At 30.7% G+C, this 57671-nt stretch carries 55 protein-coding genes (2 of these 55 only partly in view); all 55 read left to right on the top strand.

Annotated features, from left to right (window positions below):
• Nucleotides 1–1004, top strand: partial view of a nucleotide sugar dehydrogenase gene (locus GQ47_RS15930; RefSeq protein WP_035650414.1) — the 3' portion only. The gene continues 280 nt to the left of window position 1, outside the view; only the last 1004 of its 1284 coding nucleotides appear in the window; its start codon lies off the left edge, out of view; its stop codon occupies nucleotides 1002–1004.
• Between the two features lie 30 nt (nucleotides 1005–1034).
• Entirely contained in the window at nucleotides 1035–2042 is a 1008-nt protein-coding gene (locus GQ47_RS15925) for a mannose-1-phosphate guanylyltransferase (protein ID WP_035650412.1), read from the top strand.
• Between the two features lie 12 nt (nucleotides 2043–2054).
• Nucleotides 2055–3101, top strand: a complete 1047-nt coding sequence (gene rfbB, locus GQ47_RS15920) for a dTDP-glucose 4,6-dehydratase (RefSeq protein ID WP_035650409.1) — start codon at nucleotides 2055–2057, stop codon at nucleotides 3099–3101.
• 48 nt (nucleotides 3102–3149) lie between these two features.
• Nucleotides 3150–5600, top strand: coding sequence for an SLBB domain-containing protein (locus GQ47_RS15915; RefSeq protein ID WP_035650407.1), 2451 nt, complete (start codon nucleotides 3150–3152; stop codon nucleotides 5598–5600).
• Nucleotides 5601–5609: 9 nt separating this feature from the next.
• Nucleotides 5610–6677 carry a Wzz/FepE/Etk N-terminal domain-containing protein gene (locus GQ47_RS15910; protein WP_035650406.1) on the top strand — a complete coding sequence of 356 codons (1068 nt, stop codon included), beginning with the start codon at nucleotides 5610–5612 and terminating at the stop codon, nucleotides 6675–6677.
• Between the two features lie 22 nt (nucleotides 6678–6699).
• Nucleotides 6700–7782 (top strand): DegT/DnrJ/EryC1/StrS family aminotransferase, encoded by a 1083-nt coding sequence (locus GQ47_RS15905; protein ID WP_035650403.1) that lies wholly within the window; start codon nucleotides 6700–6702, stop codon nucleotides 7780–7782.
• A 29-nt stretch (nucleotides 7783–7811) separates the two neighbouring features.
• Nucleotides 7812–8042: a phosphopantetheine-binding protein gene (locus GQ47_RS15900; RefSeq protein WP_035650400.1), complete on the top strand. Its 231-nt coding sequence runs from the start codon at nucleotides 7812–7814 to the stop codon at nucleotides 8040–8042.
• Nucleotides 8043–8047: 5 nt separating this feature from the next.
• Nucleotides 8048–9103: a 3-oxoacyl-ACP synthase III family protein gene (locus GQ47_RS15895; protein ID WP_035650399.1), complete on the top strand. Its 1056-nt coding sequence runs from the start codon at nucleotides 8048–8050 to the stop codon at nucleotides 9101–9103.
• A gap of 1 nt (nucleotide 9104) precedes the next feature.
• The gene (locus tag GQ47_RS15890; RefSeq protein WP_035650397.1) at nucleotides 9105–9842 is read left to right on the top strand and encodes an SDR family NAD(P)-dependent oxidoreductase; all 738 of its coding nucleotides are present in this window, start codon (nucleotides 9105–9107) and stop codon (nucleotides 9840–9842) included.
• A gap of 5 nt (nucleotides 9843–9847) precedes the next feature.
• Nucleotides 9848–10933, top strand: a complete 1086-nt coding sequence (locus tag GQ47_RS22925) for an aromatic ring-hydroxylating oxygenase subunit alpha (protein ID WP_051951588.1) — start codon at nucleotides 9848–9850, stop codon at nucleotides 10931–10933.
• Complete coding sequence (locus GQ47_RS15880; protein ID WP_035650395.1) at nucleotides 10923–11936, top strand: ketoacyl-ACP synthase III; 1014 nt, start codon at nucleotides 10923–10925, stop codon at nucleotides 11934–11936. Before GQ47_RS22925 ends, GQ47_RS15880 begins: the two co-directional genes overlap by 11 nt.
• On the top strand, nucleotides 11933–12568 hold the full coding sequence (locus tag GQ47_RS15875; RefSeq protein ID WP_035650394.1) for an acetyltransferase: 636 nt from the start codon (nucleotides 11933–11935) through the stop codon (nucleotides 12566–12568). Before GQ47_RS15880 ends, GQ47_RS15875 begins: the two co-directional genes overlap by 4 nt.
• A gap of 18 nt (nucleotides 12569–12586) precedes the next feature.
• On the top strand, nucleotides 12587–13537 hold the full coding sequence (locus tag GQ47_RS15870; protein WP_035650393.1) for a hypothetical protein: 951 nt from the start codon (nucleotides 12587–12589) through the stop codon (nucleotides 13535–13537).
• A 15-nt stretch (nucleotides 13538–13552) separates the two neighbouring features.
• Nucleotides 13553–15082, top strand: coding sequence for an MATE family efflux transporter (locus tag GQ47_RS15865; protein WP_035650392.1), 1530 nt, complete (start codon nucleotides 13553–13555; stop codon nucleotides 15080–15082).
• 10 nt (nucleotides 15083–15092) lie between these two features.
• Nucleotides 15093–16352 (top strand): glycosyltransferase family 4 protein, encoded by a 1260-nt coding sequence (locus GQ47_RS15860; RefSeq protein ID WP_035650390.1) that lies wholly within the window; start codon nucleotides 15093–15095, stop codon nucleotides 16350–16352.
• Nucleotides 16353–16794: 442 nt separating this feature from the next.
• Complete coding sequence (locus GQ47_RS15855) at nucleotides 16795–17742, top strand: hypothetical protein (protein ID WP_152561042.1); 948 nt, start codon at nucleotides 16795–16797, stop codon at nucleotides 17740–17742.
• A 32-nt stretch (nucleotides 17743–17774) separates the two neighbouring features.
• Nucleotides 17775–18995: a glycosyltransferase family 4 protein gene (locus tag GQ47_RS15850; protein WP_035650384.1), complete on the top strand. Its 1221-nt coding sequence runs from the start codon at nucleotides 17775–17777 to the stop codon at nucleotides 18993–18995.
• Nucleotides 18979–20013 (top strand): polysaccharide biosynthesis protein, encoded by a 1035-nt coding sequence (locus tag GQ47_RS15845; protein WP_035650381.1) that lies wholly within the window; start codon nucleotides 18979–18981, stop codon nucleotides 20011–20013. Before GQ47_RS15850 ends, GQ47_RS15845 begins: the two co-directional genes overlap by 17 nt.
• Nucleotides 20013–20435, top strand: a complete 423-nt coding sequence (locus GQ47_RS15840; RefSeq protein ID WP_035650379.1) for a WxcM-like domain-containing protein — start codon at nucleotides 20013–20015, stop codon at nucleotides 20433–20435. The genes GQ47_RS15845 and GQ47_RS15840 overlap by 1 nt, the downstream gene beginning before the upstream one ends.
• 8 nt (nucleotides 20436–20443) lie before the next feature.
• Complete coding sequence (locus tag GQ47_RS15835) at nucleotides 20444–21562, top strand: polysaccharide biosynthesis C-terminal domain-containing protein (protein WP_035650376.1); 1119 nt, start codon at nucleotides 20444–20446, stop codon at nucleotides 21560–21562.
• Between the two features lie 21 nt (nucleotides 21563–21583).
• Nucleotides 21584–22723 carry a non-hydrolyzing UDP-N-acetylglucosamine 2-epimerase gene (gene wecB / locus GQ47_RS15830; RefSeq protein WP_035650373.1) on the top strand — a complete coding sequence of 380 codons (1140 nt, stop codon included), beginning with the start codon at nucleotides 21584–21586 and terminating at the stop codon, nucleotides 22721–22723.
• A gap of 10 nt (nucleotides 22724–22733) precedes the next feature.
• Complete coding sequence (locus tag GQ47_RS15825; protein WP_051951585.1) at nucleotides 22734–23912, top strand: glycosyltransferase family 4 protein; 1179 nt, start codon at nucleotides 22734–22736, stop codon at nucleotides 23910–23912.
• Nucleotides 23913–23917: 5 nt separating this feature from the next.
• Nucleotides 23918–24805, top strand: a complete 888-nt coding sequence (locus GQ47_RS15820) for an NAD-dependent epimerase/dehydratase family protein (protein WP_035650371.1) — start codon at nucleotides 23918–23920, stop codon at nucleotides 24803–24805.
• Nucleotides 24806–24840: 35 nt separating this feature from the next.
• Nucleotides 24841–25818, top strand: a complete 978-nt coding sequence (locus GQ47_RS15815) for an MraY family glycosyltransferase (RefSeq protein ID WP_035650368.1) — start codon at nucleotides 24841–24843, stop codon at nucleotides 25816–25818.
• 28 nt (nucleotides 25819–25846) lie between these two features.
• Nucleotides 25847–26983: a DegT/DnrJ/EryC1/StrS family aminotransferase gene (locus GQ47_RS15810; protein ID WP_035650366.1), complete on the top strand. Its 1137-nt coding sequence runs from the start codon at nucleotides 25847–25849 to the stop codon at nucleotides 26981–26983.
• 3 nt (nucleotides 26984–26986) lie between these two features.
• Nucleotides 26987–27535 carry a dTDP-4-dehydrorhamnose 3,5-epimerase gene (rfbC, locus tag GQ47_RS15805; protein ID WP_035650364.1) on the top strand — a complete coding sequence of 183 codons (549 nt, stop codon included), beginning with the start codon at nucleotides 26987–26989 and terminating at the stop codon, nucleotides 27533–27535.
• Nucleotides 27535–28380 carry a dTDP-4-dehydrorhamnose reductase gene (gene rfbD, locus GQ47_RS15800; protein ID WP_035650362.1) on the top strand — a complete coding sequence of 282 codons (846 nt, stop codon included), beginning with the start codon at nucleotides 27535–27537 and terminating at the stop codon, nucleotides 28378–28380. Before rfbC ends, rfbD begins: the two co-directional genes overlap by 1 nt.
• Nucleotides 28381–28434: 54 nt before the next feature.
• Nucleotides 28435–29319 (top strand): glucose-1-phosphate thymidylyltransferase RfbA, encoded by an 885-nt coding sequence (gene rfbA / locus GQ47_RS15795; protein WP_035650360.1) that lies wholly within the window; start codon nucleotides 28435–28437, stop codon nucleotides 29317–29319.
• An 83-nt stretch (nucleotides 29320–29402) separates the two neighbouring features.
• The gene (locus tag GQ47_RS15790) at nucleotides 29403–31370 is read left to right on the top strand and encodes a polysaccharide biosynthesis protein (protein ID WP_035650730.1); all 1968 of its coding nucleotides are present in this window, start codon (nucleotides 29403–29405) and stop codon (nucleotides 31368–31370) included.
• A gap of 227 nt (nucleotides 31371–31597) precedes the next feature.
• Nucleotides 31598–32443 carry an ABC transporter permease gene (locus GQ47_RS15785; RefSeq protein ID WP_035650357.1) on the top strand — a complete coding sequence of 282 codons (846 nt, stop codon included), beginning with the start codon at nucleotides 31598–31600 and terminating at the stop codon, nucleotides 32441–32443.
• 2 nt (nucleotides 32444–32445) lie between these two features.
• Nucleotides 32446–33666 (top strand): ABC transporter ATP-binding protein, encoded by a 1221-nt coding sequence (locus tag GQ47_RS15780; protein ID WP_035650354.1) that lies wholly within the window; start codon nucleotides 32446–32448, stop codon nucleotides 33664–33666.
• A 20-nt stretch (nucleotides 33667–33686) separates the two neighbouring features.
• A complete protein-coding gene (locus GQ47_RS15775; RefSeq protein WP_035650352.1) occupies nucleotides 33687–34376 on the top strand; it encodes a hypothetical protein in 690 nt (229 codons plus the stop codon).
• Entirely contained in the window at nucleotides 34377–35129 is a 753-nt protein-coding gene (locus GQ47_RS15770; protein WP_035650349.1) for a hypothetical protein, read from the top strand. It begins immediately after the preceding gene.
• 100 nt (nucleotides 35130–35229) lie between these two features.
• Nucleotides 35230–36117, top strand: coding sequence for a glycosyltransferase family 2 protein (locus GQ47_RS15765; RefSeq protein WP_051951583.1), 888 nt, complete (start codon nucleotides 35230–35232; stop codon nucleotides 36115–36117).
• Complete coding sequence (locus GQ47_RS15760) at nucleotides 36114–37208, top strand: glycosyltransferase WbsX family protein (protein WP_035650347.1); 1095 nt, start codon at nucleotides 36114–36116, stop codon at nucleotides 37206–37208. Before GQ47_RS15765 ends, GQ47_RS15760 begins: the two co-directional genes overlap by 4 nt.
• Nucleotides 37195–38292 (top strand): glycosyltransferase WbsX family protein, encoded by a 1098-nt coding sequence (locus tag GQ47_RS15755; protein WP_035650345.1) that lies wholly within the window; start codon nucleotides 37195–37197, stop codon nucleotides 38290–38292. Before GQ47_RS15760 ends, GQ47_RS15755 begins: the two co-directional genes overlap by 14 nt.
• Nucleotides 38289–39206: a glycosyltransferase family 2 protein gene (locus tag GQ47_RS15750; protein ID WP_035650342.1), complete on the top strand. Its 918-nt coding sequence runs from the start codon at nucleotides 38289–38291 to the stop codon at nucleotides 39204–39206. The genes GQ47_RS15755 and GQ47_RS15750 overlap by 4 nt, the downstream gene beginning before the upstream one ends.
• A gap of 94 nt (nucleotides 39207–39300) precedes the next feature.
• Nucleotides 39301–40173, top strand: a complete 873-nt coding sequence (locus tag GQ47_RS15745; RefSeq protein WP_051951581.1) for a glycosyltransferase — start codon at nucleotides 39301–39303, stop codon at nucleotides 40171–40173.
• 149 nt (nucleotides 40174–40322) lie between these two features.
• The gene (locus tag GQ47_RS15740) at nucleotides 40323–41294 is read left to right on the top strand and encodes a glycosyltransferase family 2 protein (protein WP_152561041.1); all 972 of its coding nucleotides are present in this window, start codon (nucleotides 40323–40325) and stop codon (nucleotides 41292–41294) included.
• Entirely contained in the window at nucleotides 41276–42520 is a 1245-nt protein-coding gene (locus GQ47_RS15735; RefSeq protein WP_035650339.1) for a glycosyltransferase, read from the top strand. Before GQ47_RS15740 ends, GQ47_RS15735 begins: the two co-directional genes overlap by 19 nt.
• Nucleotides 42507–43346: a glycosyltransferase family 2 protein gene (locus tag GQ47_RS15730; protein WP_035650337.1), complete on the top strand. Its 840-nt coding sequence runs from the start codon at nucleotides 42507–42509 to the stop codon at nucleotides 43344–43346. Before GQ47_RS15735 ends, GQ47_RS15730 begins: the two co-directional genes overlap by 14 nt.
• A gap of 12 nt (nucleotides 43347–43358) precedes the next feature.
• Complete coding sequence (locus tag GQ47_RS15725) at nucleotides 43359–44234, top strand: beta-1,6-N-acetylglucosaminyltransferase (RefSeq protein WP_051951580.1); 876 nt, start codon at nucleotides 43359–43361, stop codon at nucleotides 44232–44234.
• Entirely contained in the window at nucleotides 44231–45184 is a 954-nt protein-coding gene (locus tag GQ47_RS15720; protein ID WP_035650336.1) for a glycosyltransferase family 2 protein, read from the top strand. The genes GQ47_RS15725 and GQ47_RS15720 overlap by 4 nt, the downstream gene beginning before the upstream one ends.
• Before the next feature lie 143 nt (nucleotides 45185–45327).
• On the top strand, nucleotides 45328–46314 hold the full coding sequence (locus GQ47_RS15715) for a glycosyltransferase family A protein (RefSeq protein ID WP_035650334.1): 987 nt from the start codon (nucleotides 45328–45330) through the stop codon (nucleotides 46312–46314).
• Nucleotides 46315–46467: 153 nt separating this feature from the next.
• Nucleotides 46468–47559: a non-hydrolyzing UDP-N-acetylglucosamine 2-epimerase gene (gene wecB / locus GQ47_RS15710; protein WP_035650332.1), complete on the top strand. Its 1092-nt coding sequence runs from the start codon at nucleotides 46468–46470 to the stop codon at nucleotides 47557–47559.
• A 12-nt stretch (nucleotides 47560–47571) separates the two neighbouring features.
• A complete protein-coding gene (locus GQ47_RS15705; protein ID WP_035650329.1) occupies nucleotides 47572–48825 on the top strand; it encodes a glycosyltransferase family protein in 1254 nt (417 codons plus the stop codon).
• Nucleotides 48826–48828: 3 nt separating this feature from the next.
• Nucleotides 48829–49764 (top strand): glycosyltransferase family 2 protein, encoded by a 936-nt coding sequence (locus GQ47_RS15700; RefSeq protein WP_035650326.1) that lies wholly within the window; start codon nucleotides 48829–48831, stop codon nucleotides 49762–49764.
• Nucleotide 49765: 1 nt separating this feature from the next.
• The gene (locus GQ47_RS15695; RefSeq protein ID WP_035650324.1) at nucleotides 49766–50782 is read left to right on the top strand and encodes an N-acetylneuraminate synthase family protein; all 1017 of its coding nucleotides are present in this window, start codon (nucleotides 49766–49768) and stop codon (nucleotides 50780–50782) included.
• A complete protein-coding gene (neuC, locus tag GQ47_RS15690; protein ID WP_035650322.1) occupies nucleotides 50779–51939 on the top strand; it encodes a UDP-N-acetylglucosamine 2-epimerase in 1161 nt (386 codons plus the stop codon). The genes GQ47_RS15695 and neuC overlap by 4 nt, the downstream gene beginning before the upstream one ends.
• Nucleotides 51939–52637: an acylneuraminate cytidylyltransferase family protein gene (locus tag GQ47_RS15685; RefSeq protein ID WP_051951578.1), complete on the top strand. Its 699-nt coding sequence runs from the start codon at nucleotides 51939–51941 to the stop codon at nucleotides 52635–52637. The genes neuC and GQ47_RS15685 overlap by 1 nt, the downstream gene beginning before the upstream one ends.
• Complete coding sequence (locus tag GQ47_RS15680) at nucleotides 52618–53562, top strand: NAD(P)-dependent oxidoreductase (RefSeq protein WP_035650319.1); 945 nt, start codon at nucleotides 52618–52620, stop codon at nucleotides 53560–53562. The genes GQ47_RS15685 and GQ47_RS15680 overlap by 20 nt, the downstream gene beginning before the upstream one ends.
• Nucleotides 53563–53607: 45 nt before the next feature.
• Nucleotides 53608–54348 (top strand): class I SAM-dependent methyltransferase, encoded by a 741-nt coding sequence (locus GQ47_RS15675; protein WP_035650316.1) that lies wholly within the window; start codon nucleotides 53608–53610, stop codon nucleotides 54346–54348.
• A gap of 188 nt (nucleotides 54349–54536) precedes the next feature.
• On the top strand, nucleotides 54537–55934 hold the full coding sequence (locus GQ47_RS15670; protein ID WP_035650315.1) for a CDP-glycerol glycerophosphotransferase family protein: 1398 nt from the start codon (nucleotides 54537–54539) through the stop codon (nucleotides 55932–55934).
• Nucleotides 55927–57000 carry a glycosyltransferase family 4 protein gene (locus GQ47_RS15665; protein WP_035650313.1) on the top strand — a complete coding sequence of 358 codons (1074 nt, stop codon included), beginning with the start codon at nucleotides 55927–55929 and terminating at the stop codon, nucleotides 56998–57000. The genes GQ47_RS15670 and GQ47_RS15665 overlap by 8 nt, the downstream gene beginning before the upstream one ends.
• A 25-nt stretch (nucleotides 57001–57025) precedes the next feature.
• Nucleotides 57026–57671, top strand: the start of a protein-coding gene (locus GQ47_RS15660) for an MBOAT family O-acyltransferase (RefSeq protein WP_035650311.1). 788 nt of this gene lie beyond the right edge of the window; 646 of the gene's 1434 nt are visible here — the first part of the coding sequence; its start codon is at nucleotides 57026–57028; its stop codon lies beyond the right edge, outside the window.

The following is a 57671-nucleotide window of genomic DNA, read 5'->3' as shown; positions in this document are numbered from 1 at the left end:
TTGATAGAAATAATCGTCCTGATTTAACTCCCTTATACAAATCAAGTGAAACAGTTGGAAAAATATTAAAAAAAGGAGATATTGTTATTTATGAATCAACTGTTTATCCAGGTGTTACTGAAGAACAATGTGTGCCAGTTTTAGAAAACGTTTCGGGCCTGAAATTAAATATTGATTTTTATGCGGGATATTCTCCTGAAAGAATTAATCCCGGAGACAAGGAGCACACTGTCGAAAAAATTTTAAAAGTAACTTCTGGTTCAACGCCGGAAATAGGTTTAAAAGTAGATGCTCTTTATAAATCTGTAATTACTGCGGGTACGCATTTAGCTCCAACAATAAAAGTTGCCGAAGCAGCGAAAGTTATTGAAAACTCTCAAAGAGATATTAATATTGCTTTTGTAAATGAATTAGCCAAAATATTTAATTTAATGAATATTGATACTCAGGAAGTATTAGCGGCGGCAGCTACGAAATGGAATTTCTTGCCTTTTAAACCAGGCTTGGTTGGAGGACATTGTATTGGCGTAGATCCCTATTATTTAGCTCAAAGAGCACAGGAGTTTGGATATCATCCCGAAATAATTTTGGCCGGTCGACGTTTAAATGATAGCATGGGTGAATACATTGCTTCGCAAGTAGTAAAATTGATGATAAAAAAAGGTATTTCTGTCAATGGAGCTAATCTTTTAATGTTGGGTATAACGTTTAAAGAGAATTGTCCAGATGTCAGAAATACTAAAATTGTTGATGTTGTAAAATCATTGACAGAATATGGAATAGCAGTAATAATATTTGATCCATTAGCAAATATTAAGGAAGTAAAAGAAGAATATGGATTGACTACCATAAATTCAATTCCAAAAGAAAAATTTGATGCAATAGTACTTGGTGTTGCACATGCCGAGTTTTTAAAGTTAAATTTTTCAGAGTTACAGAAAGATAATAGTTTATTATACGATGTAAAAGGAGTATTAGGCACTATCGCTGATAATAGATTATAGACACTTCTTGGATTTTTTTATTTATAGATGATGAGTACAAATAAAACAATTACACATGTAATTTTAACTGGCGGAGTAGGGAGCAGATTATGGCCTCTTTCTCGTAAAAGCCAGCCAAAACAATATTTAGAGATATTTGAAGGGAAATCTTTATTTGAAATGACAGTAGATCGTAATAGTCATTTAGCAAATAAAGTTATGGTTGTCGGAAATGTTGATAATCATCATTTAAGTGGAAAAGTAATGGATAAATCTAAAACTTTATATACTAATATTGTTGAGGCAACTCCCAGAAATACTGCAGCTGCAATTGCTTTTGCTGCATTTGCGTCTGATCCGGATGACATCTTGATTGTTACACCTTCTGATCACATTATAGATTTAATGGAAAATTATAATAATGCGATAGATGAAGCTATTTTAAAAGCAAATGAAGGATTTATTGTTACTTTCGGCGTCATTCCAACTAAACCTGAAACTGGATATGGTTATATTGAATCAAAAGGAGATAAAGTAATATCATTTCGTGAAAAACCAAACGAAACTACGGCTAAAGAGTTTATAGCAAGAGGCAATTTTTTATGGAATAGTGGGATGTTTTGCTTTAAGGCTGGTGTTCTTCTAGATGAATTAAAACAATTTCAGCCTGATGTTTATGAAAAATCCAAAGAAGTTTGGGAAAAAAGTAAAGATGGGTTTTTAGATTTAAATCTATCTCTAGAGATTCCATCAATCAGTATTGATTATGCTGTAATGGAACGTAGTAAGAAAATAAAAGTAGTACCAGCATCATTCTCTTGGTCTGACTTAGGGTCTTTTGAGTCGGTTTATGATTATCTGATATCCAAAGGTCATCCAACTGATAAAAACGGAAATATGGTAATTGGATGTAATCTGCATACAACTTTTCTTGGATTAAAAAATACTATTTTCGTACATACAGATTCTGCTAATTTGATTTTGCAGAAAGAAAACTCGCAAGATGTAAAAGATATTTACAGCGAATTAGAAAAACTAAACTCTGAATTACTAAACTAAATTAAAATTAAAATGAAAAAAATTCTTATCACTGGCGGCGCTGGTTTTATTGGGTCACATGTAGTGAGACGTTTTGTGAATAAATATCCAGAATATCAAATTTTTAATTTAGATGCATTAACTTATGCTGGAAATCTAGAAAATATTAAAGACATCGAAAATCAACCTAATTACACTTTTGTAAAGGGAGATATTGTAGATGAAAATTTTATAAATGAACTTTTTTCGTCACATAATTTTGATGGAGTTTTACATTTAGCTGCAGAATCTCACGTAGACCGTTCAATTGAAGATCCATTGGCATTCGTTAAAACAAATGTTATTGGAACAATGAATTTGTTGAACGCTGCTAAAAATCAATGGAAAAATAATTTTGAAGGCAAAAGATTTTACCACATTAGTACAGATGAAGTTTATGGTTCGTTAGGGGCGGAAGGCTTGTTTACAGAAACAACACCTTATGATCCTAATTCTCCTTATTCCGCTTCAAAAGCTAGTTCTGATCATTTCGTTAGAGCTTATGGCGAAACTTATGGTTTGCCTTATGTTTTGACAAATTGTTCAAATAATTATGGATCTTATCATTTTCCTGAAAAATTAATTCCCCTATTTATAAATAACATTATAAATAATAAAGCCCTGCCGGTTTATGGAGATGGAAATTATACTCGTGATTGGCTTTTTGTTGAAGATCACGCCATTGCAATAGACCTAGTTTTCCATGAAGGTAAAAATCATGAAACATACAATATTGGAGGGTTTAATGAATGGAAAAATATTGATTTGGTTAAATTATTATGCCAAATTATGGATGGTAAACTGGAAAGAGAAGAAGGAACATCTGAAAAACTAATTACTTATGTAAAAGATAGACCTGGTCATGATTTACGTTATGCAATTGATGCGTCAAAAATCAATAAGGAATTAGGGTGGAAACCGTCTGTTACTTTTGAAGAAGGATTGGAAAAGACTATTAATTGGTATTTAAATAATGAGGAGTGGCTGAAAAATGTTACATCAGGTTCATATAAGGATTATTATAAAAAACAATATTCATAAATCTAAAAATTTATTTTAACGATATATAAAAGTTAAAACTATAGCCGAATGAAAAAGATAACTTACGTTCTTACATTATTTTTTATTTTATTAATGTCTTTCAATGGACATGCTCAGGATTTACTTAAGTCTAAGGATTTGAGTACCATAAAAGTTGATTATTTGTCAGATGATGATTTGTCAAAAATTAGCGCTCAGTTAAAAAGCAACAATGCAACACTTGATCAGGTTGAACCAATGGCTTTGTCTAAAGGTATGACTCAAACAGAGTTTAATAAATTAAGGATCAAGCTTACAGAATATGAAAAAAAGAATGCTAAAGATTCTGATAAAAATAAAAATACTGACAATGAAAATAAGTTAAAGAAAAATGATAAAGATTCAGAGTTCGGTAGAAAACAGGAAAAAATCAAAAACGATAAAGTAAAGGATTCGATAAATGCGTTAATTTTTGGTTCTGAATTATTCGATAATCCGACATTGAATTTTGAACCAGATTTAAAATTAGCAACTCCAATGAATTATGTTTTAGGGCCTGGTGACGAATTGCAGGTAAGTGTATATGGAGTTCAGGAGTATAGCGCAAGTATTCCGGTAAGTGTAGAAGGAAAAGTTACTATTGATTATGTTGGACAGATTTCTGTTTCAGGGATGTCAATTGAAGCGGCAACTCAAAAAATAAAAGCTGCAATAGCGAGAGTTTACAGTACAGTTAGATCAGGTCAGTCACAAGTTAGTATTAGTTTAAGTCAAATCCGTACTATCAAAGTAACAATCGTGGGCGGAAAACAACCTGGAAATTATTCAATATCATCATTGGCTACAGTTTATAACGCATTGCACTTAGCTGGAGGACCAGGAAAAAACGGAAGTTATAGAAATATTGAATTAATAAGAAATAACAAAGTTTATAGAAATATAGATATCTATAGATTCTTGGTAAAAGGAGATCAGTCAGATAATGTGAGTTTAAAAGACAATGACGTTATCAGAATTCCAGCTTACAGCCAAAGAGTTGTTGTAGAGGGTGAAGTAAAAAGACCAGGAATTTTCGAAATGAAAAAGGGCGAAAAATTCTCCGATTTATTAAATTTTGCATCTGGCTTTAATGAATTTGCGTACACAGCTTCTGTAAATGTTTTGCAGAAAACGGGAAAAGAGTTTAAGGTGCACGACATTAATGAAAGTGATTATAATACTTATGTACCACAATCTGGAGATGTTTTTAAAGTAACTAAAATTTTAAATCGCTTCGAAAATCGTATCAAAATTGAAGGTGCGGTATTTAGACCAGACTATTATTCATTTAATGAGGGAATGAGAATTTCTGATCTTATTACTAGAGCAGAAGGACTTAAAGAAGATGCATATTCGAAAAGAGCACGAATTATTCGTTTAAAAACTGATTTAACTACCGAAATTGTAAATGTAGATTTAGCAAGTGCATTATCAGGGGACTTAAATGCTGATATTGAACTGAAAAGAGAAGATATTGTTACAGTATATTCAATATTAGATTTTAGGGAAGAATATAAAGTAACAATTGATGGAGAAGTTAAAAACCCTGGAGAATATGAATATTTTGAAAATCTAACATTAAATGATTTAGTTGTTCAAGTTGGAGGATTAACGGGTTCTGCATCAAAACGAGTAGAAATTGCAAGAATGGTAAAGTCTGATGTAATAGACGACGCTGATCCTAAACGTGTTGAGTTAATTGAACTTGAGATTACCGCCGATAACAATGAACAGGTGAAAAATTTTATTTTAAAACCATTTGATGTTATTAATATTCGAAAAATGGCAGTTTACGAAAAACCACAGATGGTTACAGTAAGCGGTGCAGTTGGATATCCAGGAAAATATGTTTTAGCTAATAAAAAAGAAACTGTTTATAATGTTGTAATGAGAGCTGGCGGATTGACTTCGATAGCAAATTTAGATGGAATGAAAATCAAAAGACCAATCAAGCAAGAGCAAATTGAAAAGATTGAAAGTGTTGATTTGAATTTATCCAAAAATGATACTCTAAAAGAAAAACTTACCAAAAAATTAAAAGAAGATTTAAAATATGCTACTATTCCAGTTAATTGGGAGAAAATAGTAAAAGATAAAAATCACTATTCAAATGTTACATTGTTTCCAGGTGATGAAATCGAGGTTGCGGTTTATAATGAAGGAGTTAAAGTTACGGGTAATGTACTTTTAACTTCCGAAATTCCATACCGTAGCGGAAAAGGATTTAAATATTACATAAATGCTGTTGGTGGAGTTGATAATAAAGGATGGAAGAAAAAAGCATATATCATTTATCCAAATGGAAAAGCGTCAGTAACACAATCCTTCTTGTTCTTTAGATCATATCCAAAGGTTGAACCTGATTCCCAAATTGTGGTTCCGGAAAAGCCTGAAGGAAAGAAAATGAGTACAGGAGAATGGGTAAGTATTGGTAGTGTACTGACTAGTTTAGCTTTATTAATTGTCACAGCTTTTAAATAGTATTATTTAATGGAAAAAGAATTAGGGGTTAATGAGGAGATTCCATTAAAGGAGTTGATTCAAAAAATAAAAGATTGGAGTAATTATTTACTTTCTAAATGGAAGCTCATTGTTTTAGCTGGGATAATCGGTGGAGCATTGGGGATAACTTATTCTTTAATGCAAAAACCGGTTTATACTGCAACATTAACATTTGCATTAGAAGATGAAAAACAAGGTGGCGGTTTAGGTGGAGCTCTTGGATTAGCAAGTTCGCTTGGTATTGATGTTGGCGGCGGTGGAGGTAGTATGTTTTCTAGTTCTAATTTAGCGGAACTATTTAAGTCTCGAACAATGGTAGAAAAAACATTATTGACTCCAGTTACAGTCAATAATAAAAAAATATCCTTAGCAGAGATGTACATTCAAAATAAGGAATGGCGAGAAAAATGGAACGATAATCCGAAATTTAAAAACATACAATTTTTACCTGGGAGTAATCGAAATTATTTCACAAGAATACATGATAGCATTTTTGGTGTAATCTATGAGAATTTATCTATGAATTCTTTGCATGTTGCTCAAAAGGATAAAAAAATATCCATTATTACAATGGATGTGACATCAGATAATGAGTTGTTTTCTCTTTACTTCTGTGAAGCCCTTGCTAGACAAGTTGGTAAATTTTACGTGGAGACTAAGAGCAAAAAGGCACGTATGAACATGAAAATTTTAGAACGTCAGGTTGATTCTGTGCGTGCTGAATTAAATGGTGCAATTACTGGAGTAGCAGTTGCAAATGACAATACATTTAACCTGAATCCAGCTCTTAATGTTCGTAGAGCGCCTTCTGTACGAAGACAAGTAGACGTTCAGGCAAATACCGCTATTTTAACAGAGCTTGTGAAACAGTCAGAATTAGCGAAAGTGACTTTACGAAAAGAAACTCCATTGATTCAAATTATTGATAGACCAATCTTGCCTTTACATAAAGAACGTTTTGGAAAAGCCAAAGGATTGGTTTTTGGCGGATTTTTATTTGGTTTTTTTGCTCTTATTTGGGTTATAGTACGAAAAATAATTAGCGAATTGCTTTAGACTTAATTTAAAAATTAAAGATATGATACCAGTTACCAAACCCTTTTTACCGCCACAGGATAAGTACTTGGCTTTAATTGATGGAATTTGGAAAAGACAATGGCTAACTAACATGGGACCTTTGGCCAGTGAATTAGAAATGAATCTTAAAGAATATCTAAACATAAAGCATTTATTATATGTAACTAACGGAACTGTTGCCTTGCAAATGGCCCTAAAAGGATTGAATATTACTGGTGAAGTAATAACAACACCTTTTTCTTTTGTTGCTACAACTTCAAGTATTGTTTGGGAAGGTTGTACACCTGTTTTTGTAGATATTGATCCTAAATCACTAAATATAGATGCTTCTAAAATTGAAGAGGCTATTACTGATAAAACACAAGCTATATTGGCTACTCATGTATATGGTAATCCATGTGATGTAGAAGCGATAGAAAAAATTGCCATCAAACATAATTTGAAAGTAATATATGATGGAGCTCATGCATTTGGAGTCGTTGTAAATGGCAAATCTATTTTTGAATACGGTGATGTATCAACTTGTTCTTTACATGCAACAAAACTGTATCATTCTACTGAAGGAGGATTGCTAATTACTAAAGATGGTGACTTATTGAAGAAACTGGCCTATATCCGCAATTTTGGGATTTCAGGATTTGATAGCTTTGCTGAACTGGGTATAAATGGTAAAAACTCAGAATTTCACGCAGCAATGGGATTATTAAATTTAAACTACATCAGTGAAATAAGTTCTCAAAGAAAAAAACTTTCAGAGCGATATAATCTTAAATTAAAATCTTTGAAAGCATTCCGTCCTAGTTGGCATCTGGGTTCAAATGAAAACTATTCGTATTATTCTCTAGTTTTTGAAAGCGAAGAGTTATTATTAAAAGTAAAAAGCACCCTAGACGGAAACGAAATTTTTACACGTCGTTATTTTTATCCTTCTTTGGCTAATTCTTTGCCATATTTGAAAGCCCAAGATTTAAAAATTACAAATTCAATTGCTAATCGAGTACTATGTTTACCATTGTATCATGACTTGACCGTTGAGGAAGTTGATTTGATTTGTAGACTAATATTAAGAACACAGAATAATTAAAAATACTAATAATTAAAAATATATATTTTATGGATATTTCAATTTTTTTACAAAATTTCATTGATATTCTTGATGATACTGACCCAGCTTTAATTCAACCAGAAACAATTTTTAGAGATTTGGACGAATGGAATTCATTAACAGCTTTGTCACTTATTGCTATGGCTGATGAGGAATATTCAGTTAAATTGACGGGAGATGATATTAAATCTTCAAATTCTATAAATGATATCTTCGAGACAATAAAAAATAAAGGATAAATAAAATGGCAGCTTTTTCACTAGACAATGTTGCGATAAAAGGTATTTCTTGTTGTGTTCCAAAAAATAAGGAATACAACATTGATTTGAATATTTCAACAAAGGAAGATATACAAAAGTTTATTGAGGTAACTGGCGTTGAGGAACGGCGAATTGCGTCAAAGGATATTTGCACATCTGATTTGTGCTGTGAAGCTGCCGAAAAATTAATCAAAGACTTGAATTGGCAAAAAGATGAAATTGAAATATTAGTTTTCGTTTCTCAAACAGCCGATTACATTTTGCCTATTTCGGCTGCAATTCTTCAGGATCGATTAGGGTTGTCTACAAACTGTCTTGCGTTTGATGTTCCGTTAGGGTGTTCCGGCTATGTATATGGTATATCTATAATAGCTGGAATGATGAAAGCTTCAGGCATAAGCAAAGGGCTTTTATTGGCCGGAGATACAATAAGTAAAATCGTTTCGAATACAGACAAAAGCACCTTACCACTTTTTGGAGATGCTGGAAGTGCAACTGCACTTGAATTGGACAAAAACGCTGGAAAGTTATTTTTTGATCTAGGAACTGATGGTGCTGGCTACAAAGCTATAATTGTTCCAGATGGCGGTTCGAGAAAAAGAATTAATGCCGATTCGTTAGTAAAAAATGAAATTGAAGAAGGAATAAGTAGAACCTCATGCGATTTAGTTCTCGATGGTATGGATGTTTTTAGTTTTGGGATATCACAAGCACCCAAAACAGTAAACAAACTAATCGAAAAATTTGAAATTGATAAGGAAAAAGTGGATTATTTTATTTTCCATCAGGCTAATATGATGATGAATAAAATGATTGCAAAAAAATTAAAATTATCTGTTGATAAAGTACCATATTCATTAAAACATTTCGGAAATACTTCTTCAGCTACTATACCTCTGACAATAGTGTCTGAACTGAAAGATAAAATTATAAACCAGCCCTCGAATTTATTAATGTGCGGATTTGGTGTTGGATTGTCTTGGGGAACAGTATTAATTGAGGAGTGTAAAATAGAATCTCTAGCTTTAATCGAACTATAAAATGATTACACTAAAAGATAAAAATATATTAGTTACAGGTGCATCGTCCGGAATTGGAAGGGCAATAGCAATTATGGCTTCAGAATTAGGAGCGACTGTTACAATTCTAGGGAGAAACACCGATAAACTAAAAGAAACAATTTCATTATTAACAGGAAACGGGCATACTATGCATACTGTTGATCTTTCGGTTTCAGAAGATATTGATCAGTTAATTTCACAGAGTATTGCTTATGATGGAGTTGTTTTTAATGCGGGAATCGTAGAATATATGCCTGTTAAGTTTTTGAACGACAATAAAATCGACACTACTTTTTCTGTGAACTTTGACAGTAGTGTAATTTTAAGCCAAAAATTAATTAAAAAGAAACTGTTGAATAAAAAAGGATCTTTGGTTTTTATATCATCGATTTCTTCAAAATTAGGTGTTGCCGGAACAGCCATGTATGCTTCTTCAAAAGCGGCATTAACTGCCTTCTCAAAAGTACTTGCTTCAGAATTGGCTTCGCAAGGAATAAGGTCCAACAGCATTTGTCCCGGAATTGTAAAAACAGCAATGACAGAACAAGCAAATGATGTTGTCTCTGAAGAAGAACTTCAAAAAGCAGAATCTGAATATCCTTTAGGATATGGAGAAACTACAGATGTTGCCGGATTGGTGATGTATCTTTTAAGCGACATGAGTAAATGGATGACCGGATCTGATTTGACAATTGATGGTGGATTCACATTAAAATAAAAATTATGAATTCAAACATACCTGCTTTTCATTATTACGATAATGATATTTTTTTGCAAGAAAGTCAAATGCTCTTTAAAAAAGTATGGCATTTTGTAGGTTTTAAAAGTGATTTTTTAAATGACAATGATTTTATTACCTTAAAAATTGGAGGTACTCCCATCGTTGTTCAAAATGTACGAGGCACTGTAAAATCATTTCTAAATGTTTGCTCTCATAGATTTTCTATACTTCAACAAGAAAAATCAGGTAACAGACCTCTACTGTGTCCTTATCATGGATGGGCATATGATAAAGAAGGAATTCCAAGCGGAATTCCTAAAAAACCTTTGTTCAAAAAGTTTACTAAAGAAGAACTCTGCGAAATGAAATTAAAGGAGTTCAAAGTTTCATTTTGTGGTAACTTATGTTTTGTTTCATTAGATGAAAATGTTGAATCTTTAGAAGACTTTATAGGTGTTTTTTATAAAGAATTAGAATCTATGTCGCTGACTTTAGGAACTAAGATTGATTCGAATTCTATGGAAATAAAGGCAAACTGGAAAGTAATTGTTGAAAACACACTGGAAAGTTATCATGTTGGCTTAGTTCATGCAGAGACTCTTGCAAAATTAGAACCTTCGGGATTAGATTTTAGTTTCGACAAAAAAAATTCAAGCTGGACTAGTGAACTTAATATCGTAAAAGATAAAGGGGGGTATAAGAAAATTAATTCTTTTTATTCACCTAGAGACTATGAAATAGATGGATATAAACATATACTAATTTTTCCAAATCTATTGATTTCTAGTACACATGGAGTTTCATTTAATTACTCATTAATAGAACCTCTTGATGCCGACAATACAAGATTTACTAGTTATGTGTTTACTGCTCTTTCAGAATCTGAGACAAAATCGATAGTTATTAAAGCATTTGAGGAATCTTTAATAGCTTTTAATAGACAGGTTTTTGATGAAGATAAAACAGTCTGCCAGTTTGTTCAGGAAGGTGTGAGGCACACTAATTTATCTGGAAAACTATCTGATGAAGAAGAAAGAGTACATCATTTTCAAAATTCATATTTAAAATTTCTGAAAAATGAAAGCTAATATAAAAGCCATATCGTATTATTTGCCTGAATCAATTCTTTCTAATGAATTGATAAATCAGGAATTTCCGGAATGGGAAATTGAAAAAATCAGCTCAAAAACTGGAATTAACTCTAGACATATCAGCGCTGATGATGAGTTTTCATCTGATATGGCGGTAAAAGCGGCCAATCGGTTATTTGAAGAACATAATATTGATAAATCAACTATAGATTTTTTATTGTTTTGTACACAAAGTCCAGATTATTTTTTACCAACAACTGCTTGTATTATTCAGGAACGATTAGGTTTAAATACATCTATCGGAGCTCTTGATTTTAATTTGGGCTGCTCTGGTTTTGTCTACGGACTGAGTTTGGCCAAAGGGTTAATTTCGGGCGGAATGGCAAAAAATGTTTTATTAATTACAGCCGAAACTTATTCAAAGTTCATTCATCCAAAAGATAAAAGCAATAAAACAATTTTTGGTGATGCGGGAGCTGCGACTCTAATTACTAGTGAAAAAGGATTCTGTGAACTTGATAATTTTGTTTTTGGGACTGATGGTAAAGGAGCTGAAAATTTGATTGTAAAACAAGGTGGTTTGCGTTATCCGGTTTCAAGTGAAAATGAAGATATATCAGACGAATTTGGAAATGTTCGAAATGATAAAAATTTGTACATGAATGGTACTGAGATTTTTAATTTTACTGGAGAATTTGTTCCCCAACTTACTAATTCTATTTTAGAAAAATCGAATCTTTCAAAAGAAGATGTTGATTTATTTATTTTTCATCAGGCAAATAAATATATGCTAAATCACTTGAGAAAAAAAATAAAAATAGATGAAGAAAAGTTTTTTATAGCTATGGAAGATTGCGGAAATACGGTTTCCTCTACAATTCCAATAGCACTTTATGAAGCGCAGAAACAAGAAAAACTAACAGCCGTTAATAATGTAATATTAGCTGGTTTTGGCGTGGGCTATTCTTGGGCAGCATGTAACCTAATATTTAATCAATGAAGAATTTAATTATTATAGGGGCTAGAGGTTATGGACGTGAGGTCTGTGGTCTTGCCAAACAATGTTCAGGGTATAATTCGGAATATACTATAAAAGGTTTTTTGGATGATAAATCTGATGCCCTTGAGGGTTTTGAAAATTATCCATCTATTATTTCTTCCGTAGAAAATTATGAAATTGAGGAAAATGATGTATTTATTTGTGCACTAGGAAGTGTTCAATGGAAAAAACATTATGTAGAGATTATATTATCAAAAGGAGGAAAGTTTATTAATTTGATTCATCCTACAGTAATTTTTACTTCAAATGTAAAATTAGGGACAGGAATAATCATTTTTATGTATTCAAATATTAGTAATGATTGTGTGCTAGACGATTTTGTCACAATTCAGGGATTTGTCGCAATAGGACATGATTCAAAAATTGGAAAATGGTCGCATATTAATGCATTTAGTTTTACCGGAGGATATGTCGTTTTAGAAGAGGAAGTATGTTTGAATACCAGAGCAACTGTTTTGCCTAATCTTATTGTTCGTAAAAAAGCAACAGTAGGCAGCTGCAGTTTGGTTGTGAAAAATGTAAAAGAAGAGACTGTTGTCTTCGGTGTTCCGGCAATGAAATTAAAATTTTAAATTTTGCAAAAATTATAAATGAATAAGCTTTACGCACCTCTATTAATTCCTACTTTAAATAGATTTGATCATTTTTCCAGTTGCGTTAATTCGCTTTTACAATGTGAATTAAGTTCAGAAACAGATTTGTACATCGCTTTAGATTATCCTTTAAAAGAGCAGCATTATGATGGTTACAACAAGATAAAAGGATTTATTGAGAAAATAGACGGTTTCAAATCAGTTAATGTTCTACAAAGAGAACATAATTATGGTGCTCATCAGAATATTCATGAAGCCATTGATTTTTTGTTTCAAAAATATGAGACATTAATTTTAACAGAGGACGACAATGTTTTCTCGACTGATTTTTTACTATTTATGAATAAATCTTTTGAGACTTATAAAGATAGTTTAGATGTTTTTTCTGTTTGTGGATATAATTATCCGGTTGAAATACCAAAATCGTATGAAAACGAAGTTTATCTCTGGACAGGTTATTCAGCATGGGGTGTCGGCTTTTGGCGTTCTAAATTTGTTAACGTGAATTGGACAGAAGAAACTGTACATTCTGATGTAAAGACTTTTTTGCATGATTATAGAAAGGTAGTTCAATTGGATAAAATTGCAAACAACTACGTTCCTGCTTTGTTGCATATGCATAATATTCAAAAAATACATGGAGATACGTATATCTGTATGTATCAGTTTTTAAATAAAATGGTTTCTGTATTCCCAGTAATTAGTCGTGTCCGAAATATGGGACATGATGGTAGTGGAATTAATTGCGGAACAATGGAAGATGATTTTTTTTCAGTCCAGGAAATTTACACAGGTACACATACATATAAAATCCCAAAATTAAATAGTACAAATAGTATAATAAATAAGATACTTTATAATCATTTTAAAACAGACTGGAATTCTAAAATGAAATTGATCATAAAACTGATTTTATTTAGATTGGGATTTACGAATAATAAGCAATAATTTTTAACAAAATCTGTGGAAGCAAATAAAATTATTGCTAGGAATAGCGTTGTGTTGTATGTAAAGTTGATATTAGTTTCTGTTTTGGGGCTATTTGCCTCCAGATTCGTGATTCAGGGGCTAGGAGCATCAGATTTTGGACTTTATAATGTTGTAGGAAGTGTCGTCTTTATGATGGCTTTTTTGAACAATATTATGGTAACTACTACATATCGTTTTATTGCCTTTGAATTAGGTAAAGGCGAATTAGAATCAGTAAACAAGGTTTTCAATGTAAGTTTGGTTATTCATACTATTTTAGCAATTTTAATTTTATTTTTTGCTGAAACAATTGGTACTTATTACATAAATAATTATTTGAAAGTAGCACCAGGTAAGCTAGATGATGCTTTGTTTGTTTTTCGTTTTTCGGTATTAAGTACTATCGTTTCAATTTTAAGCATACCGTATCAAGGTTTAATTATAGCTAAGGAAAAATTTGTCGCGAGTTCTATTATTGAGGTTTGTCGCAGTATTTTGGCTTTGGGAGTTGTTTTATTAATCTTGTTTTATTCAGGCAACAGACTACGTCTTTATTCGTTTTTAATTTCGATAGTAAGCATAATTCCTTCTGTTTTATTTTTCATATACGCTAAAAGAAAATTTATTAAAGAAACGGTTTGGAATTTTCAAAGAGGAAGAAGCAAATATAAAGAAATGTCTCTTTTTTCTGGGTGGGTAATGTTTGGCGCTTTGGCTAGTGCAGCTGAAATACAAGGATCTGTAATTATAATAAATATTTTCTTTGGAACAATAATCAACGCTAGTTTTGGAATTGCAAATCAAGTAAATAATATTGTCAAAATGTTTGCACAAAGTGTAAACCAATCATTTATTCCCCAAATAACAAAAAGTATTAGTAGTGGGGATGAAAAGAGATCCTTGGATTTAGTTGTTTTTACTTCTAAATATTCTTATTTTTTAATTTTGTTGCCTTCATTGCCAATTTTATTAGAGACCGATTTTATTTTAAAATTATGGCTAAAGGATGTTCCTGCTTATACTGCTGTGTTAATTCAATTATTCATTCTTACGGTAATGGTACGAACAATGAATGCCGGAATTCCAGCATTAGTTCAAGCAACAGGTAAAATTAAATTTTTCCAATTAATTTCAGGATTATCAGCAATATTGGGTTTACCAATTTCTTATTTTTATTTAAAATCTGGGTCACCGCCTTATATTTTGGCTCTTATTTACTTAGTAATAGCAATTTTAGACTTGTTTGCAATTCAACTTTTATTTAAAAAAATCTTACATTTCGATGTTTTGCTTTTCTTTAAAAAGTTATATCTCAAAATTATTTTAGTTTCTCTATTCGTTCTCCCATTATTCTTTGTTCAATTTATCTTTGCGCCAAGTTTTTTAAGATTTATAATTCTATGTTTTACGTCCGTAGTTTTTATATTAATTGGTGTTTATTTTTTTGGGATGGACAAAATTGAAAAGATGTTTGTGAAAAATTATCTGAAAAAGGTTTTGAAAATTTCGACTACAACTAATTAGAATATTGTTTATGAAAGTATTATGGATTGTAAATACAATTTTTCCTGGCCCGAGTGAAGTTTTAGGATTGAAGGCCCCTGTATTTGGAGGATGGATGTATGGATTAGCTAATCAGGTAGGCAATGTTCCCGGTATCGAATTAAGTATAGCTACAATTTATGGTGGAAATGATTTGAAGAAAATATCAATTGATGAAATCCATTACTATTTATTGCCAAGTAAATCTCATATAAAATATGATAAAAACCTTGAGTCTGTATGGTTACAAGTTTGTAATCAAGCTGAACCAGATGTAGTACATATACATGGAACAGAATTTACTCATGGATTAGCTTGTATGCGAATTTTACCAGATTTAAAATATATTGTTTCTATTCAGGGATTAGTTGGTATTTATTCTCGATATTATTATGCCGGCCTTTCTTTTACTGAAATATTTAAAAATATTTCGTTTAGAGATATTGTTAGGTTTGATACGATTTTTCAGCAAAAAAATAAATTTAGTAAACGAGGGAAACTCGAACAAGATTATCTCCTAAATACAAATCATGTTATTGGTAGAACAAATTGGGATTATGTTCACACAAAAACGATTTCTAAGAATGTTGATTATCATTTTTGTAACGAATCATTACGAAACGCTTTTTATGGAGCAGAAAAATGGTCTTTAAATACTTGTACACCATATAGTTTGTTTTTGAGTCAGGCTGGATATCCTATAAAGGGTTTGCATCAGGTGATTAAAGCATTAGCTATTTTAAAAGCTGACTTCCCTAATTTAAGAATTAGAGTTGGAGGAGGTAATATTACTGAATATCATAGTTTTAAAGATAAAATTAAGTTATCAGGCTACGGAAAATATATTCGTAAATTGTTAAAAACAAATAAATTAGAAGAGAGCGTTGTTTTTTTAGGGAATTTGTCAGAACAACAAATGGTATTGGAATATCAGAAGGCTCATATTTTTATTTGCCCATCTAGTATTGAAAATAGTCCAAATTCATTGGGAGAAGCGCAGCTTTTAGGTACTCCAGTTATAGCTTCATATGTTGGTGGTGTACCAGATATGGTTGAAGAAAACGAAACAGGAATCCTTTATCGTTTTGAAGAAGTAGAGATGTTAGCGAACAATATTCGTAATATTTTCAATGATAGAAGTCTTGCTCAAAAATTATCAATTAAAGGAATTGAAGCTTCAAGCTTCAGACATGACAGGGAAATAAATCTTAAAAGAACAATTGAAATTTATAAAAATATTGCATTGCAATAAAAAGAGATAATCTTTAGTTTATTCAGCCCTTTTAAAAAGTAAGTATTGAAGAGAAAATAAAAATTTGATGATAATAATATTAATATTTGTATTGCTTATTTTTCTTGCCAAAGTGCTTATTAGAGATCGATTTTCTTTAATGTTTTTGCAGCTATATCTGATTTGGTGGGGAATTTTGTTATTCATCTCGACTTTTAACCCATACAAACTTTTTCCTGTAAGTAACTATATTTACGGTTTATTAATATTAAGCGTATTTTGTTTTAGTTTCGGGTTTATTACAAGCAGATACATTGGAACTGTAAACGTAAAACAAACGAATGTTTTAAGTGAAGATTTATTACTTGATTTTTTTTTGAAATTATCAAAAAGCAAAATCTATTTATCTTTATTGATCGTTTTTTCACTATTCGTTTCGCGATATTTGTTAAAGTATCAAAGTATGATACTATTGCATGGCACGGAAGAAGCTAGAACTATGCGATTTTATGTTGGTGAAGTTTTTTCTTCGACTGCAGAAATTTACTTTTATAATTATTTTGTTGAAACTTTTTCAATTTTTGTAACTATATACATTGCGTTTTGTTTTGTATTGATGCAATTTAAAAAAGCATTTTATCTTTCAGCAGTTTTTTTATATCTGTATAGTTCTTTTGGAGCAGGCCGTGGTATCATTATTGAATTGGGATTTTATGTTATTTTCTTGTATATCGCTAAGGGAATAATTATTAACAAAAGTGATATTTCTTTGGAGAAGTTAAAAATAATGAAAAGGAGAAAAATAAAATCCTTATTAATTATTTTGCCTCTTCTGTTTGCATTGTATTTGTTTTCTATCTATTTATCAAATTTTAGAAATGGACTTTTTGAGCTAACAGTTGAAAATTTCATTAAGGGAAATGATGATTTTTTTAGCCAAATTATAATATACTGTGTTGGCTCCTTTAGAGCCTTAGAATATGGCATAAATAATTTTTCTTCTGAAATAGGTTATACATATGGTAGTTTAAGTTTTGGGGCTATCGATGAAGTAATTTGCTTGGTGTGTAATTTAATTGGAATAAAATTACAAGCAAGTAATTTTATTTATGGTTTACAGACTAGTTCGGAAATCACGATAGGATATGATCAGAATTTCAACGCATTGTTTACAAATATTTTTGTACAATATCTTGATTTTGGAATCTTAGGAATCATATTTTTTTCTTTTTTCTGGGGTTTCGTATTTAATAAATCAATTGTTTTATTTCATAAAACGCAATCTATTTTTTCTCTTGCATTAGTTTCATTTTTATTTGTTACTGCAATAGTTTCTCCACTTATTTGGAAATTACAATCAGTAAGTTCTTTTATGTTTTTAATCTTTTTGTATCTGTTCAGAAAAAAATAGGATTTTTATTATTCGATGGTTAAATTTTTTATATGGTCAAATTAATTTTTCTTGGAGGACTTTTTCCTAATGAGTCTAGACGGGAAATAGAAAGTAAGAGTACTGGTGTTATCCAATATGCTGCAGATGCATTACAATGGGCAATTGTAACGGGATTAGATAATTATTATAGTCAAAATTTCAAATTGGTAAATTTGCCATATATTGGCTCTTTTCCTAAAAGATACAGTGATTTAAAAACTAAAACCTTTAAATTCTCACATATTAAAGGTGCCAACGATATTAATGTTGGATTTATAAATTTGCCTATTTATAAATTATATTCACGATTTTACCAAGCAAAAAAGACTTTGAAAAAAGTAATAGATAATGATAATACGATAATCATTATTTATGCTATTCATACGCCATTTATTAAAGCGGCGATAGATATAAAAAAAAATAATCCTTCTGTAAAGATTTGTCTGATTGTTCCTGATTTACCAGAATTTATGGACGATGACAAAAGTTTTATCCGAAAATATCTTAAAAATATTGAGAAAGGACTATTGAATAAATATCTTAAAGAAATTGATAGTTTTGTAGTTTTGTCTGATTACATGCATTTGCCATTGCAAATAAATAATAGGCCTTGGGTGAGAGTCGAAGGTATCTTTGAGCAAAAAACAGATAATATTGTTCTTGAAAAAGAACCGTTTAAGACTATTTTGTATACAGGAACATTAGCTAAGAGATATGGAATCTTAAATTTATTGGAAGCATTTTCTTTAATAAAAAATAATGATTATCGTCTTTGGATTTGTGGTGATGGAGATGCAAAAGAGGAATTAGAGTTAATGGCAAAGGAAGATTCTCGAATTAAGTATTTTGGGCAACTTTCCCGAGAAGAAGTTATAAAATTACAGAAGAAGGCGACTGTTTTGGTTAACCCAAGGATTTCTGAGGGTGAGTTTACAAAATATTCCTTTCCTTCTAAAACCATGGAGTATTTAGCTTCAGGAACTCCATGTGTTTTATATAGATTGCAAGGAATTCCTGAAGAGTATTTTGATTATTGCTATATGTCTGAAGAGGAGACACCTCTAGGATTGTACAAAACCATAATATCTGTATGTGAAAAAGAACAATCAGAATTAAATGAATTTGGTGAAAAAGCAAAAAGATTTATATTAGAAAATAAAAATCCTGAAATTCAGTGTAAAAAAATATATAACATGTTAAGTAAATTTGAATTAAATGAAAATACAAAATAAGACACTTCTTATAACCGGCGGTACAGGTTCCTTTGGACATGCTGTGTTAAATCGATTTCTTAATACAAATCATTTTAGTGAAATAAGAATTTTTTCTCGTGATGAGAAAAAGCAGGATGATATGCGAAATCAATTAAAAAATGATAAACTGAAATTTTATATTGGTGACGTAAGAGACTATAATAGTGTTGAACGTGCAATGAGAGGTGTTGATTATGTTTTTCATGCAGCTGCTTTAAAACAAGTTCCTTCATGCGAGTTTTTTCCATTAGAAGCGACAAAAACAAATGTCTTAGGAACTCAAAATGTTATTGATGCTGCTGGAGTAAATAAAGTTCAAAAAGTTATTTGCTTAAGCACCGACAAGGCCGCTTATCCTATTAACGCAATGGGAATATCAAAAGCTTTAATGGAAAAAGTTGCAGTTGCAGCATCAAGAAATTTAAATGAAACAACTGTTTGTCTAACCCGTTATGGTAACGTAATGGCATCAAGAGGTTCTGTAATACCTTTATTTTTGAAACAAATTAAAGAGAATAATCCGATTACAATTACAGATCCTAATATGACTCGTTTTTTAATGTCATTAGACGAAGCTGTAGAGCTCGTTTTATTTGCATTTGAAAATGGTAATCCTGGTGATTTATTTGTGAATAAAGCGCCAGCCGGAACCATAGGAGATTTAGCTCAGGCACTGAAAGAGTTGTGTAATGCTGATAACGAAATAAAAATAATTGGAACACGTCACGGTGAAAAATTATATGAAACTTTGTGTACTCGCGAAGAAATGGTAAAAGCGGAGGACATGGGAGATTTTTATCGTATTCCTGCAGATAATCGTGATTTGAATTATGCACAATATTTTTCTGAAGGAGAAGAAGATGTTTCTTTGATTGAAGATTATCATTCTCATAACACTGAACAACAAGGCGTAGAAGGAATGAAAAGACTATTATCAACACTTCCACTAATACGAAAAGAAGTATTTGGAGAAGATGTTGCTCAAATGCCCGGATAATGGATAGTAAGCCAAAATTGATTAACGGTAATTCTCATTCTGATCAAAGGGGAATTTTATTGTATAATAATGATTTTGATGCATCTTTAATTAAGAGAATCTATATTATAGAAAATCATAATCTTGAATTTAAGAGAGGTTGGCAAGGGCATAAAATTGAGCAAAGGTGGTTTTCTGCTGTCAGTGGAAAATTTAAAATCCAGCTTATTAAAATTGATAACTGGGAAAAACCATCTGTTGATTTGGAAGTTTTTACTTATTTAATAGATTCTGAAAAATTAAATGTAGTACATGTTCCTAAAGGATATGTAAGTAGTATCCAGTGTTTAGAATTAAATTCTAAATTACTAGTGATGGCTGATTATTTAATGGGAGAAACTAAAGATGAGTATCGATACGATATTGAATATTTTAAAATCTAAATAAACTAATGTTAAAAGTAGGTATTACAGGCCAAGCAGGTTTCGTTGGAACACATTTGTATAACACAATCGGTTTATTTACCGAAGAGTTTGAACGAATCGAGTTTCAAAAAGATTATTTCGATAATAAAAATAAATTAGACTCATTTGTTGCACAGTGCGATGTTATCGTCCATTTAGCTGCCATGAATCGTCATAATGATCCACAGGTTATTTATGATACAAATGTGGGGCTAGTGCAAAAATTAGTAGATTCTCTTACTGCTACAAATAGCAAATGTCACGTTCTTTTTTCTTCGTCAACTCAAGAGGAAAGAGACAATTTGTATGGGAAATCTAAAAAAGAGGGAAGAGAATTAATGATCAATTGGTCAAATAATTCTGAGGGACAATTTACAGGAATGATAATTCCTAATGTATTTGGCCCTTTTGGTCATCCCAATTATAATTCGGTTGTAGCTACTTTTTGCCACAAGTTATCCCACAATGAAACACCTGTAATTGAAGTAGATGGTGAATTAAAATTAATTTACGTAGGAGAATTGGTAGATAGTATTCTTTCTGAAATTAGAAGTAAGGAAGGAAAATCTGAAATTTTAGTGCCACATACATCAGAATCTAAAGTTTCGCAAATTTTAAGTTTACTTGAAATATATAAATCAGAATATCAGGAAAAAGGTATAATACCAAGTATCAACAATACTTTCGAATTAAATTTATTTAATACGTTTCGTTGTTATATGGATATCAAAAATCATTTTCCTGTAAAATTTATTGAGCATACTGATCCGAGAGGCTCTTTTGTCGAAATTATTCGTTTAGGAGTTGGCGGGCAGGTTTCTTTTTCTACAACTGTTCCAGGTATTACTCGAGGAAATCATTTTCACACCAGAAAAATTGAGCGTTTTGCAGTAATTAAAGGGAAAGCCTTAATTCAGCTTCGCCGTATTGGTACTGATGATGTGTTTGATTTTTATCTTGACGGTAATGAACCGGCTTATGTCGATATGCCTATTTGGTATACACATAATATAAAAAATATTGGAGATGAAGTATTGTATACTAATTTTTGGATAAATGAATTTTATGATCCAAATGATCCCGATACCTATTTTGAAAACGTTTAAAAAATAATAATTTCTTATATAATGAAATCACAATTAAAAGTAATGACTGTCGTCGGGACAAGACCTGAAATTATTCGTCTTTCCAGAGTAATGGCGGCTTTAGATAATTCCGATGCAATTGAGCATATTATTGTTCACACAGGACAAAATTATGATTATGAATTAAATCAAATATTTTTTGATGATTTAGGAATTAGAAAACCTGACTTTTTCTTAAATGCGGCTGGAGCTACAGCAACAGAAACGGTAGGTCAAATTTTAATAAAAATAGATCCTTTGTTAGAATCAGAAAAGCCGGATGCTTTTTTAGTTCTAGGGGATACAAATAGTTGTTTATGTGCTATTCCGGCTAAAAAAAGACATATTCCAATTTTTCATATGGAAGCAGGAAATCGTTGTTTCGATCAACGTGTGCCTGAGGAAACTAATAGAAAAATTGTGGATCACACTTCTGATATTAATTTAACTTACAGCGATATTGCGAGAGAGTACTTATTGCGTGAAGGTTTACCTGCTGATAGAATTATAAAAACAGGTTCTCCGATGTTCGAAGTTTTAAATCACTATTTACCTTCTATCGAGTCATCAGATGTTTTGAAGAGACTTGGATTAGAGGAAGGTAAATTTTTTGTAGTATCATCTCATAGAGAAGAGAATATAAACAGTGATACAAACTTCCAAGGCCTAATGGATAGTTTAAATCTTATTGCTGAAAAATACGATTATCCTATTATTGTAAGTACACATCCTCGAACACGAAATATGATCGAGAAGAAAAACATTCAAATGCATAAAAATGTGCAATTTTTAAAGCCACTTGGATTTAATGATTATAATGCTTTGCAAATGAGATCTTTTGCAGTATTGTCAGATTCAGGTACAATTTCTGAAGAATCTTCAGTATTGAATTTTAGAGCTCTTAATATTAGAGATGCACATGAAAGACCAGAGGCTATGGAAGAAACCTCTGTAATGATGGTTGGATTAAGTCCGGAGAGAATTTTGCAAGGATTAGTTCAGCTTCAATATCAAAAAATAGGAAAAGAAAGAAATTTTAGACCCGTAGCCGATTATTCAATGCCAAATGTTTCTGAAAAAATGGTGCGTATTATTTTAAGTTATACGGATTATGTGAAGCGTGTAGTTTGGAGAGAAATATAATTGTGTTATTGTGAATTGGATTATTTCTGAATTATTCTATCCCGATGAAGTTTCGACAGCTCAGATTCTTACTGATGTAGCTTTGCATAAAATCAATAAGGGACAAGTAAGCGTTATTTGCGGACCAATTGGTTATGAAAGTTCGTACAATATTCAAAATAAAGAGTTGGATAGTAGGATTACAATACATCGAATAGCACTTCCTGATTTAAATAAAAATAAGATTTTCGAGCGAATTTTAAGATTACTGATTTTGACATTTAAGATGAGTTGGAAAATACTTGTCAAAGTGAAGAAAAATGACAATGTGCTGCTAACGACTAATCCTACTTTTTTAATTATTAGCATAGCTTTATTAAAAAAAGTCAAAAAATTTAATCTCGAAATTTTGGTTCATGATGTTTTTCCAGAAAACCTAGTTCCTGCAGGATTAATTGAAAAAACGAGTACTAAGTACAAGCTCCTTAGTAAACTTTACAATAATTCATTTAAATGCGCCGATCGACTTATTGTTTTAGGTGAGGATATGAAAGAGCTAATGCTGAAAAAGATATCTCCTGTTAATAGTAAAATAGACATCATTCCAAATTGGGCTGATAATGATATTTACCCTGTCTCTAATTTTAATATTTCAGAATATTTGCAAATAGATGTGGCGGATAAAATTGTATTTGGTTTTGCTGGAAACTTAGGACGCGTACAAGGTGTTTTAGAGTTCATAGAATTGTTTATAGAAGCTCAAAATCCTAATTGTGTTTTGATTATAATTGGAGATGGTGCACTGAAATCAGACATTCAAAACAAAATACAAGGAGAAAAAGTAAATAACATTTTTTACTTGGGAGCAAAGCCAAGAAAAGAGCAAAATTTATTTTTGAATGCATGTAATATTGGTTTAATTACTTTGTTAGAAGGTATGAAAGGTCTTGGAGTTCCATCTAAGACTTATAACTTGATGGCAGCAGGGAAACCACTTTTTTATATTGGTGACAATGATTCTGAAATCGACTTATATGTAAAAAAATATAATTGTGGATGGTCATTTTCATGGAATGAAAAAGAAAGCATTATTTCATTTTTAAAAAACATTTCTTTGAACGATTTAAAAAGCATTTCTGAAAAAGGAATAAATTCAGGTTTGGCTGCTGAAGCAAATTATAAGAAAGAAAAAGTTTTAAAATTATTCTAATTATCATGAATTGTTTATTAACAGGAGCAAGTGGGTTTCTAGGGAAAGCTATTGCAGTTGAGCTATCTAAAGAATATGAGCTTTTTAGCCTTTCCAGAACTTCAGGAGACTATAAGTTTTTTTTAGAAAAAGAAATACCTGTTTTTAAAGAAAAATTTGACCTTGTAATTCACTCTGCAGGGAAAGCGCATTCAGTGCCAAAAACAGAATCTGAAAAGGAGGAGTTCTATAAAACTAATGTTACTGGAACCTATAACTTATTGAAAGCGCTGGAGAAATCTGGATTGCCTAAGCAATTTGTTTTTATTAGTTCGGTTGCCGTTTATGGAAGAGAAGCGGGAACTGAAATAAAGGAAAGTGATGATTTAAATGCTAAAGACGCTTATGGTTTAAGTAAAATTGAAGCAGAAAAAATCATTACAGAGTGGTGTTCTTTAAATAATGTGGTTTGTACTATTTTGCGTTTGCCTTTATTGGTAGGAAAAAATCCTCCGGGCAATTTGGGTGCTATGATAAAAGCGATTAGAAAGGGGTATTATTTTAATATCGATGGAGGAAAAGCAAGAAAAAGCATGGTTTTAATTAAAGATGTTGCTTCATTTGTAACTGTAGTTTCTTCATTTGGAGGTGTATACAATCTGACAGATGGGATTCATCCTAGTTTCTATAAATTAAGTATGGCAATTTCTAATAAAAAGAAAATCAGTTTGCCTTTGGGACTAGCTAAATTCATTGGAAAAATAGGAGATCTGATTGGTGATAGTGCTCCAATCACTTCACGAAAAGTTAAAAAAATCACTTCAGATTTGACTTTTGATGATTCAAAGGCGCGTCAATTATTAAATTGGAAATCAGAATCAACTCTGGATTATCTAAATAAAGAGCGTTTATAAGTAAATATTATATTAAAGAGAAAAATACTGAAATAATGCAATACTTAATTCTATTAATTATTTTAATGATCATAATGTTACTTTATTTTAAAGTCGCAGATTATTTTAATATTATTGATAAACCTAACAATAGAAGTTCTCATACAGAAATAACATTACGTGGTGGTGGAATAATTTTCTGGTTTGCAGCTTTGCTTTATTTTGCACAAAATATTCAAATTAATTATCTCTTTTTTACTGGAATTACATTGGTTAGTTTGGTTAGCTTTTGGGATGATATTCAAAGTTTGTCAAATAAGATGCGAATTTCGATTCATTTTCTTTCCATAAGTTTGATTTTCTTCGATTTGGGGTTGTTTAATTCAATTCCAATTTGGGGTGTTATAATTGCTTATGTTTTAGCTATAGGCTTGATAAACGCATATAATTTCATGGATGGAATTAATGGAATTACTGGATTTTATACTTTTACTGTAATGAGTTCTCTGCTGTATGTAAATACAAAAATTCAACTTTTTACAGATGGAAGTTTTATAAAATATGCAATGGTTGCAAGCTTGGTTTTTTTGTTTTTTAATTACAGGAAAAAAGCAAAATGTTTTGCTGGCGATGTTGGAAGTATTGCAATTGCTTTTTGGGTAATTTACCTTATTTTAAAGCTTATTCTTGTTACAGATTCTTTGATTTGGTTATTGTTTTTAGCAGTCTATGGAGTCGATGCAGTTTGTACAATTTTGCATAGACTTTATTTGAAACAGAATATTTTTGAAGCGCATCGATTGCATTTATATCAGATTTTAAGTAATGAATATGGATTACAACATAGAGTAGTTTCATTATATTATGCATTAATTCAAGCGGTTGTTTCTTTTTTTGTTATTGCTTTTTATCAAAAAGTTCAGATTGTAATTGTTTTTATAAGTATGATTATTCCGTTGCTTTTTATTTATTCTTTAAAATTTTATTTGCTAACTAAAATCAAAAATAGAACGTGTCAAATAACTCCGGAATAAAAGAAAGTTATTTAAAATATTATTTATAATGAATAATACGAGAATTTACTTGTCATTATCTCAAGAAAGTGGTTTCGAGCAAGAGTATATTCAAAAAGCTCTTAAAACAAATTGGATTACTTCTGGCGGACCAAATGTTAATGAATTTGAGAATGAACTTCAAAATTATTTTGGGAATCAGTCTTTTATAGCGGCATTAAATTCGGGAACATCAGCGATACATTTGGCTTTAATTCTACTGGGAGTTAAAGAAGATGATGAAGTAATATGCCAAAGCATGACATTTGCTGCATCAGCAAACCCAATTTTATATCAAAAAGCGGTTCCTGTATTTGTTGATAGTGAAACTGAAACCTGGAATATTTGTCCCGAAAATCTGGAAATTGCTATTAAGGACAGAATACAAAAGGGTAAAAAACCAAAAGTAATAATAGCAGTGCACTTATATGGAATGCCTTATAAAATAGATGAAGTGCATGCCATAGCTGACAAGTATAGTATACCCGTTATTGAGGATAGTGCAGAAGCTCTTGGAAGCAGTTATAAAGGGAAAAAGTGTGGCAGTTTTGGAGCTTTTGGGGTACTTTCTTTCAATGGAAACAAAATTATTACCACTTCAAGCGGAGGAGCATTAATTGCTAATTCAGAAGTAACAAAAGATAAAGCTATTTTTTATGCTTCACAGTCAAAAGATAAAGCAGTACATTATCAGCATAGTGAAATAGGCTTTAATTATAGAATGAGTAATATTTGTGCAGGTATTGGCCTTGGACAAATGAAAATACTACAAGAGAATGTTAATTTAAGAAGAGAAAATCATTTATTTTATAAAGAAATTTTTAAGGAGATTGAAGAAGTGGAATTCTTTGATGATTTAAATGAAGATTTTTTTTCGAATTATTGGCTTAATACGATATTATTAGAAACAGAAAGTCAAAGAGAAAATTTAAGGTTAGCTTTTGATAATGCAAATATAGAATGTCGTCCCTTGTGGAAACCGATGCACTTACAGCCACTTTTTGAAAATTATCCTTATTATGGCAACAAAATAGCAGAAAAATTATTTGAAAATGGCTTATGTTTACCATCTGGGTCAAATTTAACAAATGAAGATAAAATTAGAATTAAAGAAGTTATACATAATTTCTTTAACAAAGTAAAATAAAGCATGAAAATAGAAAAGACATTTATAAAAGACTTAGTAATTGTAGAACCAACTGTTTTTGGTGATGAGAGAGGTTACTTTTTTGAAGCCTATAGTAAAACTAAATTTGAAGACTTAGGAATCAATATTGATTTTGTTCAAGACAATCAATCTTTTTCAAAAAAAGGGACTTTGAGAGGTTTGCATTATCAAAACCCGCCGTTTGCTCAAACAAAATTAGTTCGTGTTTTAGAGGGTGAAATTATTGATGTAGCAGTAGATTTGAGAAAAGATTCTCCAACTTTCGGAAAATCATTTACGGTTTTGCTTTCTGCTGAAAATAAAAAACAATTGCTGGTACCGCAAGGATTTGCTCATGGATTTTCGGTTATTAGTGAAACAGCTTCGGTAATGTATAAATGTGACCAATTTTACAATAAAGCTTCTGAAGGCGGAATCAAATTTGATGATCCTTCTTTAAATATTGATTGGGGAATGGATTTAAATGACGCAATTGTTTCGGAAAAAGATCAAGTTTTGCCTTTTATTGAAAATTGTAATAGTTTATTCTAATGAAAAAAATTCTAGTTACAGGAGCAACCGGACAGTTAGGGTCTGAATTGAAGGTTTTATCTGAAAATTATAAAGATTTTGAATGGATTTTTGCTGATCGAACTAAGATAACATTAGATAATCCAGATCTATTGAAAGTTCAATTAAACGATATTGCTCCGGATGTTATTTTTAATTGCGGTGCGTATACAGCAGTTGACAAAGCCGAAAGCGAGAAAGAAATAGCCTTTGCAATAAATCATGTTGGAGTCGAAATAATTGCAGTGTATTCATTTCAAAATAATGCTAAATTAATTCATGTATCGACAGATTATGTTTTCGACGGATTGTCATCTGTAGCTCTTAATGAAGAAGCAATAACAAATCCTGTCAATATATATGGCGAAAGTAAATTAGCCGGAGAAATTGCATGTACAAAAGAAAATCCGGATTCGATTATTATACGAACCTCCTGGGTGTATAGTAAATTTGGCAATAATTTTGTTAAAACTATGCGTCGTTTAATGGAGGAAAGAGACTCAATCAATGTAGTAAATGACCAAATTGGTTCTCCAACTTATGCAGCAGATTTGGCTCAGGCGATGATTGATATTCTGAAAAATCCAGAATGGATTCCAGGTATCTACAATTATTCAAATGAAGGTGAAATAAGTTGGTATGATTTTGCGTTGGACATAAAAGAATTTGGAGGATATGAATGTGATGTTCAGGGCATTCCATCGATATCTTATCCTACTCCTGCAAAACGCCCAAAATATTCATTATTGGATAAACAGAAAATTAAAAAGGTTTATGGTTTAAATATTCCAGATTATAAGGTAAGTTTAAAAAAAATGATAGAATAATATCTTTCAATACGATCGAGAGATATTCAAAATTTAAAAATAAAATTTTAAGACATGAAAGGAATTATATTAGCAGGAGGATCTGGCACTAGATTGCATCCATTAACATTGGCCGTTAGTAAACAATTAATGCCTGTATATGATAAGCCAATGATTTATTATCCTTTATCAACTTTGATGATGGCCGGAATTAATGAGATCTTAATAATTTCGACACCTCATGATTTACCTCACTTTAAAAAGCTTCTTGGCGATGGAAGTACAATTGGTTGTAAATTCAGTTATGCGGAACAGGCAATCCCTAATGGATTAGCACAGGCATTTGTGATTGGGGAAGAATTTATTGGTAATGATAAGGTAGCTTTGGTGCTTGGAGATAATATTTTCTTTGGAACAAATATGCAACAATTACTAAAAGATAATGCAGATCCTGAGGGAGGTGTTGTTTTTGCTTATCATGTTTCTGATCCTGAAAGATATGGTGTAGTGGAATTTGATGAAAATAAAAAGGCTATTTCTATTGAAGAAAAACCTATCGAACCGAAATCAAATTATGCTGTTCCAGGACTTTATTTTTATGACAATTCAGTTGTTGAAATTGCAAAAAACATTAAGCCAAGTGCTCGTGGTGAATATGAAATAACAGATGTAAATAAGGTTTATCTTGAAAAAGGAAAATTGAAAGTAGGTATATTGAGCAGAGGAACCGCTTGGCTTGATACAGGAACTTTCAATAGTTTGATGCAAGCAGGACAATTTGTTCAGGTTTTAGAAGAAAGACAAGGTTTAAAAGTTGGATGTATTGAGGAGATAGCTTGGAGACAAGGCTTTATTAATGATGCCCAATTAGAAGAAATTGCAACTCCTTTAGTAAAATCTGGTTACGGAACTTATTTAATTGAGTTTTTAAAACAAAAAAGAAAAGGAGTTAAATTTTAATTTACTTACAGAAATAATTTTTTAAACGTTTAATTTGTATTTTTGTAAGACCTACAAATTTAGCGAAATCAAAATCATTGCAATTGAATACAGATAAACAGACCAAAGTAGCCGATTTGTTGTATAACTCCTTTTCACCTAGGAATCTAAGGGCGCACATTAATAACCTTAGCTATTTACCTAGATGGATAATTGTTGCAATAGATATCATGGTTTTGGTTTTTTCTTTTACCTTTACCTATATGCTGTTTGAGGGCACTGCGTTAGGCTATATCATTACCTCTCATGACTTTTACTTTGTTTCTAGTTTAATAATTGTAAACATATTCTTTTTCTGGCTATTTCGAACCTATTCAGGAATTATAAGACACTCTTCTTATATTGATGCCATAAAACTGCTTTTTTCACAAATGTCAGTTTTAGTGTTTTTTTTATTTTTCAATTTAGTTTTTGAATTATATACAGGACATAAAGCCTTCTTAAATACTGCTCTATTTATTAATTTGGTTTTATCTTTTTGTGGATTGTTTTTATATCGTGTGGTTGTTAAGCAAACTTTTGAGTTGTATTTCTCAGAAAAGGCTAACACAAAACTTATTAGAACAGTAATTTACGGAACTGATGCAAATGCGATTTCTGTTGCCAATGCATTAAAATTTGAAACGCCTTCCCGATTTAAAATAGTTGGATTTGTCGATAAAAACAATCAGAATGCATCAAAGAGGATGCTTGATCTGCCAATCTTAATCCTTAGAAAAAAGTTACCTGCTTTAATGCGATCCGTTGCTGCAGAAGGGGTTATTATTGCAGATAAAAGTTTGTCCAAAGATGAACAATTAATTATTGTTGATCAATGTTTGGAGTTTAACTATAGAGTTTATACTGTTCCATTGATTTCAGATTGGGAAAATCAAAAAGAAATTTCACAAAAAGTTAAAAATATTCAGATTGAGGATTTATTAGAAAGAAAACCAATCGTTCTTGACAGCAAATCAATCTCTAAACAGTTAAAGGATAAAACAATACTTATAACTGGGGCTGCAGGATCAATTGGAAGTGAAATAGTACGACAAGTTCTAGGATTTAATCCAAAAGTTGTAATCATTTTAGATCATGCTGAAACTCCGTTACATAACTTGTGCTTGGAAACATTTGCTACAAAAGCAGAAACAAAAATTGTAGCAGTAATTGCTGATGTGAAAAGTAAAAAAGCATTAGAAAAGGTTTTTAAAAATTATAATCCGCATGTTGTTTTTCATGCTGCAGCATACAAACACGTTCCTTTGATGGAAGAAAATCCATCACAGGCAATTTTGACAAATATAAAAGGAACTAAAAATTTAGCAGATTTGTCATGTAAATATCGTGTTAAGAAATTTGTAATGGTTTCGACAGATAAAGCAGTAAACCCAAGTAATGTCATGGGAGCGAGTAAACGTATTGCAGAGAAATATGTACAGTCACTCTTTTTAAAAAATCAAACTGAAAATAACGGAACGAATACAAAATTTATTACAACCCGCTTTGGTAATGTATTAGGTTCAAATGGTTCTGTAGTACCATTGTTTACAAAACAAATTGCTGCAGGTGGACCTGTTACTATAACGCATCAAGATATTATTCGATATTTTATGACTATTCCTGAAGCTTGCCAGCTAGTTCTTGAAGCTGGAGCAATGGGGAATGGAGGTGAGATTTATATATTTGATATGGGTAAGCCAGTCAGAATTATTGATTTGGCTAAAAAAATGATCAAACTGGCAGGTTTTATTCCTGATAAGGAAATCAAGATAAAGATTGTTGGTTTAAGACCGGGTGAAAAACTATATGAAGAGTTATTAAATGATACATCTAAAACTTTGCCGACTTATCATAATAAAATTATGATTGCTCAGGAAATTCAGGATGAATATGAAAGTCTGCATACTGATATTGATGAGTTAATTGGTATTGCTGATTTTTATGACAATGATGATATTGTTGCAAAAATGAAAAAAATTGTTCCAGAGTTTAAGAGTATGAATTCTACTTTTGAAGTTTTGGATAAGTAAATACGATATAAAGTTGAATTTAATTTAAATGATAATTAAAAAGGTGTTTTTTAAAAACGCCTTTTTTGCTTTTAAGATAATTCGCAAACAAGTAAAAATCTTGTTAATTTGGTGAGATTTTTATTTTTGAATAGATGTCTTTAAATGTTAAAAATATTATTACTTTTCCGCCGTCAATCTTCATTAAAAGAAAAGTAAAATAATAAAGTAAAATTCTAATAATTTAAATGGAATTAAAAACCACAGTTTATCAAAAAACTAATACTAGTAAAATTGATAAACTTTTAAAAGAAAGCCTAAACGATATGTTTAACTCTCGTTTTTTAGCAAAACAACTTGCTATTCGTGATATCAAAGCGCAATATCGTCAATCTTTTTTAGGCATAATCTGGGCATTTATAACGCCATTATCAACTGCTTTAGTTTGGATTATTTTAAGTAAGTCCGGAACAGTTAAATTATCAGATACTGGAGTTCCTTATCCTGTTTTTGTATTTGCCGGCACACTTTTATGGTCTATTGTTACAGATTCTATTAATGCACCAATGTCAAATACTAATGGAGCCAGAGGAATTCTTACCAAAATTAATTTTCCCAAAGAAGCATTAATTTTATCAGGAGTATATAAATTGATTTCAAATAGTATTGTTAAAATTCTTTTGTTATTGATTTTTTTAATAGTTTACGGTGTAGGATTTCATTCCTCTATTTTATTATTCCCATTAGCTTTTATAGGAATTATTTTTTTCGGAACCACTATTGGTTTGTTTATAACTCCTTTGGGAATGCTTTATAATGATGTCGGGAAAATAATTGGTATGGGGCTTAGTTTTTTAATGTATGCAACACCAGTTGTATACTCAATTCCAAAAACAGGATTGTTAAAAACATTAATGGAAATAAATCCTTTAACACCTTTGCTGCTAACTACTAGAAATTTATTGTTTGGACAAAATATAGATTATCTGGCTTATTACCTTGGAGTATTTGCTGTCTGTATTCCTTTATTTTTTGTAGGACTGGTTTTTTACAGAATTTCTATTCCGATAATTGTTGAACGTATGAGTGCCTAATTATGGAAGATAACGAAGTATTAGTAAAAGTAGAACATCTTTCTAAAAAGTTTTGCAAAGATTTGAAAACCAGCTTATGGTATGGATTAAAGGATTTATATGCCAATGTTTTAGGTAATAAAAATGATAATTCTGAATTGCGTAAAAAAGAATTTTGGGCAGTAAAAGATATTAATTTTGAATTAAGACGTGGAGAATGTCTAGGTTTGATTGGACATAATGGTGCAGGAAAATCTACTTTGCTGAAAATATTAAACGGACTGATAAATCCAGATTTAGGCAAAGTAACCATGCGAGGAAGAGTTTGTGCCTTAATTGAACTTGGAGCTGGTTTTAATCCAATTTTGACAGGAAGAGAGAATATTTATAATAATGGCGCCGTCTTAGGTTTTTCAAAAAATGAAATTAATTCAAAAATTGAAGAGATTATTGATTTTGCTGAAATTCGCGAATTTATAGATATGCCGGTACAAAATTACAGCAGCGGTATGAAAGTACGTTTGGGCTTTGCTGTTGCAGCTCAAATGGAGCCCGATGTATTGATCATTGATGAGGTATTGGCAGTTGGAGACGTTGGATTCATGCTAAAATGTTTTAATCGAATTGATGTTTTACTTAAAAATACCGCTATATTATTTGTATCTCATAGTATGCCTCAAGTTTCCAGGATGGTAAATCAAGTATTATTGTTGCATAAAGGCCAGACTGCGTTACAGACTTATGATGTTGCGGCAGGTATTACAGAATATTATAATCAATTTAAAGTTGATATCTCTAAAGATTTTAAAACAGATAAAGTTTTAATTCAAGATTTAAAAATATATTCAGATGGCGTATGTCACGAAAATAATGATTCGATTATTGTTAGTGAAAACGCAAAATTTGAAATTGAAATTAGTTTGCATTTTTATGAATTAGTAAAAAATCCATCAGTTTATATTGCTTTATATGATGGAAGTCAGCGTGGCTTTGCTGAAATTTCAAATTTTAATGATTTTATAAAATACGATGAAGTTCAAGGTGAAATGAAAGTTGTTTTTAGTTTAGATAATTTGCCTTTAAGTCAGGGTAAATATTCTATTTCTATTGGAATCATGCATTTAAAAGATAATGTTAGAAATACATTGGCTAGATTTCAGTCAGTTATTGCATTTACGATTAATAGTGAAAATCATGGTTGGGTTCCTGTACAATTCAAGCCAGAATGGCGAAAAATTAAATAATTAATCAAGTCAAATTATAAATGAGTACTATAAGTTTTTTAACAAAAGCAGAATATGTAAATCACGTTCAAGGATTAGAGGATGGTCATTGGACAAATGATACGATAGAAATAAGATGGGATTACCATTCTCGCGTTATCGAATTGGTTAAAGCGACAGGGGTAGATTATTCAAACAAAGTACTAGAAATGGGAACAATGGGGGTTTCCTGTGTTAAAGAGAGTCATACCATTGATTATTTAGAAAGATGGGATTTTGACGGGAAAAACCCTAACTATCCTCATGATGCACGCGAAATCCCTTGGCCTGTAAACGATAAGCAATATGAAGTTTTTATTGCTTTACGAGTATTTCAGCATTTAACTCCCGTACAACCACAGGCAGTATTGGAAGCTTTTCGAATTGCCAAAAAAATTATATTGGTAATACCAGAGAAATATGATAATCCAATTATACCAGGTTCTAAAGGAATTAGTTATGAAGATTTCTATTCTATTTTAGGAGTTCATCCTAATCTTTATTTTCCAACAGCTTTTGGAAGTTTTTTTTACTGGGATTCTGAAAATCCTTCCTCTCTGGATTTGTCAAAAGTAATGGCGAATATTAAATTGACGCAAGTAACAAAACAAGTAATTCAAAAAGAACACTCACATTCCATTAAAACAAAAGTTAAAAGCAAAATAAAGAGACTTCTGAAAAAACTCAAATAAATGATTTTTAAAAGATTTAAATTTCTTCTTGCCAAGAAAGATAAGCATAGTGAAGCGATTGAAGTAAAATCGGATGCTGCCAAACTCCCAGTTAATAATAAGATTGTTGAATTTGTTGGGGTGTCTGGAATAGGGAAATCGACTTTATATCATGCTGCAATAAAAAGACTTTCAGGGCAATGGAAATTTAATTTTTTTAATTTAAAATTTGAAGAAAGTTTATTTGATAACAAAATTAGTGAGATACATTGGAGTTTATTGAAAGATAAGTTGTCAAATGTAGATATTTACTCATGCGATCATTCAAGAAAAATACAATTACTATCTTACTTTAATAAAGTATTGCTTGATAACCTAAAGATGATTAATGAAAATCATCAAATTGGTTTTTTTATTGAAGAAGGAGTATCTCATAATTTTTCTGAAGAATTGCAAAAGCTCAGCGATGAAGAATTGAAAGTCATTTTAAAAAATAGATTTTTAATTTATGTAAAAACAAATGATCCATCAATTGTGGTTACACAAATACGCAAGAGAACAAATGGAGGTGGACATACTGTTTTTCATCATATTGGATTAAATGATGAACAGTTATCACAGCTAGTTGTTGATGACATGAAACAACTTGAATCTTTTTTTAACAGAATCGAAAAAATTAAAATTCCTTTTTGTTCTATTAATATTGAAGATGGCTTAGAAGCTGGTATTTCTAAAATTGTGCAATTTGAAAATCAAATTTTAAGAATTATCTAGTTTAAGATTGCTTGCAAAATGTTGTTCAAAACTATTATTTAACAGATATCTTGTGTCGCATTTCCAACAAATAATAATATAATTAAACCTGCTGGTTAAAATGAGCCAAAAACCAAAAATAAGTGCAATCATGACTACTTATGGTCATGAAAAGTTTATCCGTCAGGCGATTGAAGGAATATTGATACAGGAATGTGAATTTGAAGTTGAATTAATAATTGCAAATGATTGCTCACCAGATCGTTCAGATGAAATTATCAAGGATATTCTAGAAAATCATCCCAATAAATCATGGATCAAATATTTTAGACATGAAAAAAATTTAGGGTCGATGTCCAATTTTCTTTTTGCATTGAAAGAATGCAAAGGAGAATTTATTGCTTTATGCGAAGGAGATGATTATTGGACAGATCCATTGAAATTACAAAAACAGATTGATTTTTTAGATGAAAATCCAGATTATGTGGCTTGTTTTCATAAAATAGAAATTCTAAAAACTGATGGTACTATTGTAAAAGACTTTATTACAAATGTTCCTGAAAATCATGAAACATTAGAAGCATTAGCAGAATTTGGAAATTATATTCATACACCTTCAGTAGTTTTTAAAAATAATATTATAGAACTACCATTTGAATTTAAACTAACTCCAATAGGTGATTATTTTCTTTATATAATGCTCGCAGAGCATGGAAAATTTAAATATATCGAAGAGGTCATGGCTGTTTATCGACACGGAGTCGGAATTCTTTCGGCAGATGATAGCATTTTAAAATCAAAAAAATGGATTGATTGTTTAGTTCTAATAATTTCATGTTGCAAAAATCAAGAAATTAAAAGAATATTATATAAAAGATATAAGATTTCAATCGAGGGCTTGTATAGAAACACCTTAAAAGAAAAAAAAGAAAGCTTTTTTCAGACTATCAGAAAGAAAGCTAAAAAAATAAAAAATAGAATAATGCTTCAAATTTTAAATTCTAAATGAAAAATTTTGAAATAAAACCAATTGCCATTTATTTACCGCAATTTCATCCAATACCTGAAAATGACGAATGGTGGGGAAAAGGTTTTACGGAATGGACAAATGTAACTAAAGCCCGTCCTTTATTTAAAGAACATTATCAGCCACATTTACCAACAGATTTAGGTTTTTATGATTTGCGTTTAGAAGAATCAAGGCTGGCTCAGGAGGCTTTGGCTAAAGAGCACGGAATTTATGGCTTTTGCTATTATCATTATTGGTTTAATGGAAAAAGATTACTGCATGAGCCTCTTGACAGGAAAATGAAAAATCCAAAAGAAGATTTTCCTTTTATGCTTTGCTGGGCAAACGAAACATGGAGCAGAAGATGGCTTGGAGAAGAAAAAGAAATTTTGATCGAGCAAACTTACAGTGAAGAAGATGATCTAAAACATATTTCCTGGCTTATTGAAATTTTTAAAGATTCGAGATATATAAAGGTAAATGAGAGACCCGTTTTTGTTTTTTACCGTCCATCATATCTTCCCGACGTAAAAAAAACAATTGCTCTTTTTAGAAATGAGTGTTTAAAAAATGGTCTTAAAAATCCTTATTTAGTTGCGTCAAATTCTCATTTAAGAACTAATTATCATGACTTAGGTTTTGATGATATATTAAATTTTCAACCCAAACTTGGCCTTTTGCCCAATGCTTTTATTGACAAAAAATCACTCAAAAAATGGTTTGCCAATTTAGTTAAAGGTGTTTTTAGTTCGACTTTGAAGATTTATGACTACAATAAAGCTAAAGAAAAAATGAAAGTCACTTTTAATTATAAATATATTCCTTGTTCGTTTGTAGGATGGGACAATACAGCAAGACGCGGTAGAAAGGGAATTATTTTAAAAGATCAAAACGTAGAGACTTTCATCAAAGAGGTGGAAGAAAATATAAATGATGTTAAAAGCCAAAACAGAGATGATGAAAATCAATTTGTTTTTATTAACGCCTGGAATGAATGGGCTGAAGGAAACCATCTTGAACCCGACAATAAAAACGGATTAGCTTACTTGAAAGCATTGAAAAATCTATTTGATAAATATGCAGAAAATTAAACCTATAGCTATTCATTTGCCGCAATTTCATCCCATACCTGAAAATGATCTCTGGTGGGGAAAAGGCTTTACAGAATGGACAAATGTAACTAAAGCACAGCCAAGATTTGCAGGGCACTATCAGCCTCATTTGCCAGCAGATTTAGGTTTTTATGACTTGCGATTAGAAGAGGCGCGCCTGGCTCAGGAAGCATTGGCGAAACAATATGGAGTTTATGGATTTTGTTATTATCATTATTGGTTTAATGGTAAACGTATCATGCATGAGCCAATTGACCGAAAAATGAAAAACCCAAAGGAAGATTTTCCTTTTATGTTTTGCTGGGCAAATGAAAATTGGACAAGAGCTTGGGATGGAAGTATAAATGATGTTTTATTACAGCAAAATTATTCGGCTGAAGATGATCGGGAGCATATAAAGTTTTTACTGTCTTTTTTTAAAGACGAAAGATATATTCGTGTAAATAATAAACCTTTTTTTATTTTTTACAAACCTGATTTGTTCCCGGATATGGCAAGCACAATTGCTATTTTTAGAGAAGAAGCAAAAAAAGAAAATATTGAACTGTATTTGGGCTGCTTTGAACGCTGGATTGGATGGGATAAAGAGAAAATGGCTACATTCGATTTTGATGCTATAATTGAATTTCAGCCTTTATCAAGGTCAATGAGTAAGTTTAGTAATCGATTAGAAAATAGAAAACAAACTATAGTCAAGCGTATCGAAAATAAGTTGCGTAAGAAGTTTGGATTAAAGCAAAAAATTAAAAAAAATAAAGATGTTGTAGTTGATTACAAGCAATTTATTGATTTTGATCTTCAAAATTGTATTCAGGGAGTTTATCCCGGAGTGACTCCAATGTGGGATAATTCATCGCGCCGGGTTGGACAAAATGCAACTATACTTAAGAATAGTACCCCAGAATTATTTAAATATTGGTACAAAAATAAAACTGCAGCAAGAAACTTTGAAGGACTGGATGATTCCTTTATATTTATTAATGCATGGAATGAATGGGCAGAAGGAAATCATTTAGAACCATGTCAAAAATGGGGAACCTCTTATCTTGAAGCGCTATTATGAAAACAGCAATTGTTATAGTAACCTATAATCCTTTAAAATGGATTGAAAAATGCCTGGATAGCTTATTCAATAGTACGGTTTCTGTCGAAGTTTTTATTATTGACAACAATTCTACTGATGGTTTTCAGGAAATCGTAAAGTCTAAATATTCACAAGTAGAATTTATACAAAGTACTATTAATTTAGGGTTTGGTGCAGCAAATAATATCGGTATTAAAAAAGCCTATGATAATAATGCCGATTTTGTGTTTCTGTTAAACCAAGATGCCTGGGTAGAAGTTGATACTATTGAAAAATTGATTCATGCACAACAAAAGGAACCGGAATATGGAATTGTCAGTCCGATGCATTTGAATGGCAAAGGAGACAAGCTGGATTTTAATTTTTCTAACTATATCATTCCTTCCCGATGCAAAGGATTGTATTCAGATATATATTTAAATAAAGCAAAATTGAATATTTACCAAGTCAATTTTGTAAACGCCGCAGGTTGGTTATTGTCACGAAAATGTATTGAGACAGTCGGCGGATTTAATCCTTCTTTTTTTCACTATGGAGAAGATGATAATTATATACAACGAATTCATTTTCATAAATTAAAAGTAGGCATCCTAGCAACAACCAGTTTGTATCACGATCGGGAAGAACGAAGCAGCAATGTTTATTATGAAGATCCAAAATTGATTTTTAAACGACAAACGGTATTGACAGCTTCAAATCCTTTTATGAAATTTTCATTTCAGGCAGAACATAAGAATCTTTATCGATTTGCTTTTAAAGCCATATTTTCTTTTAGATTTGGATTGTTTTTAAAAATAGTTGCTCAAATAAAAATAGTAAATAGTTTAGATCAAAAAGCGATTATTAAAAGAAGAGATGACAGCAAAATACCTAATTTGACATTTTTAAATTAAAAGGAAAACAATCTTAAAAACATTTAAAAAAACGACACCGAAAGTCATTCTTGATAAACTAAGCTTTGTCTTGTAATGTTAAACTGATAAAAAAATGAAGCATTTTATTGCAACTAGATTTAATTTGAAAAATGCTGATTGGAAGGAAAACAAATCAGGTAATTTAGTTTTGACTGATGAATGGTTGGAACATAGATTTAATTTGTTTGAAAATTATTGCTTTCCCTCAGTGATAAATCAATCAAATCAGAATTTTACATGGTGTATTTTTTTTGATATCGATACACCACAAAATTTTAAAGAAAAAATTTTTGCTCTCACTGCGTCTACTTCAAATGTAGTTCCATTATTTATTGATGGTATGCGTGATTTAAACGTTTCATTCAAAAACTATATACGAGAAAATCTAAACGATACAGATTCATTTATTATTACTACAAGAATTGATAATGACGATATTGTTCATCAAGATTTTGTAGATACTATACAATCTCTGTATCAGCCAACTAATCTTACAGTAATTGATTTAACAAATGGTTATCAAGTTTCTATTGATGTCGCTAAGCCAGAAATTAGATTGTATACACATCCATTTAATGCTTTTATAAGTGTAATCGAGGCCGCAAAATCTTTTGAGACCATATTTGCCAAAATGCATTACGGTTGGAAAACCGAAAAGAGTATTATTTCATACACAAAAAAACGACTTTGGATGGAGTTGTCTCATCAGGAAAATTATGTAAATCATAGACGTGTGGGCTTGAAAAAGGCCTATTACTATGACAAAATTAAATTTGTTTTGCCACCAACATTTGAAACCGATGTTTTAGATACTTTTTACACCAATTTAAAAATTGATAAAAATAATGTTTTGCAATACTTGAGAAAAAAAATCAGGTTTGTGAGTAAATTGCCATTTCGAGGAAAAAGGTACCTTTTGAAAAAAATAAACAATCGATTAAAATAAAAATATTTTAGATGTTTTTATCAATCACTAAAATTGAGATAGATTAGATTTTTCTTAAATATTATAACAAATTGTTTCCGTTTCATTGTGATACAAAAAAAATGTATTTGTAATGAGAAGCAAATAAATACTTAACTGATAAAGTAGTGATGAATAAAAATTTAGTTTCAATTATTATTCCAACATATAATAGAGCAAACCTTTTGAGAGAAACACTTGATAGTGTCTTAAATCAAACTTATGCGAATTGGGAATGTATTGTTGTGGATGATGGTTCAACAGATGCTACAGATAAACTATTAGAAGAGTATTGTAGGCAAGATTCCCGTTTTCAATATCATAAAAGACCTAAAGAAAGTCTTAAAGGAGGAAATGTTTGTCGAAATTTAGGATTCGGATTCAGTAAAGGAACATTCATTAAATGGCTCGATTCTGATGATTTATTGTCAGCAGATCTTTTGTTTTCCCAGGTAAATACTTTGAATACTATTTTAGAGAATAAATATGCTTTGGCAACCTCAAAATGGAATTATTTTAAAGATTCAATAGAAGATGTTAAACCCCAAATAAAAGAGATTAATAAAAATTATGAGAGTGGTTTTGATTTACTTTATGATTTTGGAATAAATAATAGTTTTTTGCCCCAACATGTTTATTTGGTAAAAAGAGAATTGGTCATAAAAAGTGGTCTTTGGAATGAATCGTTGTCAATAAATCAAGATGGTGAATTTTTTACAAGAATTTTATTAAATGCAACTAAGATTGTTCATGCCCAAGAAGGTATGGTTTTTTATAGATATGATCCTTTAAATAATAATAATGTTAGTGCTTTCTCTAATTTTGAAAAATGCAAGGATTCAATTCTAAGCTGGATTCTTATAGACACTTATATAAAGTTATATACAAAACAAAACAAATCGATCAAATATGTCGAAAATGGGAAACAATATTTGGTAAAGAATATAACTGATAAAAAATTACTTCAAGAATATGTATTCTTCTTTGGGAAAACTTTAAATAAAAAAGGTAAGCGGGATGGAAAAATAATGAAGTTTTCTAATTTAGTCAAAGTTCGTATTGTTGCTAAAATGCGTAATTTAAAATGGAGAATAAAAAAATAATTTTTAAACTCGGACAGTTTCCTCATTTGTCTGAAACTTTCATATTGGCGCAAATTATAACAGCCATAAAAAGTGGATTTGATGTGAAAGTGATAATTGGCAAATTGTTAGATTTTGAAAGTAGTAAACAGCAGGATTTAATCTCTAAATATGAAATTAAGGATAAAATAATTTTAGAAGATTTTAAAATTCCGAAAAATAGAATAATCCGTATACTCAAATGGGCGGGTTTATTATTAATTAATTTTCAAAATGCAAATCTGATATTTAAATATTATAAAGCGCACTCAAAATTTAGCCTGACTTGGTTATATCAATGGGTTTTTTATAATCAATTTAATGATGCGGCTATTTTTCATGTTCAATATGGAACCAATTCAGGAGGTTTATCTTTATTAAAAAAAGTTGGTTTTAAACCTTCATTAATTGTTAGTTTTCATGGACATGATGCGTTTTTTCCAATAAATGGTTTTATACCTAATAATGGTTATTATGATAATCTCTTTAAATATGGAGATTTAATAGTCGCTAATACTCCATACTTAGCCGAAATACTTATAGAATTAGGTTGCCCAGAAAAGATGCTTAAAATCGTACCAGTAGGAGTAGACACAGATTTTTTTTATCAAAAGAAAATACAGCGAAATGATCAAATTTCGAGATTAATTACTGTAGGGAGATTAAATATTGTTAAAGGACATATTTATGCCTTTCAAGTTATAAAGAAATTAAAACATGAAGGACTTGATGTAAAACTGACAGTTGTTGGTGAAGGACCAGAACGAGAAAAATTAGAAAATTATATTCGTGATAATAATTTAACAGACTCGATAGTGTTAGTGGGATCTAAATCACGAGATGAAATTCGTGAATTACTTTGGAAAAATGACATCTTTGTATTTTCATCGGTTTCATTACATAATGGGAAAAGCACTGAAACACAAGGATTAGTAACAATTGAAGCAATGGCATGTGGTTTACCAGCTATAGTATTTGACTCAGGAGGAGTAAAATATACTTTAGAGAATGGAATTTCGGGATTTCTTTGTGATGAATACGATATTGATTGCATGTCAGCCAAGATTAAAACATTGGTTGATGACAATAGTATTTTAATTGAAATGGGTAAGCAAGCGAATCATTTTGCAAATAAAAATTATTCACAAAAAATGATTGATTCAAAATGGCAAATCATATATAATAAACTAAGTAATGGAAAATACTGATTTAATATCAATAATAATTCCTTGTTATAACGATTGGCAATATGTTGAACAAGCTGTTGATTCGGCTATAAATCAGACTTTTTTAAATAAAGAAATTATAGTTATTGATGATGGTTCTAATACAAAGACCAAAGAAGTTTTAAAACAGCTTAAACCTAAGATTACAAAATTAATTACGCAGGAAAATCAAGGACAATCCAAAGCAAGAAATGTAGGGATTGAAGCTGCGAAAGGAAATTATATTTTATTGTTAGACAGCGATGATTTTTTTGAGAAAAGTCTTTGCGAAAAAGCGATCGAGCTTTTTAAAAGTAGTCAAGATATTAAATTGGTAACTTGTCAGGCTAATTTACTTTTTGAGGATGGATCTTCAAGGATTTTCACACCAAAAGGAGGTAAAATTGCTGATTTTATTTTTGGTAATAATGCTTTAGGAACATCAATGTTCAAAAAAGCAGATTGGAATAGTTGCGGAGGGTATGATGAACAAATGCGTAATGGTTTTGAAGATTGGGAATTTTTTATTCGGCTTCTAAAAAATGGCGGTGAAGCAAAAGTAATTCACGAGCCACTTTACATATATAGAAAAAGAAACAACTCAACAACAACTGTTGCAAATTCAAGAAAGTATGAACTTTTAACATACGTTTTTAATAAAAATAAAACTTTATATATTGATAATTTCGAACAGTATACAGATTATCTTCTCAAACTAATTCAGAGGGAAGAGATTGATAAGAAAAAGAAAATGAATTCAATAGATTATAAAATAGGAAAAACTATTCTTAAGCCTTATAGAGTGCTGAAATCATTCTTTAAAAAATAAGAAGCATTAAATATGAAACAAGCGATTTTAATTACTGCCTATAAAAATTACCATCATCTCGAGGAAATAATTCGTTTTTTTGACGAAGATTTTGAATTATATATTCATATAGATAAGAAAAGCAATATTTCAGATGCTGAGTTGCTTAATCTAAGAAATTATGATGTCGTAAAACTTGTAGAACAAAAGTACAAAGTCAATTGGGGTGGATTTAATCATTTAAAAAGTATTTTGTTTTTGAGCGAACAAGCACTTAAAAATAAAGGAAACAAGTATTTTCATCTTATAAGCGGACATGATTTTCCGATAAAAAAAATAGAGTATTTCAAAGAGTTCTTCAAAAAAAATGATAGGGAATATATAGACTATTTTTCGATACCAAGGATTGGTGCAGCCAATAATGGATATCTGGACAGATTTGAATATTATAATTTTTATGATTTATTAGATGCAAAAAAGCCTAATGAAAATTATAGAATCAAACGCATAATCAGAATTCAAAAAAAATTAGGATTTAAAAGAAAAACTTCGTCAAAGATGCCCAAATTATATGGAGGATCTACATGGTGGAGTTTAAGTCGGGATTGTTTGGATTATGTCATAACGTTTTCAAACAAAAATAAATTTGTTTTAAACAGATTCAAGCATACTTTATGCTCAGAGGAATTTTATTTTCAAACCGTAATCGTCAATTCACCTTTTGTTGATAAGGTAGCAAATGAAAGTTTACGACATATTGATTGGGTAGCAAGAAATGGAAATAATCCAGCTGTTTTGGATGAAACAGATTATGATAAACTACTCCAATCTAATGCATTATTTGCACGTAAATTTGATTACCCATTCTCAACAGGTTTATTCAATAAGATTAAATCCTTTTTAAAATGATTTCTCCAAAAATAACCATACTTCTTGCTACTTATAACAGGTCTCATTTAATAAAGGAAACCCTAGATTCTATTATAAGACAAACTTACACTAATTGGGAATGTATTATTGTAGACGATAATTCAACTGATGCTACCAAAGACGTTGTAGCAGAATATACCGCTAAAGATGATAGATTCAGTTATTATTTAAAAACAAACGCGTATAAAAAAGGACTTTCGGGAACAAGAAATCAGGGATTAGACCTCGCATCTTTACGAAATACTGAATTTATACATTTTTTTGACGATGATGATATCATGCATCCCCAAAAATTAGAATTACAAATGGAGCCATTATTGAACGATGACTCACTTTCTTTCACTACTTGTAAATATCGACATTATTATGGAAATGAGGAATTGGTTTTTAGCCTGAACGATTATGACTGTAATATAGAAATTAAGAATAATTTGTTGAAGGATTTTTATTCAGGATTTTTAAAGCTAAATTCTTTAGGACCTTTATGGAAATCCAATGTCATCCTTAAATATAGATTTGATGAAGAGCTTGTATGTTCAGAAGAGAGAGATTTATACCTTAAAATTTTTTTAATAGATAAAATTAAATTTAAAGGAATTAATTATATTTTGTTTTACTATCGAAAACATGATAAGTCAAATACTAGTAATAGATATAGTGATTTACAAAAGAATGTAAGTTTATATAGATCAAAACTTAACTTTTACAATACCATTGTTTTAAATAATTTGTGGACCCCTTTTTTATTAAAGGAAATGTTGAAAAGATATGTGCTTATTTGTTTTGATGCGAATATCTATCAGGAATTAAAGAAAGTAATTGATAAAGATGAAATTAATTTAGGATATCGAAAGTATCTGCTAAAAGCAGTTCTAAGTTGCTTTATTGGGTGCAGAAAATTTACAGGAAAATTTATTAGTAAAATATAGCAATAGAAAAGTTTTTGACTATTTTTTTTTTACAAGTTATAATAACATTCAATTTAAATTTGTAAATGATTGCCAAAAGAAGGTAATATTATATTTTAAAAACAATTACAACAATAAAATGATTTTAATCTGTTAATAAGCAAATGCGTAAAGGAGTTAATCCAGAAAAGTTTAAAGAAGAGAGAAACATTCAGAAGTATCATCGTGTTCTGGTTGTTTGTTATATTCCAAATGTACAGGACGATTATTACAAAGAAAGTGTAGCCGTTTTAGAAAAAAGCTTAAATTCTTTAATAAATACAATTAATCTAGAAACCACCAGTATTACGTTTATTAATAATAACAGTACTGTTGAAGTTGATGATTTAATTAAAGGTTATTTGCTAACAAATCAGATAGATAAATATGTTTTGTATAATGAAAACAGAGGAAAAGTCTACGCTGTAATAGATGAAGTTCGAAGCGTTTTTGAGCCCTATGTTACTATTGCAGATTGCGATGTTTTGTTTTTAAATAATTGGGAAGATGCTGTCTTCTCTGTTTTTAAAAATAATCCTAAAGCAGGAGTAGTTTCTCCATTACCATGTCCAGGATTGGCTTTATATCTAAATGAAAATATTTTCTCTGATTTATATCTTTTCGGTGGTATCAAGTACACAAAAGAAGTAACAGATTATGATATTGATCTTTATGTACAAGGAGTCAATAATTTTGCATTGATTAATAGAGAAAATAAAAGTAGCTGGAAGGAAAAACAATATATCGTAAAAAGAAAAAACAGCAAAGCTGTGGTAGGAGCATCTCATTTTGTAGCAACTTATAAAAGTTTTATCTTTAAAGGAGAAACTTCTTTTCCAGAAATTAAATTCAAAAATGGGTACGAACAAAATTTTATAGATGTTTTGGCATCAAAGAAAGGATTATACAGACTCTCTACGATAAAAACCCATGCTTATCATATTGGTAACAAACTGGATGATTTTACATTAAATTACCAGTTTTTAGAAAATGATAAGCAACACAAAGTCAATTTCAGTAGAATAACTCCAGTAGATCAAAAAACGCTATTTCATGGTTATATCTTCAAAAAAATAGTATTTAAGTTTTTAAATAAGCTATTTAAATTTTGAATTAGCAAGCTTGAGGTTTAAGAAATTGTATCTATAAATCCCATAAAACAATTAGTAAAAAACACACTTTCTTTTTTTGTTATAATCTTGTAGTAATAAAAGTCTAAAAATTTGATTAAGATAATTTAAAAAGAAAAAAATAATTATAATGATATGAAAGTTGATATTATTGCAGGTACAAGACCTAATTTCATCAAAATAGCCCCTTTGGTAAGCGCTTTACAATTAGCTCATGATTCAGGGAAATCGATAGATTTTCGTTTGATTCATACCGGACAGCACTATGATGAAAATATGAGTGAAAGCTTTTTTAAACAATTGAATATTCCTAGACCAGACATAAATTTTGGTGCAGGCGGAGGTTCTCAGGCAGTACAAACTGCAGCAATATTAGTGGCTTACGAAGAATTATTATTGAAGGAACCTACGGATTTGTGTATTGTAGTAGGAGATGTCAATTCTACAATGGCATGTGCAATAGCAGCGAGGAAGGCAAATATTCCTGTAGCTCACGTCGAAGCAGGCATAAGATCTTTTGATAATTCAATGCCAGAAGAAATAAACAGAAAAATAACTGATAGCATATCAAATTATTTTTTTACAACAACAGTTTTGGCTTCTGAAAATTTGAAAAAAGAGGGCATTGACGAAAATAATATTTTTTTAGTTGGAAATGTAATGATCGATACATTGTTAAAAAGTAAAGACAAATTCATAAAACCAATTTTTTGGGATGAATATTTCCTTGAAAAAAAGAATTTTTTATTGTTGACAATTCACAGGCCATCCAATGTAAATAATAAGGAAAAGCTGAAAAATTATATTATCAATATCTTATCAAACTCAGAAGATGCAAAAATTATTTTTCCAGTTCACCCAAGAACAATCAAAGCTATCGAAGAGTTAGATATTAAGGATGATAGGCTAATAGTTGTTCCTCCAATGAGCTATTTAGAATTCAATTATTTGGTTATGAATTCAAAAGCTGTAATAACTGATTCAGGAGGAATAACAGAGGAAACCACAGTTATGGGAGTTCCTTGTATTACTCTAAGAGATAATACCGAGAGACCGGAAACAGTCACTATTGGTACCAATGAATTAATAGGAACTAATCCTGAAGCAATTAAGCCGGTTTTAGAAAAATTATTTTCAGGAAACTGGAAAAAAGGAAACATACCAGAATTATGGGACGGAAAGACGGCAGAAAGGATAATTGATATTATTGTAAAAAATAATTTATAATTTCGAAATTGAATGAGTATTAAGGCTAAAAAAATATTGGTGATTTCGGAATCAATTGATATTAATGATAGTAGCGGAACGAAAGGCCGTGTGGCTTTGATTAATAATTTAGTAGAAGCCGGATTTAACTTAAAAGTGCTTCATTATACATCAAAGGATATTTTTTTAGAGGATGTAGATTGTGTTAGAATTAAAGAAAGAAAAATTTCAATTCTGTATGTATTGAGCAGAATGGAACGTATTTTTACCCGCGCCACAAAAATTAGCCTGAACCCTTATCTTGAAAGCTGGTTTGGATTTTCTTTTACCTTTTTTAATGATGCAAAAAGTATAAAAAAGGCGGTAAAAAAAGAAATCGGAAATAATACATACGATTTCGTTATGACGTTGAGTAAAGGAGCAAGTTTTAAACCACATTATGCCTTATTAGATATTCCTGAAATACATGATAAATGGATGACTTATGTGCATGATCCATTCCCATATCATTTTTATCCAAGACCTTACAACTGGATTCAGCCTGGATTTCGTCAAAAAGAGCAATTTTTCTTAGAAGTTTCTGAAAAAGCAAAATACAGTATTTTTCCAAGTTTGTTGTTAAAGGAATGGATGGCTAGTTATTTTCCTAATTTCCTAAAAACAGGGATTGTAATTCCACATCAAAGTGCAGAGAAAGATTTTCCAACTCAAGATTTTCCAAATTATTTTGATGCATCTAAATTTAATGTATTACATGCAGGAAACCTAATGAAACAACGTTCTCCGGAAGGTTTGATTGAGGGATTTAAATTATTTTTGCATAAAAATCCAGAAGCTAAAGGTGCGTCAAGATTACTGTTGCTAGGATCAGCTTCTCACCATACGGAAATGCTTGAAAAATATAAAACGGATATTCCGGAACTTTATGTTTCTAATGGAAGCGTTTCATTTGATATGGTTTATCAACTTCAGCAACATGTTTCTGTAAATGTTATTTTAGAATCAAAATCAGAAATTAGCCCATTTCTTCCCGGAAAATTTCCGCATTGTGTAGAGGCAAATAAAATTATACTTTCGCTGGCTCCTTATTATAGTGAGACAAGAAGACTATTAGGAGATGATTATCCTTATTGGGCAGAAGTTGATCAGGTGGAGAAAATAGCTGCTATCATCGAAAATCTGTATCAATTATGGAAGCAAAACCCAGATAATCTTAATTTGAATAGATCGGATTTAATCGAATATTTATCTGCCGACTATTTGAAAAAAGTATTAAAGAGTATTTAAAAAATGCAATATAAATTTACGATTGTTATTCCGACAAAAAATCGATTAGAGGATTTAAAAGTCACTTTAGAAAAGCTAAGTTTTTTATTTGAACAGAAAGATGTTCATTTTTTAATTTGTGATGATGGTTCAACAGACGGCACTTTTGAATATATAACAACAAATTTTCCAAAAATTGAAATTTTCTCAAATAAGGTTTCCAAAGGAATTCATTATACGAGGAATCAGCTTATGGCGAGAGTTAAATCTCCATATGCAATAAATATTGACGACGATATTCATTTTATTACTCAGAATCCCACTTCATTAATCGAAGAATATTTCAATTTAAACCCAAACTGCGCTATTATTGGGTTTAGGATTTTTTGGAATAAGTTGCCACCAAGTGCTATAGAGACTAATGATGTACCATATCGAATGAAAAGTTTTGGTGCTGGCGCAAGTGTTTGGAGAATGTCGGCATGGAATTCAATTCCAAATTATCCTGAATGGTTTGTTTTCTATGGCGAGGAAGATTTTGCATCGTACCATTTATTTTTAAACAAATGGGAAATTCATTATTTGCCAACAATTTTGACACATCATAGAGTGGATATTAAAAGTAGAAAAAAGCATAAAGATTATGTGTCCAGATCTAGAAAATCATTACGTGCAGGATGGTATCTGTATTTCTTGTTTTATCCCGTAAAAATGATTCCGAAAAAGTTAGTTTATTCAATTTGGATGCAGCTTAAGTCAAAAGTTTTTAAAGGAGATTTAAAGGCCTTCATTGCTATTAATTTAGCTTTGTTCGATCTAGTTTGGTCATTTCCTAAGATAGTAAAAAACAGCAAAAGATTGACTCAAAGTGAATACGATTTATACAATCAACTTCCTGCAGCTAAAATCTACTGGCAACCAGAAAATAAAGTATTTTTGTCAACTCAAGAACATAATTAATATGCTTTCGAAAAAAACATCTCCTTATATTATCGCTGAAATTGGCCAGGCGCACGAAGGCAGTTTAGGAATATTATATTCTTATATAGATGCTATTGCTAAAACAGGAGTCAATGCGGTTAAATTTCAAATGCATATTGCAGAAGCCGAAAGCAGTGAGCATGAGCCGTTTCGAGTAAAGTTTTCATTAGAAGATAAAACGCGATTTGATTATTGGAAAAGAATGGGTTTTTCTTTAGAACAATGGAAGGGAATTAAAGCACATTGTGATCAGGCGGGTCTTGATTTTATATGTTCGCCCTTTAGTAATTTAGCTGTCGATTGGCTGGAAGAAGTAGGAGTGAAATATTATAAAATTGGTTCAGGAGAAGTAAATAATTTTTTGATTCTTGAAAAAATCGCACAAACAGGAAAGCCTGTTATTCTATCTTCAGGAATGAGTTCTTATACTGAATTAGACGAAACGGTTGGTTTTTTAAAAGAAAGAAATGTCGATTTTTCAATTTTGCAGTGTACAACGGCTTATCCAACACAGCCAGAACAATACGGTTTAAATGTTATTCCGGAATTAAAAAGCCGTTATAATGTTGCAGTTGGATTTTCAGATCATTCAGCAAAAAAAGAGGCTTGCATTGCTGCAACTGCGCTAGGCGCTTCTATTTTAGAATTTCATGTTGTTTTTGACAGAGAACTTTTTGGACCAGATTCAAAAGCTTCATTAACTATTGCAGAGGCGAAGGAACTTGTGCAGGCTGTTCAAAATATTGCAACGGCATTGGCCACACCAATAGATAAAAATGATATTGAATCCTTAAAACCATTAAAACAAATTTTTGAAAAATCACTGGCAATAAATAAAGATTTGCCTAAAAATCATATTTTAAGATTTGAAGATTTGGAAGCTAAAAAGCCAAAAGGATTTGGTATTTTAGCCAGCAATTATAAAGAACTTATAGGAAAGACTCTGAAATCAGATATGAAACAATGGGATTTTTTAAATGAAGACGATTTAGCATGAACTCAAAGAGAAAAATAGCTGTAGTAGTTACAGCGCGCCCATCATATAGCCGTGTTAAAACGGTTTTAACAGCGATAGACAAACATCCAGAATTGGAACTGCAATTAGTTGTTGCTGCATCGGCATTATTAGATCGATATGGCTCTGCAGTAAATTATATTGAAAAAGATGGTTTTAAAATTGCAGCAAGAGTGTTTAATGTTTTGGAAGGGGAAAATTTAGCAGCTGCCGCAAAAACAACCGGAATTGGTATTTTAGAATTATCAAGTGTTTTTGATAATTTGAAACCAGATATCGTAGTTACCGTTGCAGATCGATTTGAAACTATGGCGACTGCAATTGCAGCATCCTATATGAATATTCCTTTAGCTCATATTCAAGGTGGAGAAGTTACCGGAAATATTGATGAAAAAGTACGTCATGCAATCACTAAACTAGCAGATTATCATTTTGTAGCTTCTGAAAATGCAAAAGAACGTGTTATCAAGTTAGGCGAAGATCCCGAAACTGTATTTAATACAGGATGCCCCTCAATAGATTTGGCAGAAGAAATTGTAAATATTGAAACACTTTCATTCGATCCTTTTGAAAAATATGGAGGCGTTGGAGCAAAACCAGATTTGTCAAATGGATATTTAGTAGTAATGCAACATCCTGTAACTACTGAATATCAGGATTCCCGAAAACATATTGAAGCTACTCTTGAAGCTATATATAAATTAAATAAGCCTACACTTTGGTTTTGGCCAAATGTCGACGCAGGAGCAGACGGAACTTCAACAGGAATTCGCGCTTTTAGAGAGCAGCATCAATTGCCAAATGTGCACTTTTTTAAAAATATGGAAGGAAAAGATTTCTTGCAATTGTTGATGCACAGTGATTGTTTAATAGGAAATTCAAGTGTTGGAATACGCGAATGTGCTTTTTTAGGGGTTCCTGTAATTAATATTGGTTCTCGTCAAAACAGAAGAGACAGAGGAGGAAATAGCATTGATGTAGATTATTCGCAGGAACAAATAGAAAGTGCCATTGTAGCTTCTGTTACTAAAGGTAAAGTAGTTTCTTCTTCTATTTATGGAGATGGAAAAGCAGGTTTAAAAATAGCTGAATTGTTAACAGAGGTACCTTTAAAATTTCACAAAACAATAATGTATTAATGAAAATCCTTGCTATTATCCCAGCTCGCGGTGGTTCTAAAGGCCTGCCAGGAAAAAATATCAAATCTTTAGGAGGTAAGCCACTTATATTGCATGCTGTTGATTGTGCTAAAGAATCACAAATGATTTCAAAAATTGTGGTTACCACTGATAGTATTGATATTATTAAGGTTGTTGAAAAGGAAAACATAGAAGTAATAGTACGTCCAGATGATCTAGCAAAAGATGATAGCCCAGTTGTGAATGTAGTGCAGCATGTGCTGGATGTTTTACAAACAGATTATGATTTATTAGTGCTATTACAACCAACAGCCCCGCTTCGTTCAGGGCAGCAATTGGATGAAATTATTGAGATGTTTCAAAAAGACAATGAGCTCGAAGGTGTTGTAAGCGTTGTTCCTATGGATGACATTCATCCAGCTCGTATGTATAAACTTGGTCAAAATAATAATCTGGTTCCTTATATTGAATCGGGTGAAACTTCAAGAAGGCAAGATTTAATACCTGTTTATTATAGAAATGGATGTTTTTATGCAGTGAGACAAAATGCCTTTTTAGAGCAAAAAACTTTAATGCCGCAATATAAAAAGCCTTTTATAATGGACCCGAATTGGCTTGTGAATATTGATAACAAAAGAGACTTTGCAATTGCAACAGTACTTTATGACGATTGGAAAGATGAAAATAGCAGTAACTGAATCTGAGCATTTTAGTTCCTTAGCGCTGAAAAAACTTTCAGAAATTGGAACTGTCAAATTACTTGATTGTAAGAGCGAGCAGGAACTTGTAGCGGAAGGCATTGATGCTTCAATACTTTTTGTCAGATTAAAGTTTAAAATCACCAATTCTGTAATTGATCAGTTACCAAATTTAAAATACATTCTTTCGGCTACTACTGGTACGGACCATATTGATGAAGACTATTTTGCTTCAAAAGGAGGAAAAATCATAACCTTAAAAGGAGAAACAAATTTTTTAGAAAGCATTCCTTCAACAGCAGAGCATACTTGGGCTCTAATTCTTTCTTTAATAAAAAAAGTACCTTTCGCTTTCGATGATGTAAAACGTGGAAACTGGAATAGGGATGCTTTTAAAAATAACAACCTAAGAGGCAAAAATATTGCTATTTTGGGAATGGGAAGAGTAGGAAAGCAGGTCGCACATATTGCTTCGGCTTTTGGTATGAAAATAGGGTTTTATGATACGCTTTCTTTCGAATCTTCGTATGAAAGATTTGAAAATCCAGAGGCTTTATTTAATTGGGCCGATATCATTTCAATACATATTCCTTACACGAAAGAGAATGATAATTTTATTGATGAGAAGCTTATAAATTATACAAAAAAAGAGGTTTTCTTTATTAATACATCCAGAGGAAGAGTTTGGAATGAAAAAATAATAGCTAAAAAGCTGGAGGAAGGATCAATTAAAGGAATTGCAACCGATGTAATTCATGATGAGTTCCAACACGCAGACATAGAGAATGACTTGATAGCTTTGGCCAAAAGAGGATTTAATATCATTGTTACACCTCATATTGCAGGTGCAACTTTTGAGTCGATGGCTATGACAGAGGAATTTGTTGTCGAAAAGTTTCTAAGAATAATAGTTGAAAATTTATAAATCAAAAAATATATCTAAATAACAGTTTATAATTTAATTTGAAAAATGGGAAAGTGGAATTATTGGACGGAAAGAAGTTACTATCATGCTGAATTAAGGGATAGAGCGAAAGGAATCAAAAGTGAAATGGAAGCTGCCAAGCAAATTTCACAACTAATTTTTAATAAAGCAAAAAGTTATAATTCTATTCTTGATGCGGGCTGCGGTACTGGGCATTTTATTTTAAGTCTTGAAAAAAAATTAAAAGACGATTTTAAATATTTAGGTGTTGATATCACAGAACAACATATAATTGATGCTACTGAGATATTTAAAGAAAATAAAAATTTTGAATTTCAATTAGGTGATGTTAGAGACTTAGATGTTGAAGATAAAAGTTATGAAGTGTCAATTTGCTCTAATACGATTCCGCATATTCCTCAAATAGGAAAAGCAATCAACGAACTTATTCGTGTTACAAAAAATGATGTTTTTATTAGAATGTTAGTAGGCGATGAGGTATTAATAACAAAGAAAGCTTTGTCAGATAAATTTGATGAAAACGGAGAGCCCGATTCTTTCATGTATATTAATATTTACGATAAAAATTATTTAAATAATATCATTGGTGATAAAGGGGAATTATTTATTTATGATGATGAATTTGATCAGGATGCAATAATAAAACATTATAATGAACATAAAGATATTGCTGGAAAAAATATTGCTACGCGAATCGTTGAAGGAAACCAGTTCAAAGGATATTTAATGCTACCATGGAAAATAGTCCATATAAAATTATATTAATAGATTTTAGCCTAAACATTCTAAATAAAATTTTTAGAATAAATGATTCCTCGCTTTGGTAGATTTAAAAAGTAAGGATATATTAACGGCGTAATGAAATTTGGTAAACTTATCAATTCAGAATGTTCTTGAAATGAATGTTTTTATAGGAAAAATACCAAAATTACAGAATAAATGATTAGAAAAAAATGAAAAAATTAGGCATTGTAATCACAGATGGTGTAGGATTCAGAAATTTTATAATGAGTGATTTTATTAAAGAAGCTTCCTCACAATTTGACAAGATTATTATTTATTCAGGATTACCCAAAAATTGTTATAATAATTTTAATGGCGTGGATCTTGAAATTAAGGAATTGCCTGTTTTTGTTGAAGGCAAAGCCACATGGGTTTTTAGAAAATGGAAAGAATTAGCTCATTTGCAACTGCATAAAGAGTTTTACGGAATGAAGGACAACCTTGTTACTGGTTACCCAAAAAGTAATTCTATCCGTTCTATATTGATAAAAGCATTGCACTTTTTCACGCGATATATAAACTCAGATAAAAGTATTTTGTTTGCTGAAAAAATGCAGTTTTTATCCTTTTCAAAAAATAAAATAACAAAAGAATATATTGATTTACTTCAAAAAGACAAACCGTCTTACGTTTTTTTTACGCATCAGCGACCTCCTTATTTAGCTCCTTTTTTATACGCAGCAATTAAATCAAAAATTCCTGTAAGCACTTTTATTTTCAGTTGGGATAACTTGGCTTCCAAAGGTCGAATGTTAGGAACATTTGATCATTTTCTGGTTTGGAGTCAATTAATGAAAGATGAGTTGCTTTACTTTTATCCAAATGTAAAAAGTGAAAATGTAAATATTGTAGGGACTCCTCAATTTGAACCATATGTTTTAGATAAATATGAATCTTCAAAAGAGAATTTCTTAAATAAATTTGGTTTAGATAAAAGCAAAAAAATAATTTGCTACAGTTGTGCTGATGTTTCTATTGGGCCAAATGATCCCTTAGTTATTAAAACGATAGCAGAAGCTATTCGAAATAATGAAATTAAATTTGATGTTCAACTTTTGATTAGAACCTCACCAGCAGAAGATGACAGAAGGTTTAAAGCTATTCGTGATGAATTTCCAGAAATTTTTTGGAATGTTCCTAAATGGGTTTTAACAAGAGAAAATCATCAGGAAAGCTGGTCTCAAAGAATTCCAAGTCAAGAAGATATTATGGATTTAAGAGCGTTGTTAGAAAACTCTGATTTAAATATTAATATGTGTTCTACTATGAGCTTAGATTTTATGTTTTTTGATAAACCGGTTATAAATACTGTTTTTGGAAATTTAGAAAATGGTCTTTATAATGATCAAAGATTCTTAAATTATGTTCATTATAAAAAAGTTATAGATGGAAATGCAGTTACTATTGCTAAAAATAAAAAAGAACTTATTGATCAAATCAATCAGGCATTAGAGATGCCGAAAGAGAGAGAAAAAGAACGAAAAGCAATGATTAATCTGCAAATAGGACAAAGTCTGGAAGGAACCAGTAAAAGAATTGCTTCAACTTTAGCATCTTTCAATGACTAAAAAAATAGCTGTTATCTGCAATTACAAATTGCTTCCTGAAAGAATAGGAGGCATGGATTATTTTTTTTGGCAATTTGATAAAAAGTGCAAAGAAAATAATATTCACGTTGATTGGTTTTTTCCAAACATTTCCAACCATGGAAAATATTCAGAATTGACGATTTGCAATTCAGGTGAATCAAATGTAGAAAATAGTTTTTTAAAATTTATTGAAAAGAATAAACCGGACTATTCCCACGTCATTACACATTTTGTAGAATTATGTACGCCATTTTTTCAAAAAGTAAAGAAGACAACAAAAGCCAAAATTATTGCAGTCGATCATAACCCGAGGCCTTTGGGTGGTTATTCTTTGAAAAAGAGAATTAACAAAAAGATTAAAGGATTACTTTTTTCAAAATATATAAATCTGTTCGTTGGTGTTTCTGATTATACAGTAAATGAGATTTTGAAAGATTTTGGCATCCATTTGAAATCTAAAACAAAAACAATTTATAATGGAGTTGTTATTGATAAAATTCTGATTAGAGAAAATAGAAATCTTTCGAAACCCTCTTTTTTAATAGCATCTCATTTGCGAGAATCAAAAGGGATTCAGGATTTAATTGATGCAGTTTCGTTTCTTCCAAAGGAAATAAAGAATGAATTAAAAATTGATATTTATGGTGACGGACCTTATAAAAATCAATTAATAGAAAAAATCGAACAATATTCACTTCAAAATTGTTTTTCATTTAAGGGAAATAAACCAAATCTAAACGAGATTTTTTTTCAGTATGATTACATGTTACAGCCAACACATATGGAATGTTTTAGTTTGTCTATTTTAGAAAGTCTGGCGGCAAATGTTCCTGTTGTTACAACAAATGTTGGCGGTAATTCTGAAGTAATAACGAATCAAGAAAATGGTTTTATTATTGAAGCTAAAGATATTAAGGCTTTAACCCACATCTTGCAAGATATTTATTTGGGCAACAAAAAGATATCTGTTAATACAAGGGAATTAATAGCTAATTCCTTTTCTTTGCCGAAAATGGTGGAAGATCATTTTGACCTTATAAAATAAATTTAAAATTTCATAAATACCATACATGTTTTTTAACTCATTAGCGTTTGCTATTTTTTTGCCAATCGTTTTTTTCTTGTATTGGTTTGTTTTCAATAAAACCAAGAGCACACAAAATGCTTTGCTAATCGTTGCTAGTTATTATTTTTACTCTTGCTGGGATTGGAGATTTTTGTTTTTGTTGGTGTTTTCAACATTTCTGGACTATTATACAGGAATTCAAATTGAAAAAGGAAAATCTGAAAAGAGTCGTAAATTTTGGTTTTGGCTTAGTATTATTGTCAATCTTGGATTTTTAGGAATTTTTAAATACTATAACTTTTTCGCTGCCTCTTTTTCAGATTTATTAAATGCAGCAGGATTTAAAGCAAGCCCTATTTTATTGAAAGTTATTCTTCCGGTTGGAATTTCTTTTTATACTTTTCATGGACTTTCGTATGTTATCGATATTTATTATAAGCGAATTAAGGCCGAATATAATTTTGTAGATTACTCTCTTTTCGTTAGTTATTTTCCGTTATTGGTTGCCGGTCCAATTGAAAGAGCAACACATTTATTGCCTCAGGTAAAAGTAAAACGAGAATTTGATTTTCAAATTGCAAAAGAGGGTGTATGTCAAATAGTTTGGGGACTCGTAAAAAAAGTTGTTATAGCAGATACTTGCGCTACTT

This window comes from Flavobacterium sp. ASV13, assembly GCF_000745775.1.
In the GTDB taxonomy this organism is placed as follows: domain Bacteria; phylum Bacteroidota; class Bacteroidia; order Flavobacteriales; family Flavobacteriaceae; genus Flavobacterium.
The sequence above is the reverse complement of the archived record's forward strand: the minus strand, read 5'-3'. Positions and strand labels throughout refer to the sequence as shown.

Coding starts and splice junctions, on each gene's coding strand:
- GQ47_RS15925 (WP_035650412.1), top strand. CDS start 1,035: ATGAGTACAAATAAAACAATTACACATGTAATTTTAACTGGCGGAGTA.
- rfbB (WP_035650409.1), top strand. CDS start 2,055: ATGAAAAAAATTCTTATCACTGGCGGCGCTGGTTTTATTGGGTCACAT.
- GQ47_RS15915 (WP_035650407.1), top strand. CDS start 3,150: ATGAAAAAGATAACTTACGTTCTTACATTATTTTTTATTTTATTAATG.
- GQ47_RS15910 (WP_035650406.1), top strand. CDS start 5,610: ATGGAAAAAGAATTAGGGGTTAATGAGGAGATTCCATTAAAGGAGTTG.
- GQ47_RS15905 (WP_035650403.1), top strand. CDS start 6,700: ATGATACCAGTTACCAAACCCTTTTTACCGCCACAGGATAAGTACTTG.
- GQ47_RS15900 (WP_035650400.1), top strand. CDS start 7,812: ATGGATATTTCAATTTTTTTACAAAATTTCATTGATATTCTTGATGAT.
- GQ47_RS15895 (WP_035650399.1), top strand. CDS start 8,048: ATGGCAGCTTTTTCACTAGACAATGTTGCGATAAAAGGTATTTCTTGT.
- GQ47_RS15890 (WP_035650397.1), top strand. CDS start 9,105: ATGATTACACTAAAAGATAAAAATATATTAGTTACAGGTGCATCGTCC.
- GQ47_RS22925 (WP_051951588.1), top strand. CDS start 9,848: ATGAATTCAAACATACCTGCTTTTCATTATTACGATAATGATATTTTT.
- GQ47_RS15880 (WP_035650395.1), top strand. CDS start 10,923: ATGAAAGCTAATATAAAAGCCATATCGTATTATTTGCCTGAATCAATT.
- GQ47_RS15875 (WP_035650394.1), top strand. CDS start 11,933: ATGAAGAATTTAATTATTATAGGGGCTAGAGGTTATGGACGTGAGGTC.
- GQ47_RS15870 (WP_035650393.1), top strand. CDS start 12,587: ATGAATAAGCTTTACGCACCTCTATTAATTCCTACTTTAAATAGATTT.
- GQ47_RS15860 (WP_035650390.1), top strand. CDS start 15,093: ATGAAAGTATTATGGATTGTAAATACAATTTTTCCTGGCCCGAGTGAA.
- GQ47_RS15855 (WP_152561042.1), top strand. CDS start 16,795: ATGATACTATTGCATGGCACGGAAGAAGCTAGAACTATGCGATTTTAT.
- GQ47_RS15850 (WP_035650384.1), top strand. CDS start 17,775: ATGGTCAAATTAATTTTTCTTGGAGGACTTTTTCCTAATGAGTCTAGA.
- GQ47_RS15845 (WP_035650381.1), top strand. CDS start 18,979: ATGAAAATACAAAATAAGACACTTCTTATAACCGGCGGTACAGGTTCC.
- GQ47_RS15840 (WP_035650379.1), top strand. CDS start 20,013: ATGGATAGTAAGCCAAAATTGATTAACGGTAATTCTCATTCTGATCAA.
- GQ47_RS15835 (WP_035650376.1), top strand. CDS start 20,444: ATGTTAAAAGTAGGTATTACAGGCCAAGCAGGTTTCGTTGGAACACAT.
- wecB (WP_035650373.1), top strand. CDS start 21,584: ATGAAATCACAATTAAAAGTAATGACTGTCGTCGGGACAAGACCTGAA.
- GQ47_RS15820 (WP_035650371.1), top strand. CDS start 23,918: ATGAATTGTTTATTAACAGGAGCAAGTGGGTTTCTAGGGAAAGCTATT.
- GQ47_RS15815 (WP_035650368.1), top strand. CDS start 24,841: ATGCAATACTTAATTCTATTAATTATTTTAATGATCATAATGTTACTT.
- GQ47_RS15810 (WP_035650366.1), top strand. CDS start 25,847: ATGAATAATACGAGAATTTACTTGTCATTATCTCAAGAAAGTGGTTTC.
- rfbC (WP_035650364.1), top strand. CDS start 26,987: ATGAAAATAGAAAAGACATTTATAAAAGACTTAGTAATTGTAGAACCA.
- rfbD (WP_035650362.1), top strand. CDS start 27,535: ATGAAAAAAATTCTAGTTACAGGAGCAACCGGACAGTTAGGGTCTGAA.
- rfbA (WP_035650360.1), top strand. CDS start 28,435: ATGAAAGGAATTATATTAGCAGGAGGATCTGGCACTAGATTGCATCCA.
- GQ47_RS15785 (WP_035650357.1), top strand. CDS start 31,598: ATGGAATTAAAAACCACAGTTTATCAAAAAACTAATACTAGTAAAATT.
- GQ47_RS15780 (WP_035650354.1), top strand. CDS start 32,446: ATGGAAGATAACGAAGTATTAGTAAAAGTAGAACATCTTTCTAAAAAG.
- GQ47_RS15775 (WP_035650352.1), top strand. CDS start 33,687: ATGAGTACTATAAGTTTTTTAACAAAAGCAGAATATGTAAATCACGTT.
- GQ47_RS15770 (WP_035650349.1), top strand. CDS start 34,377: ATGATTTTTAAAAGATTTAAATTTCTTCTTGCCAAGAAAGATAAGCAT.
- GQ47_RS15765 (WP_051951583.1), top strand. CDS start 35,230: ATGAGCCAAAAACCAAAAATAAGTGCAATCATGACTACTTATGGTCAT.
- GQ47_RS15760 (WP_035650347.1), top strand. CDS start 36,114: ATGAAAAATTTTGAAATAAAACCAATTGCCATTTATTTACCGCAATTT.
- GQ47_RS15755 (WP_035650345.1), top strand. CDS start 37,195: ATGCAGAAAATTAAACCTATAGCTATTCATTTGCCGCAATTTCATCCC.
- GQ47_RS15750 (WP_035650342.1), top strand. CDS start 38,289: ATGAAAACAGCAATTGTTATAGTAACCTATAATCCTTTAAAATGGATT.
- GQ47_RS15745 (WP_051951581.1), top strand. CDS start 39,301: ATGAAGCATTTTATTGCAACTAGATTTAATTTGAAAAATGCTGATTGG.
- GQ47_RS15740 (WP_152561041.1), top strand. CDS start 40,323: ATGAATAAAAATTTAGTTTCAATTATTATTCCAACATATAATAGAGCA.
- GQ47_RS15735 (WP_035650339.1), top strand. CDS start 41,276: ATGGAGAATAAAAAAATAATTTTTAAACTCGGACAGTTTCCTCATTTG.
- GQ47_RS15730 (WP_035650337.1), top strand. CDS start 42,507: ATGGAAAATACTGATTTAATATCAATAATAATTCCTTGTTATAACGAT.
- GQ47_RS15725 (WP_051951580.1), top strand. CDS start 43,359: ATGAAACAAGCGATTTTAATTACTGCCTATAAAAATTACCATCATCTC.
- GQ47_RS15720 (WP_035650336.1), top strand. CDS start 44,231: ATGATTTCTCCAAAAATAACCATACTTCTTGCTACTTATAACAGGTCT.
- GQ47_RS15715 (WP_035650334.1), top strand. CDS start 45,328: ATGCGTAAAGGAGTTAATCCAGAAAAGTTTAAAGAAGAGAGAAACATT.
- wecB (WP_035650332.1), top strand. CDS start 46,468: ATGAAAGTTGATATTATTGCAGGTACAAGACCTAATTTCATCAAAATA.
- GQ47_RS15705 (WP_035650329.1), top strand. CDS start 47,572: ATGAGTATTAAGGCTAAAAAAATATTGGTGATTTCGGAATCAATTGAT.
- GQ47_RS15700 (WP_035650326.1), top strand. CDS start 48,829: ATGCAATATAAATTTACGATTGTTATTCCGACAAAAAATCGATTAGAG.
- GQ47_RS15695 (WP_035650324.1), top strand. CDS start 49,766: ATGCTTTCGAAAAAAACATCTCCTTATATTATCGCTGAAATTGGCCAG.
- neuC (WP_035650322.1), top strand. CDS start 50,779: ATGAACTCAAAGAGAAAAATAGCTGTAGTAGTTACAGCGCGCCCATCA.
- GQ47_RS15685 (WP_051951578.1), top strand. CDS start 51,939: ATGAAAATCCTTGCTATTATCCCAGCTCGCGGTGGTTCTAAAGGCCTG.
- GQ47_RS15680 (WP_035650319.1), top strand. CDS start 52,618: ATGAAAATAGCAGTAACTGAATCTGAGCATTTTAGTTCCTTAGCGCTG.
- GQ47_RS15675 (WP_035650316.1), top strand. CDS start 53,608: ATGGGAAAGTGGAATTATTGGACGGAAAGAAGTTACTATCATGCTGAA.
- GQ47_RS15670 (WP_035650315.1), top strand. CDS start 54,537: ATGAAAAAATTAGGCATTGTAATCACAGATGGTGTAGGATTCAGAAAT.
- GQ47_RS15665 (WP_035650313.1), top strand. CDS start 55,927: ATGACTAAAAAAATAGCTGTTATCTGCAATTACAAATTGCTTCCTGAA.